At 64.6% G+C, this 56721-nt stretch carries 48 protein-coding genes (1 of these 48 only partly in view); 23 read left to right on the top strand and 25 right to left on the bottom strand.

The features are described from left to right. Window positions 1-480, top strand: partial view of a D-lactate dehydrogenase gene (gene dld, locus JCM7686_RS18390; RefSeq protein WP_020952224.1) — the end only. The gene continues 1242 nt to the left of window position 1, outside the view; 480 of the gene's 1722 nt are visible here — the last part of the coding sequence; the start codon falls outside the window, past its left edge; its stop codon occupies window positions 478-480. Between the two features lie 24 nt (window positions 481-504). On the opposite strand, the gene JCM7686_RS18385 is transcribed toward dld, so the two are convergent. Together JCM7686_RS18385 and kynU are read right to left on the bottom strand one after the other, a co-directional pair. Next, window positions 505-1785, bottom strand: a complete 1281-nt coding sequence (locus JCM7686_RS18385; protein WP_020952223.1) for a hypothetical protein — start codon at window positions 1783-1785, stop codon at window positions 505-507. 108 nt (window positions 1786-1893) lie between these two features. Further along, on the bottom strand, window positions 1894-3141 hold the full coding sequence (gene kynU, locus JCM7686_RS18380; protein WP_020952222.1) for a kynureninase: 1248 nt from the start codon (window positions 3139-3141) through the stop codon (window positions 1894-1896). Window positions 3142-3474: 333 nt separating this feature from the next. Here kynU and JCM7686_RS18375 point away from each other — a divergent pair, with 333 nt between their 5' ends. Then, the gene (locus tag JCM7686_RS18375) at window positions 3475-5040 is read left to right on the top strand and encodes a D-aminopeptidase (protein ID WP_020952221.1); all 1566 of its coding nucleotides are present in this window, start codon (window positions 3475-3477) and stop codon (window positions 5038-5040) included. A gap of 58 nt (window positions 5041-5098) precedes the next feature. Here JCM7686_RS18375 and JCM7686_RS18370 read toward each other — a convergent pair whose 3' ends face one another. From JCM7686_RS18370 to lsrA, 5 genes are all read right to left on the bottom strand, one after another. After that, a complete protein-coding gene (locus JCM7686_RS18370) occupies window positions 5099-6340 on the bottom strand; it encodes a class II aldolase/adducin family protein (RefSeq protein ID WP_020952220.1) in 1242 nt (413 codons plus the stop codon). A gap of 65 nt (window positions 6341-6405) precedes the next feature. Further along, entirely contained in the window at window positions 6406-7419 is a 1014-nt protein-coding gene (lsrB, locus tag JCM7686_RS18365) for an autoinducer 2 ABC transporter substrate-binding protein LsrB (RefSeq protein WP_020952219.1), read from the bottom strand. Window positions 7420-7440: 21 nt separating this feature from the next. Next, window positions 7441-8457, bottom strand: coding sequence for an ABC transporter permease subunit (locus tag JCM7686_RS18360; RefSeq protein WP_020952218.1), 1017 nt, complete (start codon window positions 8455-8457; stop codon window positions 7441-7443). Continuing rightward, the gene (locus JCM7686_RS18355) at window positions 8457-9452 is read right to left on the bottom strand and encodes an ABC transporter permease subunit (protein ID WP_020952217.1); all 996 of its coding nucleotides are present in this window, start codon (window positions 9450-9452) and stop codon (window positions 8457-8459) included. Before JCM7686_RS18355 ends, JCM7686_RS18360 begins: the two co-directional genes overlap by 1 nt. Beyond that, complete coding sequence (gene lsrA / locus JCM7686_RS18350) at window positions 9445-10923, bottom strand: autoinducer 2 ABC transporter ATP-binding protein LsrA (RefSeq protein WP_020952216.1); 1479 nt, start codon at window positions 10921-10923, stop codon at window positions 9445-9447. The genes JCM7686_RS18355 and lsrA overlap by 8 nt, the downstream gene beginning before the upstream one ends. A 177-nt stretch (window positions 10924-11100) precedes the next feature. Here lsrA and JCM7686_RS18345 point away from each other — a divergent pair, with 177 nt between their 5' ends. The 3 genes from JCM7686_RS18345 to JCM7686_RS18335 are packed head-to-tail and all read left to right on the top strand — an operon-like array spanning window position 11101 to window position 13913. Continuing rightward, window positions 11101-12036, top strand: coding sequence for a sugar-binding transcriptional regulator (locus JCM7686_RS18345; RefSeq protein ID WP_020952215.1), 936 nt, complete (start codon window positions 11101-11103; stop codon window positions 12034-12036). Window position 12037: 1 nt separating this feature from the next. Then, window positions 12038-13567, top strand: a complete 1530-nt coding sequence (gene lsrK / locus JCM7686_RS18340; RefSeq protein ID WP_020952214.1) for an autoinducer-2 kinase — start codon at window positions 12038-12040, stop codon at window positions 13565-13567. Between the two features lie 40 nt (window positions 13568-13607). Beyond that, window positions 13608-13913, top strand: a complete 306-nt coding sequence (locus JCM7686_RS18335) for an antibiotic biosynthesis monooxygenase (RefSeq protein ID WP_020952213.1) — start codon at window positions 13608-13610, stop codon at window positions 13911-13913. A 61-nt stretch (window positions 13914-13974) separates the two neighbouring features. Here JCM7686_RS18335 and JCM7686_RS18330 read toward each other — a convergent pair whose 3' ends face one another. From JCM7686_RS18330 to JCM7686_RS18290, 9 genes are all read right to left on the bottom strand, one after another. Next, window positions 13975-14973 (bottom strand): acetamidase/formamidase family protein, encoded by a 999-nt coding sequence (locus tag JCM7686_RS18330; protein WP_020952212.1) that lies wholly within the window; start codon window positions 14971-14973, stop codon window positions 13975-13977. Between the two features lie 28 nt (window positions 14974-15001). Continuing rightward, window positions 15002-15718, bottom strand: a complete 717-nt coding sequence (locus tag JCM7686_RS18325; RefSeq protein WP_020952211.1) for an ABC transporter ATP-binding protein — start codon at window positions 15716-15718, stop codon at window positions 15002-15004. Further along, window positions 15708-16430: an ABC transporter ATP-binding protein gene (locus tag JCM7686_RS18320; RefSeq protein WP_020952210.1), complete on the bottom strand. Its 723-nt coding sequence runs from the start codon at window positions 16428-16430 to the stop codon at window positions 15708-15710. The genes JCM7686_RS18325 and JCM7686_RS18320 overlap by 11 nt, the downstream gene beginning before the upstream one ends. Next, on the bottom strand, window positions 16427-17494 hold the full coding sequence (locus JCM7686_RS18315) for an ABC transporter permease subunit (protein ID WP_020952209.1): 1068 nt from the start codon (window positions 17492-17494) through the stop codon (window positions 16427-16429). The genes JCM7686_RS18320 and JCM7686_RS18315 overlap by 4 nt, the downstream gene beginning before the upstream one ends. After that, window positions 17494-18366 carry an ABC transporter permease subunit gene (locus JCM7686_RS18310; RefSeq protein WP_020952208.1) on the bottom strand — a complete coding sequence of 291 codons (873 nt, stop codon included), beginning with the start codon at window positions 18364-18366 and terminating at the stop codon, window positions 17494-17496. Before JCM7686_RS18310 ends, JCM7686_RS18315 begins: the two co-directional genes overlap by 1 nt. A 101-nt stretch (window positions 18367-18467) precedes the next feature. Next, window positions 18468-19706, bottom strand: a complete 1239-nt coding sequence (locus JCM7686_RS18305) for an urea ABC transporter substrate-binding protein (protein ID WP_020952207.1) — start codon at window positions 19704-19706, stop codon at window positions 18468-18470. A 31-nt stretch (window positions 19707-19737) separates the two neighbouring features. Continuing rightward, window positions 19738-20382, bottom strand: a complete 645-nt coding sequence (locus JCM7686_RS18300; RefSeq protein WP_020952206.1) for an ANTAR domain-containing response regulator — start codon at window positions 20380-20382, stop codon at window positions 19738-19740. Then, the gene (locus JCM7686_RS18295) at window positions 20379-21536 is read right to left on the bottom strand and encodes a transporter substrate-binding domain-containing protein (RefSeq protein WP_020952205.1); all 1158 of its coding nucleotides are present in this window, start codon (window positions 21534-21536) and stop codon (window positions 20379-20381) included. Before JCM7686_RS18295 ends, JCM7686_RS18300 begins: the two co-directional genes overlap by 4 nt. 241 nt (window positions 21537-21777) lie before the next feature. After that, on the bottom strand, window positions 21778-22338 hold the full coding sequence (locus JCM7686_RS18290) for a TetR family transcriptional regulator (protein ID WP_041528132.1): 561 nt from the start codon (window positions 22336-22338) through the stop codon (window positions 21778-21780). Window positions 22339-22513: 175 nt separating this feature from the next. On the opposite strand from JCM7686_RS18290, the gene JCM7686_RS18285 reads away from it, so the two are divergent. The 5 genes from JCM7686_RS18285 (at window position 22514) to JCM7686_RS18265 (ending at window position 31548) form a co-directional block, all read left to right on the top strand. Next, window positions 22514-23737, top strand: a complete 1224-nt coding sequence (locus JCM7686_RS18285; protein ID WP_020952203.1) for an efflux RND transporter periplasmic adaptor subunit — start codon at window positions 22514-22516, stop codon at window positions 23735-23737. 10 nt (window positions 23738-23747) lie between these two features. After that, window positions 23748-26906 carry an efflux RND transporter permease subunit gene (locus JCM7686_RS18280; protein WP_020952202.1) on the top strand — a complete coding sequence of 1053 codons (3159 nt, stop codon included), beginning with the start codon at window positions 23748-23750 and terminating at the stop codon, window positions 26904-26906. Between the two features lie 84 nt (window positions 26907-26990). After that, complete coding sequence (locus JCM7686_RS18275) at window positions 26991-28370, top strand: efflux transporter outer membrane subunit (protein ID WP_020952201.1); 1380 nt, start codon at window positions 26991-26993, stop codon at window positions 28368-28370. 247 nt (window positions 28371-28617) lie between these two features. Next, complete coding sequence (locus JCM7686_RS18270; protein WP_041528131.1) at window positions 28618-30228, top strand: ABC transporter substrate-binding protein; 1611 nt, start codon at window positions 28618-28620, stop codon at window positions 30226-30228. Between the two features lie 57 nt (window positions 30229-30285). Then, window positions 30286-31548 carry a M20 aminoacylase family protein gene (locus JCM7686_RS18265; protein ID WP_020952199.1) on the top strand — a complete coding sequence of 421 codons (1263 nt, stop codon included), beginning with the start codon at window positions 30286-30288 and terminating at the stop codon, window positions 31546-31548. 118 nt (window positions 31549-31666) lie between these two features. Here JCM7686_RS18265 and JCM7686_RS18260 read toward each other — a convergent pair whose 3' ends face one another. After that, entirely contained in the window at window positions 31667-33292 is a 1626-nt protein-coding gene (locus tag JCM7686_RS18260) for an ABC transporter substrate-binding protein (RefSeq protein WP_020952198.1), read from the bottom strand. Window positions 33293-33693: 401 nt separating this feature from the next. Here JCM7686_RS18260 and JCM7686_RS18255 point away from each other — a divergent pair, with 401 nt between their 5' ends. Continuing rightward, window positions 33694-34569, top strand: a complete 876-nt coding sequence (locus JCM7686_RS18255) for an NmrA family NAD(P)-binding protein (RefSeq protein WP_051201696.1) — start codon at window positions 33694-33696, stop codon at window positions 34567-34569. A 54-nt stretch (window positions 34570-34623) separates the two neighbouring features. Here the strand turns inward: JCM7686_RS18255 and JCM7686_RS18250 are convergent, their stop codons facing one another. From JCM7686_RS18250 to JCM7686_RS18240, 3 genes are all read right to left on the bottom strand, one after another. Continuing rightward, window positions 34624-35304, bottom strand: coding sequence for an NAD(P)-dependent oxidoreductase (locus tag JCM7686_RS18250; protein ID WP_020952196.1), 681 nt, complete (start codon window positions 35302-35304; stop codon window positions 34624-34626). Window positions 35305-35372: 68 nt separating this feature from the next. After that, complete coding sequence (locus JCM7686_RS18245; protein ID WP_020952195.1) at window positions 35373-36410, bottom strand: ABC transporter substrate-binding protein; 1038 nt, start codon at window positions 36408-36410, stop codon at window positions 35373-35375. Between the two features lie 22 nt (window positions 36411-36432). Further along, window positions 36433-37629 (bottom strand): acyl-CoA dehydrogenase family protein, encoded by a 1197-nt coding sequence (locus JCM7686_RS18240; protein ID WP_020952194.1) that lies wholly within the window; start codon window positions 37627-37629, stop codon window positions 36433-36435. Window positions 37630-38145: 516 nt separating this feature from the next. Here JCM7686_RS18240 and JCM7686_RS18235 point away from each other — a divergent pair. The 8 genes from JCM7686_RS18235 to JCM7686_RS18200 all read left to right on the top strand — a co-directional run bounded on the left by JCM7686_RS18235 (window position 38146) and on the right by JCM7686_RS18200 (window position 46136). Then, entirely contained in the window at window positions 38146-38901 is a 756-nt protein-coding gene (locus JCM7686_RS18235) for a siderophore-interacting protein (RefSeq protein WP_020952193.1), read from the top strand. A gap of 340 nt (window positions 38902-39241) precedes the next feature. Beyond that, window positions 39242-40735, top strand: coding sequence for an ABC transporter substrate-binding protein (locus tag JCM7686_RS18230; RefSeq protein WP_020952192.1), 1494 nt, complete (start codon window positions 39242-39244; stop codon window positions 40733-40735). Between the two features lie 16 nt (window positions 40736-40751). Beyond that, window positions 40752-41711 (top strand): ABC transporter permease, encoded by a 960-nt coding sequence (locus JCM7686_RS18225; RefSeq protein ID WP_020952191.1) that lies wholly within the window; start codon window positions 40752-40754, stop codon window positions 41709-41711. After that, window positions 41708-42517 carry an ABC transporter permease gene (locus tag JCM7686_RS18220; protein WP_020952190.1) on the top strand — a complete coding sequence of 270 codons (810 nt, stop codon included), beginning with the start codon at window positions 41708-41710 and terminating at the stop codon, window positions 42515-42517. Before JCM7686_RS18225 ends, JCM7686_RS18220 begins: the two co-directional genes overlap by 4 nt. Continuing rightward, window positions 42514-43326: an ATP-binding cassette domain-containing protein gene (locus tag JCM7686_RS18215; protein ID WP_020952189.1), complete on the top strand. Its 813-nt coding sequence runs from the start codon at window positions 42514-42516 to the stop codon at window positions 43324-43326. Before JCM7686_RS18220 ends, JCM7686_RS18215 begins: the two co-directional genes overlap by 4 nt. After that, window positions 43323-44090, top strand: a complete 768-nt coding sequence (locus JCM7686_RS18210) for an ABC transporter ATP-binding protein (RefSeq protein ID WP_020952188.1) — start codon at window positions 43323-43325, stop codon at window positions 44088-44090. The genes JCM7686_RS18215 and JCM7686_RS18210 overlap by 4 nt, the downstream gene beginning before the upstream one ends. Beyond that, window positions 44087-44863, top strand: coding sequence for a DUF1684 domain-containing protein (locus JCM7686_RS18205; RefSeq protein ID WP_020952187.1), 777 nt, complete (start codon window positions 44087-44089; stop codon window positions 44861-44863). Before JCM7686_RS18210 ends, JCM7686_RS18205 begins: the two co-directional genes overlap by 4 nt. Window positions 44864-45020: 157 nt before the next feature. Further along, entirely contained in the window at window positions 45021-46136 is a 1116-nt protein-coding gene (locus JCM7686_RS18200) for a vWA domain-containing protein (RefSeq protein ID WP_020952186.1), read from the top strand. A gap of 39 nt (window positions 46137-46175) precedes the next feature. Here JCM7686_RS18200 and JCM7686_RS18195 read toward each other — a convergent pair whose 3' ends face one another. Further along, entirely contained in the window at window positions 46176-46514 is a 339-nt protein-coding gene (locus tag JCM7686_RS18195) for a carboxymuconolactone decarboxylase family protein (RefSeq protein WP_020952185.1), read from the bottom strand. 187 nt (window positions 46515-46701) lie between these two features. Here JCM7686_RS18195 and JCM7686_RS18190 point away from each other — a divergent pair, with 187 nt between their 5' ends. Next, window positions 46702-47169, top strand: coding sequence for a GNAT family N-acetyltransferase (locus tag JCM7686_RS18190; protein WP_020952184.1), 468 nt, complete (start codon window positions 46702-46704; stop codon window positions 47167-47169). A gap of 54 nt (window positions 47170-47223) precedes the next feature. On the opposite strand, the gene JCM7686_RS18185 is transcribed toward JCM7686_RS18190, so the two are convergent. From JCM7686_RS18185 to JCM7686_RS18170, 4 genes are read right to left on the bottom strand one after another with little or no spacing between them, the layout of a single operon-like run. Next, entirely contained in the window at window positions 47224-48060 is an 837-nt protein-coding gene (locus JCM7686_RS18185) for a ChaN family lipoprotein (protein ID WP_020952183.1), read from the bottom strand. Then, window positions 48057-48761 carry a ChuX/HutX family heme-like substrate-binding protein gene (locus tag JCM7686_RS18180; RefSeq protein WP_020952182.1) on the bottom strand — a complete coding sequence of 235 codons (705 nt, stop codon included), beginning with the start codon at window positions 48759-48761 and terminating at the stop codon, window positions 48057-48059. Before JCM7686_RS18180 ends, JCM7686_RS18185 begins: the two co-directional genes overlap by 4 nt. Beyond that, window positions 48758-50566, bottom strand: a complete 1809-nt coding sequence (locus JCM7686_RS18175; RefSeq protein ID WP_084621243.1) for an ABC transporter ATP-binding protein/permease — start codon at window positions 50564-50566, stop codon at window positions 48758-48760. Before JCM7686_RS18175 ends, JCM7686_RS18180 begins: the two co-directional genes overlap by 4 nt. Window positions 50567-50582: 16 nt before the next feature. Further along, window positions 50583-52874 (bottom strand): TonB-dependent hemoglobin/transferrin/lactoferrin family receptor, encoded by a 2292-nt coding sequence (locus JCM7686_RS18170; protein ID WP_020952180.1) that lies wholly within the window; start codon window positions 52872-52874, stop codon window positions 50583-50585. A gap of 400 nt (window positions 52875-53274) precedes the next feature. Between JCM7686_RS18170 and repA the strand changes: the two genes are divergently transcribed. The 3 genes from repA to repC all read left to right on the top strand — a co-directional run bounded on the left by repA (window position 53275) and on the right by repC (window position 56721). Beyond that, on the top strand, window positions 53275-54462 hold the full coding sequence (repA, locus tag JCM7686_RS18165; RefSeq protein WP_020952179.1) for a plasmid partitioning protein RepA: 1188 nt from the start codon (window positions 53275-53277) through the stop codon (window positions 54460-54462). Further along, a complete protein-coding gene (gene repB, locus JCM7686_RS18160) occupies window positions 54462-55385 on the top strand; it encodes a plasmid partitioning protein RepB (RefSeq protein WP_020952178.1) in 924 nt (307 codons plus the stop codon). The genes repA and repB overlap by 1 nt, the downstream gene beginning before the upstream one ends. 175 nt (window positions 55386-55560) lie before the next feature. Beyond that, window positions 55561-56721: a plasmid replication protein RepC gene (gene repC / locus JCM7686_RS18155; RefSeq protein ID WP_020952177.1), complete on the top strand. Its 1161-nt coding sequence runs from the start codon at window positions 55561-55563 to the stop codon at window positions 56719-56721.

Below are 56721 nucleotides of genomic sequence, written 5' to 3'. Positions count from 1 at the left end.
GGGCTTTTCCCCTCAGCCAGCGGCGATGTCTTTGAATGCAGCGCCGATGAGGGCAAGGCCGCCTTCCTGCATCGGTTCGCGGTGGCGGGCGCGGCGGGGCGATATCGCGCCATCCATAAATCCCGGGTCGAGGATATCGTCGCGCTCGACATCGCGCTGCGCCGCAATGACCGCGATTGGGTCGAGGTCCTGCCCGCCGAGATGGAGGCACGGATCGAGAAAAAGCTCTATTACGGCCATTTCTTCTGCCATGTCTTCCATCAGGATTATGTGGCGAAAAAGGGCACGGATTGTCTGGCGCTGGAACATGAGATGTGGGCGCTCTTGGATCAGCGCGGCGCCGAATATCCCGCCGAGCATAATGTCGGCCACCTCTACAAGGCCAAGCCTGCTTTGGCCGCGTTTTATCGCGACATCGACCCGACCAATAGCCTCAACCCCGGCATCGGCCAGACCTCGAAATGCCAGCATTGGCACTGAGGCCCGGCCTTTGCGCGGGGGCGGTCAGTTGATCATCACCATGGCAAGGAACGGATCGCTGTCCATGAAAAGCTCGGAAAAGCGGCCCATCGCCTCTTGCGAGACCTGCGGCGCCTTGGTGAAATAATCGGCAATCGCCCAGCCCTGCACCACGCCGTCAATCGGCAGGGGCTTCGGATGATCGAGCCATTTGCCAAGATCAAGCCCGATCGGCGCGCGCCAGAAGGGCACGGATTTCTTGCCGTTGAGCAGCGCTTCGCCATCGTCGAGGACGGACAGCCAGGCCGCGCCGGTGCCCTGCGGGAAGACAAAGCCCGTGGCCGAGACCTGCCGGTCGTTCGGGATCCATTCGCCGGCATTGTCGGTCTCGGCATCGACCAGCTTCCAGAACAGCCGGTTCTGCGCGATGGTGTCGAGCCAATGCGCCTTGGCGCGGCGCGTGCGCTCTGGGTCGGGCTGGCGGTGCAGCATGTCGAAGGCGGTGGCCAGAGGCTCGAGCATCGGGTCCAGCATATCGAGGCCGGCGTCCTCACGCGCATCGGGATGCTCTTGGCGCGCCGCGTCGATCTGCTTGCGCGTCTCGAGGATCTTGCTCAGGCTTTCGGTCGGATGGAAGGCCAGAAGCATCTCGCCGCTGCCCGCGATCAGATGGCCATAGGCCGAGAGCCAAGCCGCATCGGCATTGTCAAAGCGGATCACCGGCAGCGCATCCAGCGGCACCAGATTGCCATTCTCGTCCCAATTGTTGTTGGTGAACAAGACGCCGTTCAGGATCGTCCCCGCGTTTTCCCAATCGGCGCGCTTGCCATCGCCGTCAAGATCGAACCAGAGATCGGACAGATCCAGCGTCACCCCGAAATCCGGCCCCTCGGCCACGCCCTTGAGCGCCTCTTGCAGCCGCGCCATCGCCGCAAGCACGACCTCGGTCTGATCGGCCAAGGCGGCGGGCGGGAAGGGCTCGCGAGGCGCGGCCTCATCGGGCAGTTGGCCCTGCATCCCCAAGATCACGCCCCATTCCGTGCCGACCTGATATTTCACCCGCCATTGATAGGTCGACTGAACGGCGGCCAAAAGCTCGAGCCCGGCGGTGGCGAATTTCTCGTCCGGGGTCGGATTGGCCAGCCCATGCAGCCGCGCCAGCACCGGCCCGATGCCCTTCTCGGCAATCTCATGCGAGATCGGAGAAGCCTCGACCGCCGTCACCGGCAGCGAGATCAAGGGCTTGGCCGCCTCTTGCGACAGGGCGGGCAAAGCGGCGAGGCACAGAGCAGAGCTCAGTACAGATGTCAGGACGAGGGAACGCATCATCACTCCGGGACAGCGAAAATCTGGGCGAAAGCCTAAGGCCTCACGCCCGGCAAAGCGAGGGCGAGATGCCGACAAAACGACAAAAAACCCCGCCGATCTTGCCGCTCAGGTCACCGCATGGCGCGCGGCAAAGCGCGGCTCGCGCCAAAGCCCGGTCTCCAGAATGTCACGCAGCGTTTCGACCGCGATCCAGACATCCTCATGGCTGAGATAGAGCGGCGTGAAGCCAAAGCGCAGCACATCGGGGGCGCGGAAATCGCCGATGACCTGACGCTCGATCAGGGCTTGGACGATCTCATAGGCGTGGGGATGGGAAAAGCTGACCTGAGAGCCGCGCACAGCCGGATCGCGCGGGGTTTCAAGCGCAAGCCCATGGTCCGCGCAACGCGTCTCGACCAGCGCGATGAAGAGATCGGTCAATTGCAGGCTTTTCGCGCGCAAAGCATCCAGATCGACGCGGTCCCAGACCTCGAGCGCGCCTTTCAGCGCACGCAGGGACAGGATCGGCTGGGTGCCGCAGAGAAAACGTGCAATCGCAGGCGCGCCCTCGTAATGGGTCTCGAAGGCGAAGGGCCGGGCATGTCCCCACCAGCCCGAAAGCGGCTGGCGCGCCGCCGCCTGATGGCGTTCGGCGACATAGATGAAGGCGGGCGCCCCGGGCCCGCCATTGAGATATTTGTAGCTGCACCCGACCGCGAAATCGACCTCGGCCGCATCAAGCCCGATCGGCAGCGCGCCCGCGCTATGGCACAGATCCCAGATGACGAGCGCGCCCGCTTCGTGAATGGCGCGGGTCACCGCGACCAGATCCGCCAGCCGCCCCGAGCGGTAATTGACGTGATTGAGCAGCACCACCCCGACATCGGGACCGAGCATGTCAAGAATGCTCGCGCCGTCCTGGCCCTCAAGGCGCAGGCGATAGCCGGGCTGGCTCGCGACAAAGCCCTCGGCGATATAGACATCGGTCGGGAAACTGCCCGCCTCGGCCAGCACGGTCTTGCGATCGGGGCGCAGCCCGGCGGCGGCGCTCAAGGCCTTGAAGATATTGATGGATGTGCTGTCGCAAACCGCAACCTGCCCGGGTGCCGCGCCAATCAACCGCCCGACCCGGTCGCCAAGCTCCAGCGGCAGCTGAAACCAGCCCGCCGCATTCCAGCTCCGGATCAGATCCTGCGCCCATTCCGCACTCCCGGCATGCTGAAGCGCGTTCAACGCGGCTTTCGGGGCAGGCCCAAGCGAATTGCCGTCAAGATAGATCACCCCCTCGGGCAGCACGAAATCCGCGCGAAATCCCTTGAGCGGGTCGCCTGCATCCAGCCCGCGGAGATGGTCAAGGGAAAGCGCGTCAGACATTGGGGTCAGATCCTCAGGTTGCGGGCAAAGGCTGGGCCTTGGCCGATTTCAGGCAGGCTAACAAATGCGCCGCAACCGGGCTAGCCCCCGGCGCGCAGGCATGCCCGAAGCCCCCCGCCCGCTTCATGCCCGCCATCACCAGAGCCACCTAAACCGCAGCCAGCCAGCTCGGCGAAACCGCTTTCTTCATCACCCCAATACCCCTCTTGCCGCCGGTGACGCCCCGCCCGTCTCGCGCCCGTCTCGCACCTGCCTCGACCCGGCCTTTCACCCCGCCCCATTCAGCGCTAAAGAGCCGCGACCGGCCCGAAGGGGCGGAAGAAAGGATCACCCATGTCGAATTTCGATCTCGCCGCGCTCCAGCATGCGCTTGACCTCTTGCCCCAGCAGTTTCGCGGCCCCGGCGGCGTCGCGGGCGTGGTCAAGGATGGCGAGATCGTCGCGCGCCGCGCTTGGGGCTATGCCGATCTCAATGCCCGGCGCGAGATGACCGCAGCGACGCGCCTGCCGATCTGCTCGATCTCGAAACAGATGACCTGCGCCTTGCTGCTCGATCTCTTTGGCGCGCCAGAGGCGCTCGAGGCAGACCTTCCCGCGCTTTTGCCCCATCTCAAGGGCCAGATGCCAAGCGTCGCGCAGCTGTGCCACAACCAGTCGGGCCTGCGCGATTACTGGGCGCAGACCGTGCTCGAAGGCGCGCGTCCCGAGGGCGTTTTCACGCGTGAGGACGGGCTGGCGCTTCTCGCCAAGAACCAGAGCACCCATTTCACCCCGGGCCAGCATTACTCCTATTCCAACGGCAATTTCCGCCTGATCGCCGAGCTGATCGCGCGCGCCTCGGGCCGCGACTTTGCCGAGCTGATGGAGGAGCGGATCTTCCACCCGGCAGGCATGATGAGTGCCAAGGTCAATCCCGACACCGCCCAGCCGCTCGATGGCGTCACGGGCTATGAGGGCAATGACGAGCTGGGCTTCCTGCCCGCGCCGCATGGGCTTTACTGGTTCGGCGATGCCGGCAATTGGGCCGCGCTTGACGATATGCTGGCTTGGGAGCGCTGGATCGACGCGACGCGCGAGGATCCCGAAAGCCTCTACAACCGCCTCTCCGCCCCGGTCAGCTTTGCCGATGGCACGCCCGCCGTCTATGGCTACGGGCTGCGCCGCGACCGTTTCAGCGGGCTGGAGGCGACGGGCCACGGCGGCGCCTTGCGCGGCTTTTCCTCGTTCCGGCTGCATATCGCGCGCGAGCGGCTGTCGGTCTATGTCAATTTCAACCATGAATCCGGCGCGAGCCGCGCGGCCTGGCGTTTGGTCGAGGCCGCTTTGGGCTGCAAGATCGACCCCGAGCCGCAGGCGGCCCTGGGCTGGGACGGGCTCTGGATGGATGACGAACAGGGGCTGTTCATCCGCACGACTTCGACCCCTGCGGGCGTGAAGCTCAATTACCAGCACACCGCGCAGATGCTGACCCCGACCAGCGACAGCCGCGCCGAGTTCCACGGCATCACGCTGGAACGCGGCCCGGAAGGGCTCACCATGCGGCGCGAGGATGAGAATCTCTCGGTCACGGGCCGCCCGGTTCCGCGCCTCGATTTCGCCGATGGGACCGAGATCGCCGGGCGCTACCTGGCCTCGGAAAGCGGCGCCACGCTTGAGATCGCGAGCCGCGACGGCGGCACCTATATCGGCTGTTCGGGGATGCTCGGGACCGGCCCGATGGAGCGCGCCTATGCGATTGCGCCCGATCTCTGGTCGATGCCGTCGCGCCGCTCGATGGATGCCTCGCCGCCCGGCGAATGGACGGTTGAAATCACGCGGGACGCGGCGGGCAAGGTCGCGGGTCTGGTGATCAGCAACTGGCTTGCGCGCAAGAATATCTATCACCGCGTCGCGGCTTGATCCAAACGCGTGACGCGAGCGCCCGGCCCCGCACGCTTTGGCGGGGCCGGGCGGGCTCTTATTTCTTTTGCAGCTTGGCCTGTTCGAGCGACCAATATTCCATGTCGAAAAGCTCGCGCTCGGAAATCGGGGCATAGCGGCCCGCGGCCTCGGCGCTGAGGATCACCCGCGCCGATTGCTCCCAAAGATCCCCGGCAATCGCGGCGGCTTTCGCATTCGCGCCCAGACCGAAAAGCCCGAGCCCCGGCACCAGCACCGCGCGCGGCAAGCTGTCGAGCACGGTTTTCGGCTCGCTCGCATGGGGGGCATTGCGCTCGAAATAGGCGCGATAATTCGCGGCAAAGGCATCGAGCGCCGCGCCAATCGCCGCGCGGTCCGCGCCTTTGGCGACGATCAGCGGGAAGGGCTTCAAGCGGATGACGTGATCGGGCGTCGCCGTGCCGCGATGGACGATCTCGGCGAGATCGGGACGGTCCAGCAGCTTGAGGATCGAGGGCGAGGCGCGGAAATTCAGCGCGGGCTGATCGCCCAAGCCCTGACGCGCGGCAAGTTCAGCCACCAGCGCGGCCTCGAAGGCCGGATCACTTTCGCCCGTGTTCGCCTCGGGCCCGCCCGGTAGCGCGCCGCGCGCGGCAAGCTCGGCCTCGGCCATGGTCACAAACTCGATCATGCGGGCATAGCTTTCCTCGGCGGTCGCGCCGAAGGTGAAAAGCCCGTGTTTCGCGAGCCAAAGCCCCTCGACATTGCGGTCGGCGGCAAAGGCCGCGTCGCAGGCATGGCTGAGATCAAAGCCCGGCATGACATAGGGGACATAGCCCACGCGGCCCCCGTAAAGCCGCGCGACGGTTTCTTCCATATCGTCCTGATCGGCGAGCGCGAGGATCGCCGTCGCATGGGTGTGATCGACGAAGGAGAAGGGCAGGAAGGCGTGCAAAAGCGCCTCGACCGAAGGCGTGGGGGCCGCGGGATCGAGCAGGTTTTCGCGCAGGAAGGCCACCATATCGGGGTCCGACATCACCTTGATCTGACGCGCTTTCAGCAAAGGCGCCAGCCACATCGCAGGCAGGCCCGGCGCCTGAATATCGCCCAGATCCCAGCCCGAACCCTTCACATGGATGACCGCGCCCTGATCGGAGTTGATCTTGACCGAAGTATTGCCGCCGCCATGCAAAACCAGATCGGGGTCCTGCCCGATGATGCGCGAGCTATAGACGCGCAGGCCAAGCTCGGCCGGTTGGCCCGCGGCCAAAGCCTCTTCGGAATATCTGCGGGCGTCTTCATCAGACCAGCGCGACTGCATGGCGAATTCCTTTTCGGTGGAATGGGGGGCGGCGCACCGCCCCCGATGGTGGTTTCAGGTTTCGATCAGAAATCGAAATTGTTGATATTGTCTTTGGTAAAGACGGTGCGCTCGGGCAGAAGGATGATGCCGTTGTTCTCGGCCTCATAGCTATAGCCCTGAACCGAGTTCGGCGAGACCTCGACCGTGCCGATGCCCTCGATGTCGAGCTTGTCGCCGACCTTCATCGGGCCGTCTTTGAGGACATGCGCGGCCACCGCGACCGAGATCGCGCCCTGCTGGGTCACGTCCCAGAGGCCAAAGCGCTCGACCGTGCCACGCTCGACGTAAGGACGCATGACATTCGGGGTCGAGAAGCCGACGATCGTGACCTTGCCCGCTTTCTTGAGGTTCTCGGCGGCCTGCGCAGCGGCAGGCAGCGCATTCGCGTCGGGCGCGATGATCGCATCGAGATCGGCATGGGCGTTCAAGAGGCCCTCGGCGGTTTGCAGCGATTTCTGGGCGTCGTTATAGCCGAATTCGGTCGCGACCACTTCCCAGCCCGGATGCTCCTTGGCGATCTTGGCTTTGGCGGCCTCGGCCCAGGCGTTCTGGTCGGTCACGGTCGGCGAGGAATAGAAGAAGGCGACCTTGGCCTTTTCCTTGGCCTTCAGCCCGTCATTGGCCATATCGACCAACAGCCCGCCGAGCTGCTCGGGCGTGCCTTGGTTGATGTAATAGCTGCGGCATTCCGGGTTCACATCGCTGTCCCAGGTCATGACCAGCACACCGCGCGCCGCGGCTTGCTTCAGCGCGGGGCACAGCCCATCCGGCGAGACCGAGGACACGATCAGCGCCTTATAGCCTTGGTTGACGAAGTTGTTGATGAACTGGACCTGCGCGGAAACCGAAGGCTCGGTCGGGCCGTCATAGGTGACATCGACGCCCAGCTTCTTGCCCTCATCGGTGGCGCCTTTGCCGCCCGAGGTGAAGAAGCCCACGCCCACGAGCTTGGGGATAAAGGCGATGCCATCGGCGTAAGCCGTGGTTGCGGCCATCAGGCCAAGGGCGGCGACGCCCGCTTTCAAAAGGGATTTCATTGCAGTCTCCTCCACTGTTGTTCAGTTCTTATGTGCCGGGGCAAGGGCTGCTGGCGCGCGGCCAAACAGACGTTGCCACAGCAATTCGCCGCGCAGCTTTTCGCTCCCGAACCGGGCTGCGACGACGATGACGAGCAGCGCGCCCGAAAGTGCGCTGGAAATCTGGCTGGGCACGCCCGACATTTGCAGCCCCTGCTGAAGATAGCCGATCAGGAAGGTCGCAAGCACGGTGCCAAGAACCGAGCCCTTGCCGCCATAGATCGAGGCCCCGCCCAGCACGGTCGCGGTGATCGCGGGCAAAAGCGTGGTCGTGCCGAGATCGACCCGGGCCGAGCCGAAATAGGCAGAGAGCATCAGCCCGGCCATGGCGGCAAAAAGGCCCAAAAGCACATAGGTCAGCGCCTGCATCCGCCCGACCGGCAGGCCGGAATGGCGCGCGGCGTTTTCGCTCAGACCAATCAGGAAGAGCGCGCGGCCAAAGCGGGTGGCGTGCAGAAGGAAGATCATCACGGCGGCAAGGCCAAGGAAGATCACCAGCGAAAGCGGCAGTCCCAGCACCTGCTGATAACCAAGCGCGGTGAAGCTCGCCGGGAAATTGCCGATCCCTTCGTATCCGCTCGCGCCCGCAAGGCCCGAGAGCACGGTCGCCGCGCCCGAATAGAGGTAAAGCGCGCCAAGCGTGACGACCAAAGGCTGCAGCCGCGTCACCCGGATGATCGTCGCATTGAAAAGTCCGGTGAAGCCGCCGACCGCGAGCGAGGCCAGAACGGCCAGCCCCAGAGGCGCGCCGAAATGCAGCGCAAGGCCAAAGATGATCGCGGTGAGGCCGATGGTCGAGCCGAAGCTCACGTCGATCCCGCCCGCGATGATGACCAGCGTCAAGGGCACCGCGACCATGCCGATCTGGACGAAATCGGCGGTCCCGAACAGAAGGCTCGAAACATTGAGAAAGCGCGGGTTGATGAGGCCGAAAACCGCGATCTCAAGGACCAGAAGCAGGGCCAGAACGATCTCCCAGCGCAGGAAAAGGCGTCTCATCAGGCAGTCCCTTCGGTCTTGGCGCTTTGGGTGTGGCGGTGGCGGGCGGCGCGGTCGCGCCGCTCGATCAAGAGGCGCAAACGACCGTCGATCAGAAGAACGCCAAGCAGCAAGGCGCCGCCGACAAGGTCGTTCCAGAAGGCCGGAATCTTGAGGAAGATCAGCGCGGTATCAATCGAGGTCAGGAACAGGACGCCAATCACCGCGCCCGAGATCCGCCCGACCCCGCCAAGCAGGCTGACGCCGCCGAGAACAAGGGCGGCAATCGCGCGCAGCTCGATGCCATTGCCCGCTTGGTTCGGGATAAAGCCGATCTGGGCGGCAAAGATGATCCCCGCCAGGGCCGAGCAGAAGCCCGCGAAGACGAAACCGCCAAGTTCCAGCCGCTTGACCGGCAGGCCAAGATGGCGCGCGGCCTCGCGGTTGTCGCCGATGGCTTTGAGCCACTGGCCGCGCCGGCTTTGCAGCGCAAACCAGCCGAGCACGATCAGCGCGATTACGGCAAAGCCAAGGGGCGAGAGGCCAAGGGTGCCGCTCGCGGCGAGGGATTTCAGATCCGAGGGCAGATTCTCGATCCATTTGCCGCCGGTGGCGATCAGCATGACGCCCCGGAAAAGGCCAAGCGTGCCAAGCGTCGCGACGATGGCCGGAACGCCAAGCCCGGTGACGAGCAGCCCGTTCAAGAGCCCCGCGCCGATCCCCGACAAAAGCGCCAGCGCAATCGCCAATGGCAGGGCAAATCCAGCTTGAAGCGACAGCCCGATCACCACCGCCGAAAGCCCGAGAACCGAGCCGCCCGAGACGTCGATCTGGCGCATCAACAGCACCGGCAAAAGCCCGATCGCCACGCAAAGCAGCACCATCGCGCTTGACCAGATCGAGCTCGCGGTCTGGACCGAAAGAAACCCGGGCGCGATCGCGCCAATCGTCAGGATGACGGCAAGGGTGACGATCAAGAGCGTCGCCACGCGGTCTTGCAAGATACGGTTAAGCATGGGCGAGCTCCCGGCTTTCAAAGGCAAGCGCGCCGATCTGCTCGGCATCCGCACCCGCGGGCAGCTCTCCGGCGATCTCGCCCGCGGCCATGACAAGAATACGGTGCGAGAGCCGCGTGACCTCGTCGAAGTCCGAGGAAATCATCAAGACGGCGGTGCCCTCGGCGGCGATCTGGCGAATGAGCGTATAGATATCGGCGCGCGCCCCCGCATCGACACCGCGTGTCGGCTCGTCAAGGATCAGGACCGCGGGCCGCGCCGCCAGGCATTTCGCGAGCAGCACCTTCTGTTGATTGCCGCCCGACAGGCGGCGAACCGGCTGCTCGGGGCCTTCGCAGCGGATCGACATCTGCTGGCGATAGGTCTCGAATGCCGCGCGGTCGCGGCCGGGCTTGAGCACAAAGGGCAGTTTGTGGACGAGGAAAGAGAGCATATTCCAATGCAAGGGCGCATCGAGGAACAGCCCGTTCGAGCCGCGATCCTCGGCCAAAAGCACCATGCCGCGATCGACCGCCTGCCGCATCGACCAATGGGCGAAGGGGATGTCCTGCCCGCTCAGCCGCGCCGCGCCGCTATCGGCGGGACGCAGCCCGGCAAGGGTTTCCGCAAGCTCGGTCCGGCCCGCGCCGACGACGCCCGCAAGGCCCAGAATCTCGCCGTCATGGAGATCAAGCGAGATGCCGTGGAAGCCCTCGCCCGACAAAGCCTTGACCGCAAGACGCAGCGGACCGCGGCCCTCGGGCACCTCGGGGCGCTTGTTTTCGGCGCTGAGCCCCGGCGTCATCGCCTGCAAAATCCGCTCGTCGCTGGTCTGCGCCATCTCATCCGAGAGCACGACCTGACCGTCGCGCAAGACCGTGATCCGGTCCGAGATTTCGCGCAATTCATGGAGTTTATGCGAGATGAAGACGAGGCCCACGCCCTGCGCCCGCAAGGCCCGCATCCGCCCGAACAGCGCGGCGACCTCGAAGGGCGTCAGCGCCGAGGTCGGCTCGTCAAGGATCAGCACGCGCGCCTCGCGGATCATGCCGCGCAGGATCTCGACGATCTGGCGGTCGGCGATTTCCAAGGTCGAGGCGCGCTTGTCCAGAGGCAGCGACAGCCCGAGCCCCTTGATCATCGCGGCGACCTTGTCGCGGTAAAATCGCGCGGGCTGCGGCAGGCCCAGACAGATATTGTCGAGCACATTCTGATTGGGGAAAAGCTGCGCCTCTTGCGGCACGAGATAAAGCCCAAGGCGCTGCGCCTCGGCAGGCGAGGCACTGCTCAGCGCCTGCCCGCAGATCGTGACCTCGCCCTCATCGGGCGCCACCAGCCCCGAGAGGATCTTCATCAGCGTGGATTTCCCCGCGCCATTGCCACCTAAAAGCGCATGGACCTCGCCCGGACGCAGATCGAAATCGACGCCCTTGAGGACCGGCGTGCCGCCATATCGTTTGGTGATCCCGCGTGCTGTCACAACCTGCTGCAAGATCCCCTCCCCGAGATCATTTGTTCATCGCCACAACATATGAACAACGGCTTTGACATTCCGTCAATCAGATTCCTGTCACATTTTTCGATTATCCTGAAAAATTGGATCGCGCCTTCACGCTTGACTTGCGCATTTGTTTTCTGGTTGAACATTTGTATGAACTGCGGGGGGCGCATGGAAACGGCGAATACGGAACTCGACGATGCGCTGATCGCCCGCGTGGCCTGGCTCTATTACAACAGCGGCCTGACCCAGAGCGAGATCGGCGAGATGCTTGCGCTCTCGCGCATCAAGGTCTCGCGCATGCTCGAACAGGGCCGCGATTCGGGGCTGATCCAGATCCGGGTGAACTCGCTCCATCACGGCTGTTTCGAGCAGGAAGAGCGGCTGCGCCAGCGCTTCGGCCTCTCGGATTGTCGCGTCATTCCCGAGGGCGCGGGCGCGCCGGTCAATGCGCGGCTGGGTGAGGCTGCGGCGCAATATCTGATGCAAAAGCTCGAACCCGGCAGCCTTTTGGCGGTCGGCTGGGGCGATACCGTCTCGCGCACGATCCGCAAGCTTGGCCATGTCGCGGAAGAGCGCGGCATCGGGCTGGTGACGCTGACCGGGGGGGTGCAGACCTATGTCGACGGGATGCGCACCGCGAATTGGGGCCATAACGTCTTTGTCGTCCCCGCGCCGCTTCTCGTCAGCACGCCGGCGCTCAGCGCATCCCTGGCCGCCGAACGCTCGGTCGCGACGCTTCTGAGCATGGCGCTTGGCGCGGATTACAAGCTCGTCGGCATCGGCGGCATCGCCGATCAATCGACCGTGGTCACGCAGGGCTTCATCTCGCCCGCCGAGGTCGAGCCTTTGCGCCGTTTGGGCGCCGTCGGCGATATTCTGTGCCGCTTTTACGACCGTGACGGCCGCCAGCTGGACCTGCCGATCCATGAGCGCGTGATTGGCGTCGGGCTCGATAAACTCAAAGACAGCGCGCGGGTGATCGGGGTCGCGGGCGGGGCCGAGAAGGTCGAGCCGATCCGCGCCGCGCTGAAGGGCGCGCTCCTCGACATCCTCATCACCGATGAAGCCACCGCCAGCCAATTGCTTATGACGGAGACCGACTGACATGTCCTATTACCTCGCTTTCGACGCAGGCACCGGCTCTGGCCGGGCGGTGATCTTCGACGCGGATGGGCGCGAGATCGCCGCAGTCGGGCAGGAATGGTGGCACGCCAGCGACCCGCGCTATCCCGGCTCGATGGATTTCGACTGCGATGCGAACTGGGGCCATCTTGCCCGCTGCGCGCGGGAGGCGATTGCGAAAGCCGGGATCGACCCCGCTGAGATTGCGGGCGTGTCTGCGACCTCGATGCGCGAGGCCTTTGTTTTGCATGACAAAACTGGCGCCGAGCTTTGGGCCTGCGCCAATGTCGATGCCCGCGCCGATGCCGAGGTCCGCGACCTGCGCGCCGCCGATCCGGCGCTGGAGCACGCGCTTTACACCGCCTCGGGCCAGACCCATGCCTTAGCGGCCCTGCCCCGGCTTTTGTGGCTCAAGCGCCATATGCCCGAGGTGCTCGACCGCGCGGCGCATCTGACGATGCTCTCGGAATGGGTGCTGTGGCGACTCTCGGGGGCTCTGGTCGCCGAGCCCTCGAATATGGGCACGACCGGGCTGATTGCGCTGACCGATCACAAGCCGGTCGCAGCGGCTTTTGCGCAAATCGGCCTGCCCGAAAGCCTGATCCCGCCGATGGTCGCCAGCGGCACCGTGGTCGGCGCGGTCTCTGCCGAGGCCGCCGCCGCGACCGGGCTGCGCCCCGGCACGCCCGTGGTGGCGGGTGGCGGTGATTGCCAGATCGGCACGATCGGCCTTGGCATCGTGGCCGAGGGCGATTGCGCGGTCTTGGGCGGCACCTTCTGGCAGCAGGTGGTCAATGTCCGCGCCGATCTGACCGATCCCGGCATGACGCTGCGCCTCAACCCCCATGTCCTGCCCGGGCTCGCGCAGGCCGAGGCGATTTCCTTCTTCACCGGCGCGGTCATGCGCTGGTTTCGCGACAGTTTCGGTCAGGGCCAAAGCTATACCGCGCTGGAAGAGGCCTCGCGCCATATCCCGCCGGGGGCGCATGGCATCATCCCGATTTTCTCGGATGTTATGCGTTATGGCCGCTGGATCCATGCCGCGCCCTCGCTGCTGAACCTCTCGCTCGACCCCGAAAAATCGGGCCCGGCGGCGATCTTCCGCGCGCTTCAGGAGAATGCGGCGGTGGTTGCGGCGGCCAATCTGCGGCAGGTTTTCGCGCTTTCGGGCCATACGCCCGACCGCATCGTTTTCGCGGGCGGCGCGGCGCGCTCGACCCATTGGACCCAGATCCTCGCCGATGTCACCGGCCTGCCCGTCGTGCGCTCGAAGATCAGCGAGGCGACCGCGCTTGGTGCGGCGGCGGCAGCCGCGACCGGGACCGGGGCCTTCGCGAGCCTCGCCGAAGCCGGTCGCGCCTGGAGCGATCTCGAAGCGCCGCAGGACCCGAACCCCGGCCTGCGCGCGCTTTACGACGAACAAAGCGCGCGCTGGTCGGCGGCCTATGCCGCGCAGATGACGCTGGTCGAGGCAGGCGTCACCGCCTCGATGTGGCGCGCGCCCGGCAGCTGAGAGACGACAGCTGAGAGATTACAGTGAAAAGGAAAACCACATGCTGATTCAACTGGTTCGCATCGAAGTCAAACCCGGCCACCGGGACACGTTCCTCGAGGCCTTCACCATCAATTGCGAGGGCACGCGCAAGGAGCCGGGCAATCTGCGCTTCGATCTTCTGTGCGATCCCGAGGATGAGAACAAATTCTCGGTCTATGAGATCTTTCGCGACGAGGCCGCGCTCGATGAGCATCGCAAGACCCCGCATTATCGCACCTGCGTCGAGATGATCGACCCGATCACCGTCGGCGGGCGGCGCAAGGATTTCTTCCTGCCGGTGCTGGTGGAAACCGCGCGCGACTAAGCCGCCAATCTGCGGCCAAAGCGGGACGCCAGCCAAGCGCGGCGTCCCGGCAAGGCGGGCGTCAAAGATTGGCGCGCGCGATGCTTTTCAAAACCGAAGCGCCGACCGTATATTTCGGGTCGACCATATTGCCCAGCCGCACGCGACCGCATTGGGTCAAGAGCATATAGGCATCGATTTCGTCGAAACCGTAATCGGCGGCCATCCAGCGGATCAGCTCGCGGTAGGCGCCGCGCGCGGCATCCTCCATCGGGCGCGAGGCGCCGATCGCCATGAGCAGCGTCTCGTTTTCCAGCCTCGGGATCGAGATCGCCCAGTTCTTGATCAGATCGACGCGGATCGTGGTCACGGTCGGATGCTCGACCGCGACGCCGCAAAGCTCGCCATCGCCCTGCGCGGCATGGCAATCGCCAAGATAGAGATAGCCGCCCTCGGCCTGGACCGGGAAATAGACGACCGCGCCCGGCGCGACATCGGGCATGTCCATATTGCCGCCATAGTAATCCGGCACGAGCGAGGAAATCGCCTCGGCCGCCGGGGCCACGCCAAGCGTGCCGATGAAGGGCTCATAGGGCAGCGTGATCTTGTCGTTCCATCTCACGCCGGTAGTTTCATCGACATGAAGCTTGCGCACCCGCTCGGGCAGGCCGGGCGAGATCAGCGCAGTGTCCTTGGTCGGCACCAGACCGCCGAATTCGGGCATGATGACGGTGGTGCCGCGCGGCTGATCCCCGCGCGGGACGATGCTTTCGATATAGACCGCGATCACATCGCCCTTCTGCGCGCCATTGACCCAGATCGGGCCGTTTTGCGGGTTGAGATAGGGGAAATTCAGGATCTCCGAGGGCCGGTCGCTTTCGCTTTTGATCTTGCCCTCGAAAGCGTCATGGGTCTCGGCGGTGATGACCGCGCCGGGATCGACGCGCAGGCGCGGCTCGATCTGGGCGGTGTAGATATAGGGGTAATCGCCCTGTTCGGCCTCGCCGAGCCTGTGATGGCTGCGCGCCTCGCCCTTTGCCACGCCGCGCGTCGCCATGATGGATGTGTCAAACCAGCTCATATTCGTCTCCGATGTCAGAATCAGTCGTTCAAACCGCGAGGTGACGGCGCATTTCGGCGCGGTCGCGGATGTCGTCGGGGCCGAGCTCGGCGGTGATGCGGCCCTTGTCCATGACATAGCAGCGCTGCGCCATGGCCCGGATCATGTCGATGTTTTGCTCGACAAAGAGCACGCTCAGCCCCTTTTCAGCGTTGAGCCGCACCATCAGCCGGGCAATATCCTGCACGATATTGGGCTGGATGCCTTCGGAGGGCTCATCGAGAAACACCATGGCAGGCGCGCCCATCAGCACGCGGCCAATCGCCAATTGCTGCTGCTGGCCACCCGAAAGCGTGCCCGCGCGCTGGCGCGCGCGCTCTTGCAGGATCGGGAAATAGCCGTGGATCTCGTCCATCCGACCCGCAGGCGCGCGGCCGCCGCAGATCGAGAGCCCGGTTTCGAGATTCTCGGTCACGCTCATACGGCCAAAGACCTCGCGGCCCTGTGGCACATAGCCAAGGCCCAAACGCGCGCGGGCATGGGGCGGCAGCGGGTTGAGGCTTTGGCCCTTGAAGGCGATTTCGCCGCCGGTGGTCGGCAAAAGCCCCATCAGCGTCTTCATCAGCGTGGTCTTGCCCACGCCATTGCGCCCGATGATGGCGACGATCTCGCCGGGGCGGACGCGGATGTTCAGCCCGGCGAGCACCGGCTTGCCGCCATAGCCGGAGCGGAGATCGCGGATATCCAGCAAAGCATCAGGCGGCATCGGTTTCTCCCAGATAGATCTTGGCGACCTCGTCATTGGCGGTGATCTCGTCGATGCTGCCTTGGGCGAAGATGCGCCCGAAATGCAGCACCGTGACCCGGTCGGCGATCTGGCGCACGAAGGCCATGTCATGCTCGACCGCGAGGATGCTCATGCCCGCACGGTTCAGCTCCAGAAGGATCTCGCCGGTGAACTGGGTCTCGTCCGGGGTCATGCCGGCGGTCGGCTCATCGAGCAGCAAAAGCTTCGGGCGCGGGCCGATCGCCATGGCGATTTCCAGCCATTGCTGCTGGCCGTGGCTGAGACTGCCCGCCCGCATCCGCCTGACCGCGCCGAGGCGCAGGAAGTCGAGCAGATGCTCGATCTCGTGGCGCATCTCGGCCGGCGGATAGAACCGTTGCAGCGCGATGACGAGGTTTTGCTCGACGCTAAGCTCCTTGAAGATGCCCGGCACCTGAAACTTGACGCTGATCCCTTCGCGGATGCGCTGATAGGATCGCATCCGGGTGATGTCCGCGCCTTGGTAAAGGATCGCGCCGCTGTCGGGGGTATATTCTCCCAAAAGCAGGCGGAAGAAGGTGCTTTTGCCCGCGCCATTCGGCCCGATCAGGCAATGGATCTCGCCGGTGCCGAGGGTGAAGTTCACGTCATTGGTGACATGAAGCCCCCCGAAGCGCTTGTTCAGATGGCGGGTTTCGAGGATCGGGCTCATGGCTGCGGCTCCTTTGCCGGGCGGCGCGAGACAAGGCGACCGATCACAGCGGCCAGCCCCGCTACCAGCCCGCGCGGCGCGATCAGCACGGTCGCGACCAGAAGCGCGCCCATGACGATCAGCGCATATTGGCTGGCGTGAACGGTCAGAAGCTGGAAGACGATCAGCGTGAAAAATGTGCCGATCAGCGCCGTGGTCAGATCGGCGCGCCCGCCAACCGCGACCCAGATGATCGGCAAGGCGGCGGCGGTCATGCCCATCGACGAGGGCGTGATATAGGTCCCCCACGACGTGTAAAGCACGCCCGAAAGCCCCGCGAGCGCCGAGCCGATCACGAAGATCGCCAGCTGGTATTTGCGGATGTCATAGCCGCACATCTCGGCGCGCAGCGGGTTCTCGCGCAGGGCCACGACGACATTGCCAAAGCGCGAATTCACCAGCATGCGCAGCGCGAGATAGCAGATCACCAGCAGCGCCAGCGTGACATAGTAAAGCGTGACATCGGGATAAAGCGTGACCGGCCCGCCAAACCACGGCACGGTCAGCGCGGGCATGCCGCCCATGCCGTTGAACCCGTTCAGCCGCGCGGTGCCGACCGTCCATTCCGGCCCCGCAGTCTGGGACATGAAGCGTTCTAGAACCAGCGTCACCGACAGCGTGACAATGCCCAGAAAGACGCCGTTGATCCCGCCGTAAAAGAGGAAATAGCCAAGCGCCGCCGCGGCCAGTGCCGAAATCGCGACCGCCGCGACCAGCGAGAACAGCGTCAGCCCATAGGCGCTGCCGAGGTTGATCGAGAGCACGCCATAAGCATAGGCCGCGATCCCGAAAAAGGCGGTCTGGCCGAAACTCAGCGCGCCGCCATAGCCCCAGATCAGGCAAAGCCCCAGCGCCATGAACAGATAGTTGAAGAAATAGATATTGTTGCCGACATCAAAGCCGTCAGCGAAGAGCGGATAGGCAAGGGCTGCGGCAAGGATCAGGCCAAAGCCCGACCAGAAGCCCCGGCCCCGGCCAAGGGTCTGCGGCCCTTCGAGAAGACGCAGAGTGGATTTCAGCGACATCAGCGTCTCTCCTTCAGGATCCAGCCGCTCAGACCGCGCGGCAGGATGCGAATGACCAAAATGACCGCGACCAGAAGCCCGATCTGCCCGGCAAGCTGGCCCCACCACGAGGTGAGCATGACCTTGATCACCGCGAGGATCGCGGCGGCTGGCGCGGTGCCAAGGAAGATATCGGCGCCGCCGGTGACGACGGTGACGAAGGCCTCGACCATGAACGAGCTGCCCATGGTCGGCACGATGGTCATGGTCGGCGCGTAAAGCCCGCCCGCGAGCCCGGCCAAAGCCGCGCCCGCGCCAAAGGTCAGCGAATAGACGAGCCCGGTATTGATCCCGAGGCTCGCCGCCATCTGCGGCACCTGGATCGTGGCGCGCGCCAGAACGCCCGCGCGGGTCTTGACCAGCACCAGCCACAGCCCGGCCAGCACCGCGAAGGCGCTGAGGATCAGGACGAGGCGATAGACCGAATAGGAGGTCTCGCCGACGGTGAAGCTGCCAAAAGGCGTGCCGGTGCCGGGCAGGGTCGTGCCCAGAAGGACCAGCACGGTTTGCTGGGTCATGATCGAAATGCCCCAGGTCGCGACGATCGTATCGAGCGGGCGGTTGTAGAGCGGGCGGATCACGATGCGCTCAAGCACGATCCCGGCAAGGCCCGCAGCCAAAGCGCCGATGAGGATCGCCAGCGGCAAAGGCAGGCCCATGCGCGCGCAGCTTGACGAGACATAGGCGCCGCACATGATGAACTCACCATGCGCCAGATTGATGACGCCCATCATCCCGAAGATGATCGCCAGCCCGCAGGCCGACAGGACAAGAAAGGCGAAACTGTCACCTGTCTGGAACAGGAAATTGAAGATTGCGGGGAGAAAGTCCATGGCCATGCCTGTGGCTGTGCCGCGCGAAAGCGCCGCAGGGGAAAGGGGCCGAACGGGCTCCGGGCGGCGCACAAAGCGCGCGCCCGGGCCGGGTTTCGGTCTTATTGCGCCTTGGGCGGGTTCGAGGGCGTGTATTGCTCGCTCGGATCATGTTTGGTCAGATCGCAACCCGCCTGCCCCAGCCAATAGGGCTGAACGTCTTTCCAGACTTTCGGGAATTCGACGGTGTGATCGCCCAGCACATGCGCAAGGTAGATCGTATGCGAGCTGTGCTGGCTTTTCGGATCAATGCACATCTTGCCCGAGGGCGCCTCGACGCAGACATCGCCTTCCGCGATGACCTTGCGCAGATCGTCCTTGGCGGTCGAGCCATTCGCGCGCTCGATCATCTGCTTGTAGAGATAGACCGCCGCATAAGAGTTCGAGGCCTCTTGGTTGATATAGGGCTCATCGGGGAAGCGGGCGCGGAATTTCTCGACAAAGGCCTTGCTCTCGGGCGTGTCGATTTCCTCGATATAGTTGACCGTGACATACATGTCCTTGAGGCTCGGCGCCTTGAAGCGCTTGTGCTCATAGCCCTGTCCGACATTGACCGAGGATGCCATCGGCAGGCCAAGATTGGCAGCAGAGGCTTGCTCGTAGTAAGAGGCCTGCGAGGTCCCAACCAGCAGCGTCACCACGAAATCGGGCTTGGCGGTCTGGATGTTCTTGATCGTTTGCGAGAATTGCGAAACGCTCAGAGGAATGAATTCCTCGCCCACCATCTCGCCGCCATTCTCGGCCACGATCTGGCGCACCCATTCGGCGGAGAGCTGGCCGAAGTTGTAGTCGGCCGCGATCGTATAGACGCGCTTGCCATAGGTCTCCATCATGTAAGGAAGAAGCGTCGAGAACTGCTGTTCCGGCACCGCGCCCGTGACGATCATATTCGCGTCACAGACCCCGCCTTCATATTGGTTGTTGTAGAAGGCCAGACCGTCGAACTGGTTGACGATCGGGCGGTAGGCCTCGCGCGCGGCCGAGGAAAAGCCCGCGAAGACCGCATCGACCTTGTCGCGCTGCAAGACGCGGCGCATGAATTCCTGATAGCGCGTGTTGTCGGATTGGGTGTCATAGACCACGAGCTCAAGCGGGCGCCCGGCAATGCCGCCTGCCGCGTTGATCTCTTCGGCGGCCAGCTCGATCGCATGGACCTTGCCGATGGTCGCCACCGCGAAATCGCCCGATTGATCTTCGAGCACGCCCAGCTTGATCGGCCCCTCATTGGCATGAAGGGGCGAGACAGCCGCGATCAGCGCCGCCAGCGCACAGGCTGGGGCGAAACTTTTCTGGATGAACATGGGGTTTCCTGTTGGTTTCCGGGTTTTGGGATCAGCCCCGCGCAGCCTTCAAACCGGGCGCTACGGGGAGGGTCTGGTCGGGTCGGGGTCGGTCAAGAAAGCTTTCGGCATAATCCTCGATGCTCATGCGGTGACGCATGCTGTCGCGGCGCAGTTGCAGGAAGGCCGCGGCCTCGTCGCATTGGCCTTCGGCCATCAGCCGGATGATCGCGGAAATCAGCGCGGGCCGCTTGCGCCGGCGCTCTTCATAGTCGCGCAAGCGCTGGTGCAATCCGGCGCGCAGGTTGAATTCATTCACCGCCAGAAAGAGCGCGCTATAGACGCTGCCGCCATAGACGGGCTTGGTGAGCGAGGCGGTCGCGCCCAGTTCGACCATCAGGCGCAGGCGGCTGGGAACCTCGCTGCCGATCAGCGCAATGGTCGGGCACAGTCCCACCGCCGCGCCGTCCGACTGCGGCGAGGGAAAGGCCAGATCGAGGTCGATGAAGGCGAGATGACCCTCGGGCGTGACCGGAATGCCGATCTCGCCGCCGATCCACTCCTCGATCGCGATATCGACCGCCTCGATGCCAAGCCGCGCCAAGGTCGCGACCAAGGTGTCGCGGCTGCGCGATTGCCCGAGCGCCAGAAGCGCCTGACGGCCGGTGAAGTTCTGAATGACGCGGGTGTTTTTCATCGCACGGGCCCCAATTCAAAGGAGGAGGTCGCCGGAAGCTCGCGGTTTCCGGCGCGGGTCAGGTAAGGATCGGGCGCGACCGGGGTCGGGCTTTCGAAAAGGATCTCGAAACTGGCATCGGCGCGCGAGCGACCGATGCGCGGCGTCAGCCAGGCGTGCTGGGTCAGGGGATCGAGCGCGATGCGGCCCTGCGGCGCGTCGAAACTGACCTCGCCCAGAACCTTGCGGATCGCCGCCGCATCACTCGCCCCCGCCGCCCGCGCCGCCCGCGCGATCAGATGGACCGCGTTATAGGCCCCCTCGGCCTCGACCGAGACGCAAGGCCCGTCGGGATAGGCGGCGCGGTAAGCCTCGACAAAGGCGCGGTTTTTCGCGCCCGGGATCGCGGCGAAATAGACGCTTGCGCTGAGATGGCCATCCGCCGCTTCGGGGCCGATCAGCACCAACTCGGGCTCGGAGAGGTTGCAGGACGCGACCGGCAGCAGGCGCGGCTGGTCGATGCCGCGCGCGACGCAGACCTGCCGCAGCGCGCGGATGAAGGCATAAGAGCTTTCCCCGATCAGCGCGTTGAAGACGAAATCCGGGCGCAGGCGCAGGATCGTCTCGACCGCCTGGGCCACATCGGTCACGCCGACATCGAGATAGGTCTCGCTCAACACCTTGCCCCCGCGCGCGCGGATGCTGTCGCACATGATGCGGTTGCTTTCCCAGCCCCAGACGTAATTCGAGCCGATGCAGCAGACCGAATTGCCGATCTCGGCGGTCAGATAGTCGATGAGCGGCGTCATATGCTGGTTCGGACCAGAGCCCGAATAGATCACATTGGGCGAATTCTCGAAGCCCTCGTAATGGACCGGGAACCACAAAAGCGCATCCTGCCGCTCGACTTCGGGCAGCACTTCCTTGCGGCTCGACGAGGTGTAGCAGCCGCAGATATTGGTGATGCCACGCGCCAGCGCCGCGCGGGCGAGCTCGGGATAGGCCTCGGGACGGCCCGCCGGGTCGAATTCGATGGGTTCGATCCGCAGGCCGAAATCCGCATCCGCATTGATCTCGGCACAGGCCAGACGCGCGCCATTCAGCGACGAGCGGCTGACCGCCTCATAGGGGCCGCTGTGCGAGAAAAGAAGCGCGAGGGGAAGGATCGAGATCATCGGGCCCAAAAATAAAAAAGCCCCAGTGCATGTCGGGACATGCAGGGGCTTCGTTGCGAATATGGTCAGCTTGGTGGTCTGGTCTCAGGGCGCCATTGCCCCGTTCCGACTAAGGTTAGACGAGGATGGCGCGATCTGTAAACGTTTTTGTGACAGGGGCGACATAAGTAGGGGGCGCGGGTCTTGCGCGCGCCCCGGCTCGCAGGTCCCGGCAGTGCGGCTGGCTATCCCATCGGCGGCGCTAAAGCTTCTCGCGGCGCAGCAGCTCGTCGAAAAACGTCGCGCGATCCGCGCCCAGATAGACGGTCGAGCCGGTTTCCTCAAGAAGATCATAGCCTTGCGCGGCGGAAATCAGCCGGATCGCAACCTGCCGAACCTCAAGATCGGGCGGGAAAATCCCGGCCTCGACGCCCTCTTGCAAGGTCGCGATCACGAAATCCGACATGCGGTTGATGCCATGGGCAATCGCGTCGCGCACGGCGCTTTCGTGTCGGATGCCGCGCGCCTCGTGCCACAGCCGCTCGGCGACATCCATGATCGGACCGAGCTCTTTGCCGATCACATTCTCGCAGCCCGAGAGCACGCTCAGCAGCCGTTCACGCGGCTGGCGGCGCATCATCGCTTCGAGCAAAGCCGGTTCCAGCCGCGCCCAGACCTCGCGCACGGCCTCGGCGCGCAGCATCTCGGCAGAGGTGAAATGGTGGTGGATCTGACCCGGAGAACAGCCGAGTTCCTGCGCGATCCGGCGCACCGTCGCGGCGGCAAGCCCTTCGCGCGACACGATGTCGATCACCGTGTTCATAATGGCTTCCCGCCGATCTGCGCGACACAGATATGCCAAATCCGACCCTCCATTCACGTCCGAAATCGGCCGCTTCGGCCCGACATTATCACAGCGCCAGACAAATTCAAACTGGACATTCGTCCAAGTTGGACATAGGACCAGAATTAATTGATTCCCTCTCAACGGATTTCCCATGCCCTTCCCCCTTTCCCGCAGCCTCGCAGGCGGCGTCGCCTTGTTCGTGCTGCTGGCCGTTCAGGCCTCGGGCGCCATGGCTCAGGACATGCCGCCCTCTTCCGTCGGCGTGATCGTGATCCAACCCGAAAACCTTGCCGTCACCGCTGAACTTCCCGGGCGCGTCAGCGCCACCCGCATCGCCGATGTCCGCCCGCGTGTCGGCGGCATTATTGAAAACCGCGTCTTCGAGCAGGGCGGGCTGGTCAAAGAGGGCGATGTGCTCTTTCGCCTTGACCGCGTGACCTATGAGGTCGCGGTCGAATCCGCCAAAGCGGCGGTGGCCCGCGCCAATGCGGGGCTCGTCGAGGCCGAGCAGAACGAGCGGCGCTATGCCTCGCTCAATGAACGCAATATCACCAGCCGCGCGGATTTCGAGACTGCCGTCGCGGGCAAGCTGCAAGCCGAGGCGGCTTTGGCTGAAGCCCGCGCCCAATTGCGCGCAGCCGAGCTGAACCTTGGCTTTACCGATGTGAAGGCGCCGATCTCGGGCCGGATCGGGCGCGCTCAGGTGACCGAGGGCGCGCTGGTTGGCGCGCAGGGCGAGGTTCTGACCACGATCCAGCAGCTCGACCCGGTCTATGCCGATATTCAGCAGCCGGTGTCCGAACTGCTGCGCCTGCGCAATGCGCTGGATACGGGCGAGCTGACGCAGGTCGAGCCGGGCGTCGCGCAGGTCGTGCTTTTGCTCGATGACGGCACCGAATATGACGTGCCGGGCAAGCTGCTGTTTTCCGAGGCGACGGTCGAGCGCTCGAGCGGTCAGGTTACGTTGCGCGCGGAATTCCCCAATCCGTCGGGTAAGTTGCTGCCGGGCATGTATGTGCGTGTCTCGGTCGAGCAGGCCACGGCCTCGGATGCGATCGCCGTGCCCGCACAGGCGGTGCAACGCGATGGGCGCGGCGCCGCGCAGGTCTATGTCGTCGATGCGAAATCGGCGGTCGAGCTGCGTCCGGTGACGCTTGGTCGCGCGCTTGGCAACCGCGTCATCGTGCAAGAGGGGCTGAAGGCGGGCGATATGGTCGTCGTCGACGGGTTCCAGAAAATCGGCCCCGGCGCGCCGGTCTCGCCGGTGTGCTGGAGCGATCCGGTCGAGGGCTCTGAGGGCGAGAAAAACGCCGAGCCGTGCAAGACCAAGCTCGCCGCCGCCCCTGCTGCTGCACCCGCGTCCGCGACGAACTGAGGCAGGGTCCATGGCAAAATTCTTTATCGACAACCCAGTGCTTGCCTGGGTGATCGCGATCTTCATCACTTTGGCCGGGGCGCTGTCGCTGCCCCAGCTTCCCGTCGCGCAATATCCCGATGTCGCGCCGCCGCAGGTCACGATCTCGACCCGCTTTGCCGGGGCCTCGCCGGAAGATCTCTATCGGCAGGTTACCCAGCCGATCGAGGAAGAGCTGAACGGCATTCCGGGCCTGCTCTATTTTGAATCGACCTCCGAGGCGACGGGCGCGGTCACGATCAACGTGACCTTCTCGTCGGGCACCTCGATCTCGCAAGCGGTGGTGGATACGCAAAACCGCCTGCGCCGCGTAGAATCGGCGCTGCCCCAGCAGGTCCAGCAGCAGGGTGTTCTGGTCGAAGAGGCCGGGTCGAACTTCCTGATGCTGGTCGCGCTGACCGCCAAGCCCGAAACCGGGCTCGATGCGGTGGCGCTTGGCGATTACATCACGCGCAACGTCATCAACGAGATCCGCCGCGTGCCAGGTGTTGGCCGCGCCCAGCTTTTCGCGACCCAGCGCGCGTTGCGGGTGTGGATCGACCCGGCCAAGCTCGTCGGTCTGGACATGTCGGTGACCGATGTCACCTCGGCGATTGCCGAGCAGAATGCGCAGGTTGCGGCTGGCTCGGTCGGGGCCGATCCCGCGCCCGATGGGGCGCAGGTCCAAGCCTCGCTGCTGGTCACGGGCCAGCTGACCACGCCCGAGGAATTCGGCAAGATCGTGCTGCGCGCCCGCGATGACGGGGCGCTTGTGCGGCTCTCGGATGTCGCGCGCATCGAGGTCGATGCCGAGCTCTACGCCTTCAAATCCTTCCTCAACGGTCAGGAAACCGCGGCCATCGGCGTCCAGCTGTCGCCCACCGGCAACGCTTTGGACACCGCCGAGGGCGTGCGCGCCGCGATGGATCAGCTCGCGCCGCTTTTCCCGCAGGGCGTCACCTATTCGATCCCCTATGACACGACGCCTTTCGTCTCGGCCTCGATCGAGAAAGTGCTGCATACGCTTGCCGAAGCGGTGGGGCTGGTCTTCGTCGTGATGTTCATCTTCCTGCAAAACTTCCGCTATACGGTCATTCCGACGCTGGTCGTGCCGATTGCTTTGGCGGGGACGCTGGCGGTGATGCTGGCGGCGGGCTTCTCGGTCAACGTGCTGACGATGTTCGCGATGATCCTCGCCATCGGCATCCTTGTCGATGACGCGATCGTCGTCGTCGAAAACGTCGAGCGCATCATGTCCGAGGAGGGCCTTTCGCCCAAGGAAGCCGCCAAGAAGGCGATGGGCCAGATCTCTGGCGCCATCGTCGGGATTACGCTGGCGCTGATGGCGGTCTTCATTCCGCTGGCCTTCTTCCCGGGCTCGGTCGGGATCATCTATCAGCAATTCTCGCTGACGATGGTCGTGTCGATCTTCTTCTCGGCCTTCCTTGCGCTTTCGCTGACGCCTGCGCTCTGCGCGACTTTCCTCAAGCCGATCCCGAAAGGGCATGGCCATGCGAAACGCGGCGTCTTTGGCTGGTTCAACCGCAATTTCGACCGCGCCACCGGCGGCTATACCCGTACCGTCGGCGGGCTGATCCGTCGCGCCGGTCGGATGATGGTGATCTATCTGGCGCTGGTCGTGGGGCTGGGCTGGTTCTATATCCAGATCCCCTCGGCGTTCCTGCCGCAAGAGGATCAGGGCTATCTTCTGGCGAACCTGCAAGGCCCGCCGGGCGGAACCTCTTTCCGTCTGCGCGAGGTCACGAAACAGGCCGAAACGCTGGCGATGTCGATGGACGGCGTGCGTGACATCGTGACGATCCAGGGCTTTTCCTTCTCGGGTCAGGGGCCGAACTCGGGTCTGGCTTTCGTGACACTGAACGACTGGAGCAAGCGCGAGACGCCTGAACTCAGCGCGGGCGCTTTGGCGGGGCAATTGTCGGGTGGGCTCTTCGCCATCCGCGACTCGATTGCCTTCGCGTTGTCGCCGCCGCCGATTCAAGGGCTTGGCAACAGCTCGGGCTTTGCTTTCCGCCTGCAAGACCGCGCCAACAACGGCAGCGCCGCCTTGCAAGAGGCGAGCGACAAGCTCATGGCGGGCGCCGCGGCCAGCCCGGTTCTCGCGAACCTCTATACCGAAGGCTTGCCGCCCGGTCCGCAGCTGCGTCTGAAGATCGACCGCGAAAAGGCCAATGCCTTTGGCGTGACCTTTGGCGAGATCAATCGCACGATCTCGGTCGCGCTTGGTTCGGGCTATGTCAATGACTTCCCCAATGACGGCAAAATGCAGCGCGTCATGGTGCAGGCCGAGGCCGATGCGCGCATGAACATCGAAGATGTCATGAAGCTCAACGTCCGCAACGTGCAGGGTGGCATGGTGCCGCTCTCGTCTTTCGCCAGCGCGGAATGGACGCATGGTCCCTCGCAGATCGTGGGTTACAACGGCTATCCCTCGATGCGGATCAATGGCGAGGCGGCGAAAGGCTATTCCTCGGGCGATGCGATTGCGGAAATGGAGCGTCTCGCAAGCGATCTGCCCCCCGGTTTCGCCTTCCAATGGACCGGCCAATCGTTGCAAGAGATCCAAAGCGGCAACCAGGCGCCGTTCCTGATCGGGCTGTCGATCCTCTTCGTCTTCCTGTGCTTGGCCGGGCTTTATGGCAGCTGGGCGATCCCGCTTTCGGTCATGCTGATCGTGCCGATGGGCGCGATCGGGACGGTGGCGGCGGTGACGGTGACGGGGATGTCGAATGACGTCTTCTTCACCGTCGGTCTCATCACCATCGTCGGTCTGTCGGCCAAGAACGCCATTCTGATCGTCGAGGTCGCCAAGGATCTGATCGCCGAGGGCATGGGGCTGATGGAGGCCACGATCGAGGCCTGCCGTCTGCGCTTCCGCCCGATCCTGATGACCTCGCTGGCCTTCACCATGGGCGTGGTGCCGATGGCGATTGCCACCGGCCCCTCGGCCGCCAGCCAAAACGCCATCGGCATTAACGTCGTCGGCGGCATGATCTCGGCCACCGTGCTGGGCGTGCTCTTCGCACCGGTCTTCTTCGTCTTCGTGATGAAGCTGACCGGCAGCTACAAAAAACTCGGACGCAAGAATTCCGCCACTGGCTCAGCTCCGGAAGTCCAGCCGGCGGAATGACGGGGGGCGGGGACGCGGGCCAGTTCCGCGTCCCCGTTACGCCCTGTCACAACCGACCCCTCCCCCCCAAAAAAAGACGAACCCATGACCTTTTCCCTTCCTTGCGCGTGGCGCGGGCGTCGCGCGCGCCTTTTGACCTCGCTGCCGATGCTTCTTGTGCTCGCGGCCTGTGCGACCACGGAATTCACCCCGCCCAAGGCCGATCTCGCCCCGAAATTCGACGGAGCCGCCCCGGCGCGCAAGGCGACCGGGCCGTGGTGGCAAAGCTTCCGCGACCGCTCGCTTGATGGGCTGATCGCGCAGGGCCTTGCCCGCAACCTCTCGATCGAGGAAGCCGTCGCGGTCATTGACGAGGCGCAGGCGGGCGTCGGACTGGCGCGCGCCGCCGATCTGCCGCAGGTGCAGGCCGGGGCCTCGGCCTCGCGCGGCGATCAGCAGGGCACCGGCATCCGCGAGACCAGCTCGGGCACGCTTTCGACCTCGTGGATGATCGACATTTTCGGCGGCAACCGCGCCAATCGCGCGGCGGCGATTGCCGAGCTTGAGGCGGCGAAGCTCTCGAAAGAGGCCGCCGAACAGGCCGTGACCGCCTCGATTGCCTTGGCCTATATCGACCTGCGCTATTACCAGCAAAGCCTGGCGCTGACCCGCCAAAGCATCACCAGCCGCCGCGAGACCTTGAAGATGACGCGCGCGATGGACGAGCTTGGTCAGGCGACGCGGCTTGACGTTCTGCAAGCCGAGCAGGCGGTGGCGCAGGCCGAAGCCGACCTGCCGCGCCTTGAAATGGGGGCCGATCAGGCGCTGAACAAGCTGGCGACGCTGACCGCCTCGCGCACGGCCGTGCTGCGTCCGGCGCTGCAAAAGTCGACCAATCAGCCCAATGCGCAGTTCAAGCCCTCGGTCGGCCTGCCCGCCGAGGTCATCCGCGCCCGTCCCGATGTCGCGATTGCCGAGCGCCAATATGCCGCCGCCGTCGCGCGGGTTGGCGTGGCCGAGGCGGCGTTCTGGCCCTCGGTCTCGCTTTCAGGTTCGATCACGCCGACGAATATCCGGCGCGGTGGCAGCCTAACCTCTTGGGCTCTGGGGCCGCAGATCAACCTGCCGATCTTTGAGGGCGGCGCGAACAAGGCCCGCCTCAGCGCCGCCGAAAGCCGCGCGGTGCAGGCGCAGACGCGCTGGAAAGCTACGGTTCTCAAGGGGATCGAAGAGGTCGAGAACGGGCTCTCCGCCTATAATCGCGGTTCGAGCAACGTCGCGGCGCAGCGCAAACTGGTCAATACGGCGCAGGAAACCGTCTCGCTCTCGCGCGAGGCTTGGACCGGCGGGCAGTCGGATTTCTTCACCGTGCTGGATGCCGAGCGCAATGTCCTGACCGCCCGCAGCGCGCTTGCCGCCGCGCAGCGCGATCATGCGGCGGGCTATGTCGCGCTCAGCATCGCCGCCGCCGCCCCGATCCGCTGAGCACCGTCACGGGGCGCGCGCCCGCAAAGACAACCGTGCGCGCGCGCGCCCCGTGATTCCCCGCCCCCGCTTGCGCGGGTGGCGTGGAAAGATCTCCTCTCGATCCCGGCAGGCGCGCGGCGGGGCTTTGGCCGATCTAGGTCTTGGCAGCGCGGAATTTGCAAAGATGCGCGGCCGGGCTCAATTATCTTGATAAAGCCCATAGGAATTTACACCATTCTGCCATCCCCCCGAGATGGACGGCAAAATGATTTCTTCCCGCTTTTTCCTGACCCGCCGCAGCCTCCTTGGCAGCGCCGCTGCCTTTGGCCTTGCTGCGGCCCTTCCCCTCCCCGCCTTTGCCGCAGACGAGCCGGTGCGCGGCGGCATCCTGACCGTCTCGCTCGCGACCGAATCCGCCTCGATTGCCGCGACGACGACCACCACGCCTTTCGCCTATTTCATCAGCTCGAAGATCCTCGAGGGGCTGCTGCGCTATGATCTCGACCTGTCGCCGAAGCCGGAACTTGCGACCGAATGGGCGGTGAGCGAGGACGGTCTGCGCTATTGGTTCCGCCTGCGCGAGGGCGTGAGCTGGCATGACGGCGAGCCCTTCGACGCCGAGGATGTGGTCTTTTCGATCAAGCTGCAACGCGATGTCCATCCGCGCGGGCGTCGGGTCTTTCGCAATGTGACGGCGGTCAATGCGCTTGGCCCCCATGAGGTCGAGATCCTGCTCTCCGAGCCCGCGCCCTATCTGCTGGTGGCCTTTGCCGGCTCGGGCGTGCCGATTGCGCCCGCCCATATCTATGACGGCACCGATATCCTGACCAATCCGGCCAATGCCGCGCCGATCGGCACCGGGCCGTTCCGCTTCAAGGAATGGGTGCGCGGCAGCCATATCATCCTGGACCGCAACCCCGATTATTGGGACCAGCCGCGGCCCTATCTCGACGGCATCGTCTTTCGCTTCATCGGCGATCCGCTGACCCAGATCGCGGCGCTTGAAACCGGCGAGGTCCAGCTGACGCCGACCGGCGTGCCGCTGACCGAGCTCGAGCGGCTGCGCTCCAATCCGCAGCTGGGCGTCGAGACCAAGGGCTTTGACTATGGCAATACGGTCATGCGGCTTGAATACAACCTCGACCATCCGCAGCTCTCAAAGCTCAAGGTGCGGCAGGCGATTGCGCATAGCATTGATGTGAATGCGATCGTCAACCTCGCCTATCTTGGCAATGCGGTGCCGATCTATGGCCCGGTGAGCCCCGGCCTTGCGGCCTTTTATACCGAGGATCTGCCGCGCTACGCGTTCGACCCCGCCAAGGCTGAGGTGCTTCTGGACGAGGCAGGCGCCCCGCGCGGGGCGAATGGCGTGCGTTTCGAGGTCTTCCTCGACCCGGTCCAGCCGACCGGCCCGGTGCGCCAGACCGCCGATTATCTCGCGCAGGCGCTGGACCGTGTCGGCATCAAGCTGACCATTCGCGGGCAGGATTTCGCGACCTATGTCCGGCGCATCTATACCGAGCGCGATTTCGACATCGCCTTGGAAACGCTCAGCAATCTCTATGACCCGGTTGCGGGGATCCAAGGGCTCTTCTGGTCGAAAAGCATCGAGCCGGGCGTGCCCTTCGTCAATGCCGCCCATTACCGCAGCGCCGAGGCCGACCGGCTGCTGGAGGCGGCGGCGGTCGAGATTGACCCCGCCAAACGCGTGGCGCTTTACACCGATTTCCAAAAGCAGGTGATCGCCGATCTGCCAGCCTTCTATCTGGTCGCGCCGGTCGCCCATACCGTCTTCAACCGCCGCGTCCATGACCACACGCTGACCGTGGACGGGTTCGGCTCGAATGGCGCCTTCGTCTGGCTCGCGCCCGCCTGAGACGCGGGTACCCGCCCCCGGCACAGGCATTTCCCTTTGATCTGACAGGATATTTCGATGACCGAAGTTCTTTCTCCCAGCAAGCTCTCGCCCCATCAGCCGGTCCCAGATGCGGTCCCGGAGGCGGGCGCGCGTGATCCGGCGATCCACCCCCGGATTGCCGCTTTCGCCGAGGACATCACCGCCTGGCGCCATGATTTCCACCGCCATCCCGAGATCGGTTTCGAGGAACATCGCACCTCGGGCATCGTCGCGCAAAAGCTGGAAAGCTGGGGGATCGAGGTCCATCGCGGCTATGGCGGCACCGGGCTCGTCGGGCGGCTGACCGGGCGGTACACGGATCGCGCCGGGGCAAACCGCGTGATCGGGCTGCGCGCCGATATGGATGCGCTGCCGATGACCGAGGACACCGGCCTGCCCTATGCCTCGGAAATTCCTGGGAAATTCCACGGCTGCGGCCATGATGCCCATACCGCGATCCTCTTGGGCGCCGCGCGCTATCTCGCCGAGACCCGCGATTTCGCGGGCACGGTGCAATTCATCTTCCAGCCCGCCGAAGAGGGTCTGGGCGGGGCCCGCGCCATGATCGCGGATGGGCTTTTCCGCGATTTTCCGGTTGATGAGATCTATGGCCTGCATAATGCGACCGGAGACCGCGTTGCGCCCGGCCATCTGCGCGTCGGGCAAGGCGTCTCGATGGCGGGGGCGGATTTCTTCGACATCAAGCTGATCGGTAAGGGCTCGCATGCGGCCCATCCGCACGGCGCACATGATCCGATCCCGGCGCTTGGCGCGCTCATTCAGGCGCTTCAGACCATCGTCAGCCGCAATCTCAAGGCGACCGAGCCCGCGGTTTTGTCGATCACGCAAGCCCATGCGGGCACGGCTTACAACATCATCCCCGAAACGGCGGTGCTGTCAGGGACGGTGCGCGCCTTTTCCGACGAGCTGCGCGCGCAGGTCCGCGCGCGCATCACCGCGCTTGCCGAACATATCGCCGCCGCCCATGAGCTGCGCGCCGAGGTCGAGATCCGCGATGTCTTTTCGGTACTGACCAACCACCCCGAAGGCGTCGCCCATGTTGTCGAGGTCGGCGAGGACCTTCTTGGGCCTGCGCGGGTCGAGATCTCGCAAGATCTGGTGCTCGGCAGCGAGGATTTCGCCGATATGCTGCAACATGCGCCCGGCGCCTTCTTCGTGCTCGGCCATAGAGGCTCGGTGCCGCTGCACAATCCGCAATATGTGCTCGATGATGCGATCCTGCCGCTTGGCGCGAGCTTCTGGGCGCGGCTGGTCGAGACCCGGCTGAAGGCGGCCTGAGCCGCGCGCGTCTGCCAGCGCCGCGACTGCCGCCTTTGGGAAAGCGCCGCCCGGCCTGGTCTCCGGGCGGCGTTTTCTGTTTCGCAAAACGGAAGGGCGCGCCCTCCCCCAGCAGATCTCAGCTCGCCAGAAAGACATTGGCCCAGTTGTTCGACACCCCGTCCAGCGTCACATCGGTCAGATGCCGCACCGGCTTTTGCCAGAAAACATAGGCATCGGGCGCGACCAGATCGATGGCGGGCAGATCCTCGACGACGATGTTTTGGAAGGCGGTGAACAACTCCTTGCGCTTGGCCGGATCGTTTTCCGAGGCCGCCGCTTCGAGCAGCCGGTCCACCTCGGGATTGGCATAATGCGCGCCATTCGAGAAAGGCACGCCCGGCTTGAAGTTCTTCGACCAGTAAAGCCGCTGCACGCCCACCGTGGGATCGAACAGATTGCTCATCGGCTCGATCGCCAGATCAAAATCACGGTCGGTATAGACCCGTTTGACGAAGCCCGCGAAATCCTGCGTGCGCACGCTCGAACGGATGCCGACCGCATTCAGCGCCTGTGCGAGATAATCGGCGATCTGGCGATGGGGGCCGGTCGCATCCATCGGGTCGATGGTCAGCGTGAAGCGCACCCCATCGGCGCCACGCGGGAAACCGGCCGCGTCGAGCAGCGCCTCGGCCTGCGCCGGATCATAGGCATAGCGTTTCAGATCAGGGGTATAGAAGGCGGTGACGCCCGGGCTGATCGGCCCGTCAAGCCGCTTGGCATGGCCAAGATAGACCGTATCGACGATGAAATCCTTGTCGAAGGCATGGGCAATCGCATGGCGCACGCGCACATCCTTCAGCTCGGGCCGGTCGAGGTTGAAGAGCGCGCGCAGGATCGAATTGTTATAGCGCGTCGCGCGGCTGTCAAAGCCAAGCGCGGGATTGGTTTGCAGCCGGTCGATATCGCGCACCGAGATCGCCGCCATCGAGACCTGCACCTCGCCGGTCTCCAAGGCCGCCGCCGCCGCGCCTTGATCGGTGATGAAGCGCAGCACGATCTGGTCGAGATAGGGCTTGCCCGCCTCCCAGTAATCGGGGTTCCGCGTCAAGAGAACATGGCTGCCGCGCACCCATTCCTTGAAGCGGAAGGGCCCGGTTCCGATTGGCGCGGACAGCGCGGGATTGCTCGCCAGCTTCTCGCCCCCGAAGATATGTTTGGGCAGGATCGGCGCCTCCATCGCCGCCAGCGCCTTCAGCAGATAGGGCGCGGGATGGGACAGGCGGATGCGGATCTGATGGGGGTCGAGGATCTCGACCTCGGTGATGTTGGCGAAGGTGCCGCGCGCGCGCGGATGCTCTTCCTTCAGCGCGAGGATCGAGAAGGCGACATCCTCGGCGGTGAAGGGTTTGCCGTCATGCCAGCTCACCCCCTCGCGCAGCTTGAACGTATAGGTCAGCCCGTCGGGACTGACCTCCCAATCGGTGGCAAGCTGCGGCTGGGGGTTGAAATCGGTGTCATAGCTCAGCAGCCCCTCGACCACTTTGGCGGTGATATGCATGGCCGCTCCGGTATTCGTCGCCGAGATCAGCGTCGGCGGTTCCGAGCCCACATTGAAGGTCACCGTCCCGCCCGAAACCGGCGCGGGATCGGCGGTCTCGGCCAGCGCCGCGCCGCCAAAGCCGCGGGTCAGAACCGCAGCCGCGGCAGAACCCAGCAAGAGCCGGCGCGACAGGGTGAAAGGAGCAGGCGAGCGTCTCGTCATGGCAGTGTCCTTGAGCATATCTGTGCGCCGTGGCCCGGACTCGGGTGCGCCGCCCCGGCCAAAAGCATCGGGGCATTGGGTTCGTGTTCTATAATGTCTATGGATATTATCGGTTATGATCCCGCCGGGCGAGAACCAATGTCCTGCCCGCGCGAATTCAGCACAAAGACCACGCGCCGCGTAGGGCTTGCGCAAGATTGCTGTCGTCGGGCGGGGCTGCGGAAAAATCCCGTTCTCTGGCAGGGCGACCTCCGCGCGGCCGCAAGAGAATATGCCGCTGTTTTCAGGGGCCGGGGCGAAAGATCGGGCCTCTCCGCTGCCCGACTATAGGATGGACCGAAGCCCCGCTTTGGCTCAGATTCGTCATGGAAAACCGCCCCTCCAACGACCGGAAAAGACCCATGAGCCATTCAGATCACGCCGCAGCCACGGGCCCCATTCTGGTGACGGGGGCGACGGGCAAGCTCGGCCGGATCGTCACGCGCGAGCTGATTGCGCGCGGGATCCGGCCTCGGGTGCTGAGCCGTAACCCCGACAGCGCCCGCCGCATTTTTGGAGCGAGCGTTGACATCGTCGCGGGTGATTTTCGCGACCTAGACAGCCTTGCGCGCGCGGTTTCGGGGATCGCGCGGCTGTTCCTGCTCTCGCCGATCAGCGAAACGCTGGCCGAGGATCAGATCGCGGTGATCGAGGCCGCGCGCGCGGCGGGGGTCACGCGGATCGTCAAGATCTCGGGCTCGGATTGGACGGTCGGCACCTCGTTTTCGGGCGATGCCCATCAGGCGATCGAGACCCATCTGGCAAGCGCGGTGCCGCAATCGGTCGCGATCCGGCCCAATGCCTGGGCGCAGGTCTCGCTGGCCGGGACCATCCGCCAGATCCGCGCGGGCGGGCCGATCCATGCCCGCCACGGCGCGGCCGAGGTCGCCTATATCGACATTCGCGACATTGCCGATGTCGCTGTCTCGCAGCTTCTGGCCGAGGCCCCCGCGCCCGGCCCGCTGGTCATCACTGGCGGCGAGGCTTTGTCCACCGACGAGCTCGCGCGGATCGCGAGCGGCCTTGCCGGGCGTGAAATCACGGTGTCGGCAGAGGCGCCGGCGGTTGATCCCGGCGCGCCGAGCCTGCCCGCCTTCGAGCAAGGGGTGATCGCGCAATTCATCAAGGTCATTAGCGCGGGGGGCGCGGCGGGCGTCACGCAAACCGTGTCAGAGATCCTTGGCCGCGCGCCGCGCCGCGTCGAGGATTATCTGAGCGAGGCGCTGGTCGAGGCGTAACGCAAAGGGCGCGGGGTTCGCCCCCGCGCCGCTTTTATCGCTTGGTTGAGGGGCTCAATAAGCCACCGTGAACCGCTCGCGGATATGGCTGCCCTTTTCGAAAACATCGAGAATGGCGGCGGCGAAATCGGCGCGCGAGATCCGGCTATCGCCCGCCGCATCGCGCAAGAGCACATCCTGCCCGAGCCGGTAGCGGCCAAGCTTCGGCCCCTCGAAAATATCGAGCGGCGGCGAGACATAGCTCCAATCGAGCCCGGAACCTGTCGCGGGTGCCGCACCCTGCGCGCCGCGAAGTCCGCGCAGGATCTCGCGGTTTTGCAGCGTATGGGCCTTGTGATCGGCGGGATAGAAAGCGGCATCGACGACATCGCCGTCGCGATCCGCCTCGGCGCGCAGGCTGCCGACGCCGCCGACGATTATCGCCCGCGCCACCCCCGCCGCGTTGAGCGCGGTGAAGAGGCTCTCATGCGCGGCCTTGATCAGCTGCGCGGCCTCTTCGGCGCTGAAACGGCTGAGGCCCGGGCTATAGGCGCTGAGAACCGCATCGGCGCCGCGAAAGATCTCGGTCACGGCGGCGGTCTCGGCAAGATCGGCCTGCACCGAGGTCAGGCGCTCGGCTGCGGGCAGGTTCTGGCTGCGGGTCAGCGCGGTGACATGATGGCCGCGCGCCAGAGCCTCGGTGCGCAGATGGCTGCCGATGCCGCCAGAGGCGCCGATGAGGACGATTTTTGCCACGGGTTTGGCCTTTCGCGAAAAGGGGGAGAGCGGCCCGCGCTATGGTGGGGCGGGCCGGGGTGAGGCGCTTAGGCAGGCACGGCCAGTTTCGCGCGCGCCGCCGCCAGCGGGGCCGGATCGACCCAATCGCGCACGTCGAATTCAGCCGGGATAAAGTCCCATTCGCGCAGGAAACCGACGAAATGCTGAAGCGCGTCGATCTGGTCTTCCTCGATTGTCAGCTCGAGATGGCGATGAACTTCGGGCCCGTTCGCGGCCCAGATCGCATCCTCGCCCACCCCGATTTCGCGCGCGATCAGGCGGACCGCATCTTCGGGGTGCTCTTTGGCCCAGACGGGCACGCGCAGGACCGAGGCGACGAGCGCTTCGGCGAGATCGGGGCGTCGCGCGATGGTCGCGGCGTCGATCGTCAGGGGACGGGGCGTGCCGTTGTTGATGCGGATGCGGGCATCGGGATGGAAGCCGAAATCGGCGACCAGCACGGCGCGGAACTGCGCGGCGAGCAAAAGCCCCTCGGCGCCCTTGACGAAAAACGCGTCGATCTCGCCCCGCGCGAGCGCGAGGAATTCGGCGCCATAGGGATAGCTGCGGCGCAGCCCGCCATAGCCGCCCTGCCCGATATCGCCGCCAAAGGCCTCATCTTGCAGCCAGACGAGCTCGACATCCGCCGCCGTCAGCCCGGCCAAGGTCAGCGCCGAGACCACGCCTTTGAGCGCCGTGGCGCGCTGGAAATCAATCAGCGCACGGTCATTTCGGGGAATGCCGATGCGCCGCCCCTTGAGATCCGAGGCATCCGTAATCCCGCGTCCGGGCAGCGTGATGACGGCCTGAAACTCATCGGTGGTGGTGATGCCAAGCACGCGGGTCTCGCGCCCATTGGCCCGCGTCCAGAGCGGAGGAATATTGCCGCCCTGCCGGAAGGACCAGTCGAGGCTATGGGTGAAATGGCTGGCGCGGACCTCTGGATCGGGGGATTGGCGGATGGATTTCACCGCCAGATCATGGGCGGCGAAGCTTTCGGCCAGCCAGCCCTTCTGGGCCGCGAGCGACAGCGGCGTCGGTGCGGGGCATTGCGTATACCACAGGAATTCGGGCTTGATCGTCATGGGGTGGCTCCTTTGTGGCGGCTTACTGCGCGGCGATGGCGGCCTCGCGGCCCGCCTCTTCGGCCTGGGCGGCGGCGTAGCGGTCAAAGGCCGCCTTGCCCAAACCGGCGCGGATGATGTTGTTTTGCGGCGCATGGGCCTTGGCGCCCAGCACATTGCGGTGATGGCGCTCCAGCGGATTGTCGCGGCTGATCCCGGGATTGCCGCCGAGATCGAGCGCGATGATCGAGGCTTGCGTCGCATTCTCGATCACCGCATGTTTGACCAGACCGGCGTCAGTGCCAAAGGGGCGGCCAAGGTCGTAATCCTCGGCAATGCCCTGCAAAAGCCTACGGTTGATGCCCAAAAGCACCTCGATCTGGCCGACGCCGTCCTGAATGCGCGGCACGGTGGACAAAGGCGCGCCAAGGCTGCCCGGCACGCGATTGGTGGCAAAATCGACCAGCCAATCACGCGCGGATTCCGCCGCCGCGCTATAGATCGCGGGCACCAGCGTGAAATACCACGCGCCCTCGCGCGGATCGCGGCGCAGGCCCTGCGCGGCCGGGCCAAGGTCGATCGTATCCTCGTAAGGGATCACGACATCGTCGAGCAGGATGTCATCGCTGCGCGTCGCGCGCATTCCGGTCGCATTCCAGGTCCGCTCGATGCGCAGACCCGGCGCGTCGGTCGGCACGAGGAAAAGCCCCAGACGCGGCTCGGCCTCATCGGTGACGGCAAGTACGGTCGACCATTTCAGGAGCGGGATCCCCGTGGCATAGGTCTTGTGCCCCGAGATCCGCCACTGCGCGCCATCGCGCCGCGCGATCGTCTGGGGCAAAGTGCCATGCGAGGGCGAGCCGACCACCGGCTCGACCTGCGCGGAATTGAGAAGCGCCACGCCCTCGCGATTGGCGCGCGAGACCCTTTCGACCAGATGGGCGGGCCATTTGCCCGAGGTGCGGATGCCGTGGTGGATGCCCAGATGCATCGCATAGACGAGCGCGGTCGAGGGATCGCCCTTGGCCACCGCCGATACCGCCGCCAGCGCCGCTTGCAGCCCGCCGCCCAGCCCGCCGTGTTCGGGGGCCATGGTCAGGCGCAAAAGCCCGGCCTCATGCAAAGCGGTGAAATTGGCGAAAGGAAACTCTCCGCTCGCATCGTGATCAGCCGAGGTTTCGGCAAAGTGCCGGCCAAGCTCTTCGGCGCGGGCCAGCGTCTGGGAAAGTTCGGTGGTCATGGGGTCCTCGGGCGGAAAATAGGTCTCGAAAAGGGAAAGTCGGGCTTGGTGGCTTTGGGGCAGAGCGGGTTGCGGTGAGATTTGCGGCGCAGGGAATCGGAGCGCGCCTTGTGTGTTCGGCGGGAGCGCGCGGGCAGAGAGGGAATTGATCTCTTTGCGCCCGGATCCGCGGTAAGGCTATGCGCTCTTCCTATGATGTGGGAAAATATTCCTTCTGGCTGCGTAATCTGGCTCAATTTCAGGCGAATGTTCTTCTTAAACATCCACTAAACCGATGTATGAAGTCAAGCGCAGCGGGCAATGCAACGGGCCCTGCGCGGCCCTGCCTTTGGCACAAGCCGTCGAGATCTCGGCAGTCGTGGGGCAGTCGTGGGGCAGTCGCGCGGGCGTGATCAGAAATCCCAAGTTTTTTTGTCAGGAGCACATGCCAAGCGCGGCGGAACCTGTTAACCACGCGCTGACATGCCAGCCCCGGTTCCGGGCAAGCCGTTGCAGATCAAGACCTCAGGAGGCTTCATGGAGCAAATCATTACCCGTCACCGCCACGAGACCCGGCGGCGCAGCCTGACCATTACCGAGATCTTCCGCCTGACCCCGAATATGATCCGGGTCGAGCTTGCGGGCGAGGATCTCGCCGATTTCATCAGCCTTGGCGCCGATGACCATATCAAGATCTTTCCCGAAGGCGCGGGCGACGGCGCCGAGATGCGCGATTACACCCCGCGCCGCTACGACAATGCCGCGCAAAGCCTGACCGTCGATTTCGCGGTCCATGGCGAGGGCAGCCCCGATCAGGGTCCGGCGACGCGCTGGGTGATGACGGCGGCGCCGGGCGACCGGCTGGAAATCGGCGGGCCGCGCGGCTCTGCCGTGGTCGCGCCGGTTTTCGACTGGTATCTGCTGATCGGCGACGAAACCGCCCTGCCCGCGATCGGGCGGCGCGCCGAAGAGCTTGAGGCGGGCGTGCGCGTCCTCACGCTGGCCGCGGTGGATTCCGCAGCTGACGAGCAGGTCTTCGAGACCCGCGCCAGCCATGAGCCCCATTGGGTCCATCGCCCTCTGGATCAGGCCCATGAGCCCGGCCCGCTTCTCGATGCGCTCGCGGGGCTCGCGCTGCCCGAGGGCCGCGGCTTCGTCTGGATCGCCGCCGAGGCCAGCGTCACCCGCGCCCTGCGCGCGCAGATCTTCGAGCGCGGCCATCCCAAGGAATGGGTCAAGGCGGCGGGCTATTGGGTCCGGGGCGCGGCGGATACGACCGAGAAATTCGACTGAGATATTTTCTTGGTGTGAGGGGGCGTTCCGCCCCCTCTTGCCCGTGCCGGGCAATTCACCCCCGAGGGTATTTGCGGTGATGAAGAAAACGCGCGCCGGTTTTTGGGAGGCGATTTTCGGGCGGGCTTTGACACTGAAGAGAGATTCGTTTGGGCGGGGTTTCGCCTTTCGCGCGAGGTCGCGGATTTTTCTGCTGGGAAGGAACTTCCGACTTTCGTCGCGGGCCGGGAATAACATGCCAGCGCGGATGTCGGTTTCGCGACGCCGTCCCGGCAAGATCGCTCGCAGCGGCTTCGGCTTTGCGCTATGTTGGCGATAACGAACCTGAATTTGGTGTGCCATGGCTTCTTCATCAACATTTTCGCGCGCTCTTGGCGTGGCCTTTGCCGCGCTGATCGCGGGCGCGGCTCCGGTGCTCGCGGCCGATGATCCGGCGGCGATCATCCGCATCGGCTCGCTTTACGAGCCCCAGAACCTCGACAATACCGCCGGTGCCGGTCAGGGCATCAACGAGGCCTTTAACGACAACGTCTATGAGGCGCTTTACCGGCTGAATGATGATGGCTCGGTCGCGCCCGCTTTGGCCGCCGAGCACAGCGTGTCCGCGGACGGGCTCACCCATACGTTCAAGCTGCAGCCCAATGTGAAGTTTCACTCGGGCGCGGCGCTGACCTCGGCGGATGTGAAATATTCGATCGAGCGCGTGGTGGCGGAGGCGTCGAAATCCTCGCGCAAGAAGAGCCTTGCCGGGATCGAGGCGATCGAGACGCCTGATGATCTGACCGTGGTCATCAAGCTGAAGGCGAAGTCGATCTCGCTGCCCTATAACCTGAGCTACGTCTGGATCGTCAGCGACAAGGCGGGCGACATCACCGGCAAGGAAGATGGCACCGGGCCTTATAAGCTCGCTGATTGGAAGCGCGGCTCGGCTTTGTCGCTCGAGGCGTTTGACGCTTACTGGGGCGCGAAACCGGCGAATGGTGGGGCGACGTTCAGCTATTTCACCGATGCCTCGGCGCTCAACAATGCGCTGTTGACCAATGCGGTCGATGTCATCACCTCGGTCCAGAGCCCCGATGCTTTGGCTTTGTTCGAAGATCCCACGGCCTTCACCATCGCCGAGGGGAAATCGACCACCAAGGAGATCATGGCCTATAACGACCGCGTCGCGCCCTTCAATGATGTGAAGGTGCGCAAGGCCCTGGCCCGCGCCGTCGACAAGAAGAAGCTGCTCGAGGCGATCTGGGGCGACCGGGGCACGGTGCTCGGTTCCTTCGTGCCGCCGACCGATCCCTGGTATGAGGACCTGACCTCGGTCGATGCCTATGATCCGGCAAGCGCCAAGGAGCTTTTGAAAGAGGCGGGCTTCGAGAAAGGCTTTGCCTTCACGCTTGAGACCCCGAATTACGATCCCCATCCGATCGTGGCCGAGTTCCTGAAAGCCGAGCTCGCCAAGGTGGGCGTCACGGTGAATATCCACGTCATCACCGCGAACGAATGGTACACCAAGGTCTATCAGGCCAAGGATTTCCAGGCGACGTTGCAAGAGCATGTCAATCACCGCGACATCGTCTTCTACGGCAACCCCGATTTCTACTGGGGCTATGACAATCCGAAAGTGACCGAGCTGATCAATGCGGCCGAGACCTCGGATACCGACGAGGAACAGGCGGCAAAGCTGCGCGAGGCCAACAAGCTGATCGCCGAGGATGCTGCGTCGAATTGGCTTTATCTTTATCCGCAGCTGGTGGTCTCTTCGACCAAGGTGGCGCATTATCCGGTCAATGGTTTGAATGCGCAGTTCTTCCTGCGCGGCATTACCAAGTCGGAATAATCATCTGAGAGGGTGAATGGGTCGCTATCTTCTGCGCCGGACCTTCGTGCTGGCCCTGTCGCTTGTCGCGGCAGGGCTGGTTCTCTTTGTGCTCTTGCGGCTCTTGCCGGGGGATCCAGCGGCGGCCCTGCTGTCGGTCGGGGCCGATGATGCCCAGATCGCGGCGGCGCGTGCCGAGGTCGGCAGCGACCAGCCATTGCTGATCCAACTGGGCATCTTCCTGTCCGATCTCGCCCGCTTCAATCTGGGCACGTCTTTCGTCTCGAACGCCCCGGTCCTGCCCGAGATTGGCGCGCGGCTGACGGTCACGCTGCCCTTGACCTTCGCGGCCTTCCTGCTCGCGATCCTGATTGCCGTGCCTTTGGGCATCATTGCGGCGGTCAAATCGCATCGCTGGTATGGCGCGCTGATCTCGGCGGTGTCGCAATTCGGGATTGCCGTGCCGGTCTTCTGGATCGGGATCATGCTCGTGTGGATCGTCGCGGTGAAATGGCGCTTGCTGCCGGCCTCGGGCTTTCCGATCAAGGGCTGGGCGACCTTTGGCGAGGCGTTTCGCGCGCTGATCCTGCCGGTCGTCACCGTGGCTTTGGTCATGTCGGCCTCGCTTTTGCGCTATGTCCGCGCGGCGGTGCTGGATGTCTTGGGCGCGGATTATCTGCGCAATGCCCGCGCCTTGGGGGCGAGCTATCCGCAGGCGCTCATCCGCCACGGCATCCGCAACGCAAGCGTGCCGGTGATCTCGATCCTTGGGATCGAGCTTGCCTCGACGCTTTTGGGCGCGGTGGTGGTCGAGCGGGTCTTTGCGCTGCCGGGTCTGGGCTCGATGCTGCTTTTGGGCATCCAGCAGCGCGATTATCCGAGCGTGCAGGGCGTGCTTTTGATCTCGACCCTGCTGGTTCTGCTGATCGGTTTTGCCGCCGATGTGGTCCAGCGCCTGATCGACCCGCGCCTGCGCGACAAGGGGGGCGAGGCATGAAGCGGCTGACCCTCTGGATCGGGATTTTGCTCGTCGGGATCAATGTCGCCGTCGCGCTTCTGACGCTGGTCTGGCTGCCTTACGACCCGACCGCGATGGCGGGCGGACGGCTGAAGCCGCCGTCATGGGAGCATTGGGCCGGGACCGACCGGCTCGGCCGCGACTATTTCACCCAAGTGATGATCGGGGCGCGGATCGCGCTGACCGTCGGCGTGGGTGCGGTGGCTTTGGGCGGCGTGATCGGCACGACGCTTGGCGTGCTCGCGGCCTTTGCCCGGCGCGGCGCCGATGATGCTTTGGCCGCGACGCTCGATATTCTCATCGCTTTCCCGACGCTGCTTCTTGCCATGCTGGTCGTGGCCGCGAGCGATGGCGCGAGCCTTGGCACCGCGATCCTGGCGATTGGCCTTGCCATGTCGGCGATCATTGCGCGGCTGGTGCGTATCCTGACCAAGCGCGTGCTGGCGCAGGATTTCATCACCGCCGCGCGCTGTTCGGGCGTCGGCTGGGGGCGGATCGTGCTGAGCCATATTCTCCCGAATATCGCGCCGACCGTGCTGGTCGCGATTGCGCTGCAATTCGGCCTTGCGGTGATTGCCGAGGCGTCGCTCTCCTATCTCGGCCTTGGCGCGCCGCCGCCCAATGCCTCTTGGGGCCAGCTTCTGCAACAGGCGCAATCGACGGTCTTTGCCGCGCCGATCGGGGTGATTGCGCCCGGCATTGCACTGGTGCTGCTGGTCCTTGGCATCAACTTTCTCGCCGATGGGCTGCGCGATCTGCTTGACCCGGAAAGGAGCGCGGCATGAGCCTTTTGACCCTGCGCGATTTGCGGGTTGCGAGCGCCGCAAAAGAGCTGGTCCATGGCGTCAGCTTCACCCTTGAACCCGGTGAGCAGCTGGGGCTGGTTGGCGAAAGCGGCTCTGGCAAATCGCTGACGGCGATGTCGGTTGTCGGGCTTTTGGCGACGGGGCTGCGCGCCTCGGGCTCGGTGCTGCTTGGCGGGCAAGAGGTCGTGGGCCAGCCCGACCGCCGCCTTGTGCCGCTCCGTGGCGCGGTGGCTTCGGTCGTGTTCCAAGACCCGCGCTCGGCGCTGGATCCCCTGATGCGGCTGGGGCGGCAGCTGGCCGAACCGATCCGCCGCCGCGCGGCGCGCGAGGGCCGCGCCCTGACCGCGAGCGCGCTGAAAGCCGAGCAGTTGCAATGGCTTGACCGCGTGGCGATTGCCGAGCCTGAGCGTATCCTTGCCGCCTTCCCGCACGAGGTCTCGGGCGGGCAGCGTCAGCGCATTGCGATTGCCATGGCGCTCGCCTGCGGGCCGCGCCTCTTGATCGCCGATGAGCCGACGACCGCGCTTGACGTCACGACGCAAGCCGAGGTGCTCGACCTCCTTGACGGGCTCGTGAAGGCCGAGGGTCTGGCGCTTCTCTTCATCAGTCACGATCTTCCGGTGGTGGCGCGGATCACCGACCGGGTGATCGTGATGCGGCAGGGCGATGTGGTCGAGGAAGGCCCGGCGCGCCGCGTCTTCACCCGGCCCGCGCATGAATATACCAAGGCGCTGGTCGGTGCGGCGCGACGGTTGGAGGCCGCTTTGGCGGGAGATGAACTGCCATGAGCCTGTTTGCGCTGGAGAATGTCTCTTACGGCTATGACCGCCGCTCGACCGTGTTGCATGACGTTTCGCTGCGGCTGGAAGAGGGCCAAAGCCTCGGGATTCTGGGCGAAAGCGGCTCGGGCAAATCGACGCTGCTGCGCCTGCTTCTCGGGCTCGCCGCGCCGACATCGGGCAGGCTTCTGGCCGATGGCAGCCCGCTTGATCTGGGCTCGCGCGCCCGGATGGCCGCGCATCGCCGCTTCGTGCAGCCGGTGTTCCAGGACCCCTATACCTCGCTTGATCCGCGCATGAAGGTCGGGCGCATCATCGCAGAGCCGCATGGCGCGCTGAACCTGCCCGGTGACAGCGCCGCCGAAGTCGCCCGCGTGCTCGCCGCCGTTGGCCTGCCCGCGGATAGCTTGGACCGCTACCCCCGCGCCTTTTCCGGCGGCCAGCGCCAGCGCATCGCCATTGCCCGCGCCTTGATCGCCCAGCCGCGCGTCTTGATTGCCGACGAGCCGGTCTCGGCGCTCGATCTCTCGACCCGGGTGCGGGTGATTGACCTTCTGGCAGAGCACGCGCGTCAGCTGACGCTGGTGCTCGTCTCGCATGACATCGCGATTGTCGCCGCACTGTGCCCGCAGATGGTCGTCTTGCAAAAGGGCCGCATCGTCGAGGCGGGCGCGACGCGCGAGATCCTGCGCGCGCCCCAGCATCCCTATACCCAAAGGCTTCTGGCCAGCCTGTTGAAACTGCCGGAACCGCATGAAGGACAAACCGCATGAGCTATGAACGTGACATCACCGATTGGCGCGCCGAGCGTCTTGCCGCGCTGACCGCCGAGGATGGCTGGCTCGATCTGACCGACCGCGTCGAAATCTCGCCCGGTCGGCTGACGGTCGGCACAAGCGCCGAGAACGATGTGGTCATCTCGGCCGGGCCTGCGCATCTCGGCGTGCTGGATCTTGCCGCGGATGGCAAGGCAAGCTTTGATGACGGGACCGGCCCGCGCGATTTTGCGCCCTATCCCGACAATCCGCCGCGGCTGAAGGTCGCGGATCTGTTGCTTGAGGCGACCTCGATCGAGGGGCAGTATGCCTTGCGCGTCAGGGACACGCTTGCCCCCGCCCGCACCGAATTTCCCGGCATCGACAGCTATGCCATCGACCCCGCCTGGCGGATCGAGGCCGAGTGGTCCAAGCTCGACGCGCCAAAATCGCTTGGCATTGACACGGTCGCGGGGATCGCGACTTCGGTCGAGCTGACCCATCAGGCGCGCTTTAGCCATGACGGGCATGAGGTCACCTTGCTGCCGACCCATTGGAAACTCGGCAAGCCGATGTTTGTCATCCGCGACAAGACCTCGGGGCCGGAGACCTATGGCGCGGCGCGCTTTCTGATCGGTGAGGTTCAAGGCGACAAGGTGGTCTTGGACTTCAACAAGGCCTTCAGCCCGCCCTGCGCCTTCACCGATTTCGCGGTCTGCCCGCTGCCGCCGCGCGAAAACATCCTGCCTTTCGCGGTCCGTGCCGGCGAGAAGAAACCCGCGGGCCATTGAGGCGCGATCCCTTGGGCTGAAGCTCAACCCAAGGGAGAACAAGTGACCCGAATTTCTCCTGTCAAGACAAGGGCTTGCGGTCACAGATTTGTCAGGAACGCCCCCCTATTCAGAGGGCGGGCTTCCTGACATTCTGCCTCTGTCTTCGGAGGTTTTCATGTCCCGTCATCTGATCCGCACCGCCCTTGGCCTTGGCCTTTTCCTGACGCCGCTTGCGGCTTTTGCCGAGGGCCAGCAAACCCAGAAGGGCGAGCGGATCGAGGTGGCTTTCGTGCTCGATACCACCGGCTCGATGGTCGATCTGATCGAGGGCGCCAAGCAGAAGATCTGGTCGATCACCAATACGATGCTGGATGTGAACCCGGATGCCGATATCCGGCTGGCGCTGGTCGCCTATCGCGATCGCGGTGACGATTACGTCCTGCGCACCCATGACATGAGCGGCGATGTGCAGGACATCTACGCCAAGCTGCGCCGGTTCAGCGCCGATGGTGGCGGCGATACGCCGGAATCGGTGAATGAGGCTTTGGACGAGGCGGTGCGCAATCTCGACTGGACCAAGGGCGAGAAGGTCCGCCGCATCATCTTCCTCGTGGGCGACGCCCCGCCGCATATGGATTACGACAATGCGCCCCGCTATGCCGAGGTCATCGCGCAGGCCCGCAAGAAGGGCATCACGCTGAACACGGTTCAGGCCGGGGACGATGGCGAGACCCGGCAATATTGGCAGGAAATGGCGCGGCTCGGCGGCGGGCGTTACATTGCGATCCCGCAGGACGGCGGCCAGATCCGCCAGATCCCGACGCCCTTCGATGCCGAGATTCTCAAGGTGCAGGACAAGATCGACCAGACGATCCTGCCCTATGGCTCGCAGGTGGAGCAGGCCGAGGTTCGCGCCAAGGTCGCCGACCGCAAAACCGCCTCGGCTGAGGTTCAGGCCGACAATTCAAGCTTTTATTCCAAGAAATCGGTGAAGAAAGAGGCGGTGACCGGCGGCAATGACATGGTCTCGGCGGTGGTCAACGGCGATGTCGCGCTCGACAAGATCCCCGAGGCCGATCTCGCGCCCGAGCTGCAAAAGATCCCCGCGCCCGAACGCAAGGCCTATCTCGACGGCGTCATTGCCGAGCGCGCCAAGCTTGAGGCCGAGATGGACGGGCTGGTCCAAAAGCGCGATGCCTTCATCGCCTCGGAAAGCAGCAAAACGGCGGCAAGCGACAGTTTCGACAGCTCGGTCAAGGAGCTCTTGAAAGAGCAGATCGCGACGGAGTAAGGCGCCCGCGCGGGGCGCCTTGTCCGGGTTGGGCCCCGCTTACGCCTTGTCGGCGGTGTCGAAAGCTTCCAGCGCGCGGGTCGAATAGACCAAAGCCGCGCCCGCATTCATCGCCACGGCGACGCCAAGCGCCTCGGCCAGCTCTTCGCGGGTCGCCCCGGCCTTGGCCGCCTCATTGGCGTGATCCGAGATACAGCCATCGCAGCGCGTCGTCACGGCGACGGCAAGCGAGATCAGCTGACGGGTCTTTTCGTCGAGATGGTTGGTCTTCTTGCCGGCGGCGCTGGCGGTGCCATAGCCTTTCAGCGTATCGGGCGAAAGCTGCGCGAGCTTGCGCACGCCTTCCATCAGGTGACGCCGGTTTTCGTTCCAATCCATGGCTTTTCCTCCATTGGTGAAGCTGCCCGAAGGCTAGGTCCGGGGGGAAAGCGGCGGCAATCGGCGGAAAGTCGTAAGCCTGCGCGAGGCTGTGGCGAGGGCGCACGGGCCCAGAGCGCGCCCTGATCATTGCGCGGCGCGCAGGCTGGGTCTATCGCTAGGGCCCTTGCCTTTCGGACCAAAGCCCATGCCCGATCCATTTCTCATCACCCCTGCCCGGCCAGAGGATGCGGATGCGCTTGCCCGGATTTATCTGGAGGCGCGGCGCGAGATCATGCCCAAGGCCGCGCCCGACAGCTTCACGCTGGAGGATTTTGCGCAAGACAGCGCCGGTGAGGTGGTCCTTGTGGCGCGCGGTGCGGGCGGGCCAGAAAACGGGGCGAAAAACCGCGGGGTGCTGGGCTTTCTCTCGCTTTGGGCGGCGGATCACTTCATCCATATGCTTTATCTCGACAAAGCGGCGCGCGGGCGCGGCATTGGCGCGGCGCTGCTGCAGGCGCTGCCCGATTGGCCGAACCAGCCCTATCGGTTGAAATGTCTGGTCGAGAACCAGCGCGCGCGGCATTTTTATGTGGCGAAGGGGTTCGCGGTGCTGCGCGAGGCGACCTCGTCCGAGGGCGATTATGTCGAGATGGAGCTGCGCCCCGCCCGGTGACGGGCGCAGGCTTAGCCCTCGCGCGCAGGACAACGCCCGCGCGCGAGGCAGGCGTCAGGCGTCGGAGAGTTCGGCCTCGGTTTCGGTCTCAGTTTCGGGCAGACGGAAAACCGCATCGGCGGCACCTGCGGCCAGCATCGGTTGGCTTTCGCCCTGCGGGATCAACACGCGCACGTCATGGATGCCGAAATCCTCAAGCTGCCACGGCACGCCGCCGCCCCATTGCAGATGGCCCATGCCGATGATGCCGACGACCAGAGGCTTACCCGGACGGCACACCGCATTGCGGATGCGGGTGGCGAAGGCGCGATCCCAGACCTCTTGCGCGCGCACGAAACGGTCAAAGCCCGGATCCTCGGCCGAAGTCACCTTGCGGCCGGGCGCGCCGCCGCCGGTCAGCTCGAAGATGAAGCGGCGATAGGCCTCGGAGGAGGGCCGCGCGGGGGTCAGCCCTTCGCGGTTTTCCTCGGGCACGCTTTGCCAGCCGCCCGCGCCGACCTCGCGCACGAGCTCGCGGCGGCAGTTCAGCCCGACCATCGGGATCTTCATCTCGCGGCAAAAGCGGAAGATCGGCATGTAAAGCTCGGCCGGGAAGCCCCAGACATTGGCCCATTCGCAGCGCTCAAGGAAAATATCCTCGTCAAGCTTGCCGAAAACCCAGGAGTGCAGCACCTGATCGAGCCGGGCCGGGAACATCTCGAAGCCCATGACGATCGGGCGATGGGCGGCGAGCCCCGCCGCGACGTGAAGCTGCCAGCGGTGATGGGCGGCCTGATCGTGACGCTCGCCCAAAAGCACGACCTCGGCGCCGGCAAGGCGACCCATGAGCTGGGGATGGGTCGCGGGCTGCTGCTCGGCGGGCAGGAACCAGGGGGTATAAGGCTCGCTCATGCGAAAGCGTCCGAGATGAGGGTGAGGCCGGTCGGCTGGCCGCTTTGGCCAATCGCGATGCGCGCGCGCGGTGCCTCTTGCCAGCTGGCGACCGAGCCGCCTTCAAGGTGGAGGTGGAAGTCCTTGGTCATCACATTGACAAAGCCCATGACCGGCTTGATCTCGGCGACAACGCCCTTCCATTCCTGGCCTACGCCCGCGCGGTCATTGCGGATCGCGACTTCCGCGCCGCTGTCGCGCAAAGCCTCGAAAGGCGCGAGCGCGGGATCGGCGGGGTCAAGCTCGGGGCGGGGGTCGCTGCTTGCCGCTTCTTTCGGCTCGGGTGCTTCGGCGACCACGGCGAAATCGGCAAGCGCCGCGTCAAAGGGCTCGACCCCTTCCATGCCGACGACCGAAACGACGAGCTCGCCCGCAGCGTCGCGGAATTCGAGGCGCGGATAGACCTTGTCGCGCATGACGGAAGTGCGGTCGATCAGCACCGAGGCGAGCGCGCCGGTGTCGATGCGGGAATCGTGGCAGTCGCCCGAGATGATGACGGCATCACCATCGCGGGTCACGGCCTCGACCGCGCCGATGCGCTCATGCGTGGTGCCTTCGGTGCGCACGATGACCATCAGGCGGCCAATCGCGGGCAGGCGGGCGAGCACCTCGGCCGGGGTTGCGCCGGAAATCTTTGCGCGCTCAAGGGTTTGCGTGGTCATGCGGTTTTCCTTTCAGGATCGGTCTGTCCGATATGAAGCGTGTCATCCAGCCGCAGCCCGGTCGGGCGGCGATGGGCGACCATGATGATGGTGGTGTCGGGCAGCTCGGCGGCGAGCCAGCCCAGAAGGTCGGCCTCGGTCATTGGATCGAGCGCGGCGGTCGCCTCGTCGAGCACCAGCCAATCGGGGCGCAGCATCACCGCGCGGGCAAGGCCAAGCCGCTGACGCTCGCCCATCGAGAGCCCGCTGAGCGAGGTTTCAAGCAGGCACGGGTCCAGCCGATGCCCAAGCCCGAGCCGCGAGAGCACGCGGTGCAGGCGCTTGGGGTCATGCGTGGCGGGGTCCTCGGGATGGCAGGCGGCGGCGCGGATGGTTTCGGCCAGCACCGGCGCGCCTGCGGGCAGGAAGGCGAATTTTCCCGCGGGCGCCTCGATCCGGCCCTCGCCCCAGATCCAGAGACCCGAAACCGCCGACAGAAGCGTCGTCTTGCCCTGGCCCGAGCCGCCCGCGATCCACAGCCGCGCGCCGGGGCGCAAGGCATAATCCGGCGTCGGATCAAGCCAGCGGCCATCGGGGGTCGAAAGCCGCAGCCCCTCGAGCCGCAGCCAACCATCCGCCGAAGCCACGCGGTCGATCTTTTGCGCGGCGCCGGGCAGAGGCTCGGGCGCGCGGGCGTTTTGCATGAGCCCGTCCAGACGCTCGCAAACCGCGACGAATTCCGCGAGCGCGCGGTAGCGGAAGATGAACCAGCTTAGCGTCTGGGTGACGCTGCCAAAGGCATTGGCGAGCTGCATCATGCCGCCAAGCGTCACCGCTCCGGCGAGATAAGCGGGCAGCGCGAAGAAGGTCGGCACGCGCAGGATCGTGGTCTGATAGGGGCGGTGGAAGAGGTAGAACAGGAATTCGCGCCGCATCAGCCTGCGCCAGTTCAGCTCGATCTGGCCAAAACGCTGATCAAGGCGGCGCTTCTCGGCGGCCTCGCCTTGGGTCTGGGCGACGAGATCGGCGCTGGCGCGGATCTGGATCAGCGCATGGCGGAAATCGGCCTCGGCGCGCTCTCGGGTGAAATAGACCCGCTTGAGCGCGCGCCCGCCAAGATGGATGACCAGCGAGGCCAGCCCGACATAGATTGGCGCGAGCCAGACCATATAGCGCGGAATCTCGATGCCGAAGCCAAAGACCGTGATCGCCAGAACAAAGCTCGACAGCGACCACAGAAGCGCCACATAAGAGACCAGCGCCACGACTTTCGAAATCAGTTCAAGCGAATATTCCAGAATTTTTTCAACGAATTGGCGGCAATCTTCGGCGACGCGCTGGTCGGGGTTCTCGACCGGGGTCGCGCCAAAGCCCGGACGCAGCAGCCAATAGGCGCGGTTGCCGAGCCAATGGTCGATCGCCTGCACGGTCAGCCGCGTGCGCAGCCGCAATTGCAACGCCTTTTGCAGATAATCGCCAATCAGGAAGGTCACGACCCCCGAGGCGGTCAGGATGCAGAAAATGCCGATCTGATGGACTGCCGCCGCCGCATCGACCTTTTCCAGCGCATTGTAGAAATCGCGATACCAGTCGATCTGGCGCAGCGAGATCCAGATCTCGACGAAGCTTAAAGACAGGATCGTGGCAAACAAGAGCCCGGCCTTCCACGCCCCCGGACCAAGGCAGGCCGCCCGGGTCAGCCGGGCGGCGCGTCTCAGCGTCAGGCGCAAAGTGGGGCGCTGGCTCGAAGGTCGGCTCGGGCGGTCAGGGGCGCGCTCTGGCACGCGCCCCCCCTCTCCTGCCCCGCCGGTGGTGGCGTCAGCCATGCGGGTGCTCATCGGCTTAGAACTTCATCTCGAGCGAGGCCGTGAAGAAGCGGCCCGGCGCGGTCTGAAGCTCGAGCGGGTTTTGCGCGCCGACAGACCGCGACGGCGTCACCGAGTAACCCGAGGCGCTGTCGTAGAAATAGCGCTTGTCGAAGAGGTTCTTCACGCCAAGGTTCAGCACGGCGGTGTCGGTGACTTTCCAGCTGGCATAGGCATCGACCACGCCATAACCCGGCGCCTTGAAGTTGTTCTTCGTCGCGGTTTCGCGGATGCGGCTGGCGACCGTGCCCATCAGGTCGAGCGTCAGATCGGGGCGCGCTTCCCAGCTCAGGCCCAAGGTCGCGGTCAGCGGCGGCAGATCCTGCGGGGTTTCCTCGGATTTCTCATCGACCTTCTGGCGCCCCTTCATCCAGGCGGCCGAGCCGGTCAGGCTGAGGTTGTCGGCGAGATCATAGCGCCCTTCGAGCTCGAGCCCCCAGGTCTTGACCTTGCCGATGTTGCGGTAGGTGTAGACATTGGTTCCCGGCGGGTTCCAGAAGCTCTGGATGAAGTCGGTGTAATCGGCGCGGAAGGCGGTCACGCCGAAATAGCTTTGCGCGGTTTCGCGGCGCAGACCCAGCTCGAAGCTTTTGACCTCTTCCGGGCGCAGATCGGGCGCGGGGATCATGTCAAAGCTCGCGCCCGGCACCGAGGTGTAAAGCTGCTGCGCGGTCGGCATCTTGAAGCCCTGACCGTAATTCGCCCAGACCTTATAGGTGTCGTTGATGCGGTAAAGCGCGCCGAAATTGCCCAGAACCTTGCTGTCCGAACGGGTTTTGGGCTCTTTGCCGATGACGGGGATGTAATCCTTGTCCGGGTTCGGCTCGATGCGGTAGCTCGCGAAACGCAGGCCCGGGGTCAGTTCAAGCTGGCCGTTGAGGAGCGAAATCTTGTCCTGCACATAAAGATCGGCGCGACGGGTCTTCGAATTGGCGAAGTTGAAGCCGCCCGCGCGTTTGATCTCATCGGTGCCGGTGGTGAGGTTCTGGACGCGGTCGACGCGCGCATAATCGGTATGGGTCAGGTCGCCGTCAAAGCCCCAAGTCAGCTCGTGCTCGGCGCTGCCGGTCGAGAAACGCGAGGTCGCCTGAACGTCGAGCTCGAAGAAATCCTCCGAGTAATCCAGTCGGTCGCGGGTGATGACGTTCTGGCCCGCGGCATTGCGCGACCATTTGGTGCCGGTCCGCTTATAGCTATAGGGCGTATAGGCGAAGGTGGTGCGGACCTCATCGACAAAGCCCGAGCCCGGCGTCCAGGTATGGGTCAGCGAGAAATGCTGACGGCGAACCTCGAGGTTGCGGTCGTGGTTGAAGTTCACTTCGCCCGTCGGCAGGCCGGTCATCGAGGAATAAACCGGGCCCTTGAGCACGTTATATTGCACATCGGTGTCGCGCTGCAGGAAGTCCGCGGTGAAGGCCAGACGATGCTCGCTCGACGGCGTCCAGACCAGTTTCGCCAGCAGACGGTTCGCGGCAATATCGGCGGGGTTGAGCTCGTTACAGCCCGGCGCGCCATAGTCGATATTGCGCTCGCAGCCCGCGACGCCGCCATCGGCGCGCGCCTTGCGGAACTTGGCCTCATGCGCATCGGTGCGCGCGATCCCCAAAAGCGCGGTCAGATCCGGGCTGAAGCGCTGCGCAAAGGCCGCCGAGACCCCGCTTTCGCCGTTGAGGGAATCGTAGGACAGCCGCCCGGTCCCGGCGCGGTCCTGCCCTTGCAGCACATCCTCGGGGTCGATCGTGGTGAAGGCGACCACGCCGCCAAGCGCATCCGAGCCCCAAAGCACCGAGGACGGGCCTTTGACGACATCGACCTGTTTGATGAAATTGAAATCGAAATAGTCGCGCGTGCCATCGGTGATGCGCTCGGCCACGCGCGAGCCGTCGATCAGCATCTGCACCCGGTTGCCGCCGACGCCGCGGATATTGACGCCGCCAAAGGTCGCGAAAGGATCGGTCGCCGAGGTCTGACGGCTGACGGTGACGCCCGGAATATAGCGGGTCATCTGTTGCAGGTTGTCCTGCCCGCGCGCCTCAAGCGCCGCACCTTCGACAACTGTGATCGAGGCCGGCGCGTCGCTGACATTGGTGCTTTGGCGGGTGGCGTAGATCGTGACCTTGTCGAGCGTCACGACACCGTCTTCGGAATTCTTGATCGCACTTTCTTGCGGAGCGGCCGGCGCGCTGGCCTCTTGGGCCAGAGCCATGCCGCTCATCGGCAAAGCCAGAATCGTCGTCGCCCAAAGGGCGGCGCGGGGGGGGAGTCTCATATCTGTCCTCATCGCACAGGTTTGCGGAACTTGCTGGCGAAGAGGCTAGCTCCCGGATGTTTCCCGGAATTTCAGCCCGTTAAGATTTGTTTAGTATTTTTGTCAACAAGTCGGGCGCCGGATTTGGCCGCCGATCAGGCGAGCTGTGGCAAGAAAGTCGCGTTATGCGTAATTTATTTGTGACTTGAAGATCAATCTGCCGTCAAAGCTGTGCCGTGCCCCTGCCTTTGGAATCTGTCGCCGGGGTTTTCGCGCGCAGATGCAGGTGCCGTTTCCTGAAGGATTCCCCGTAAGTGGAAATAATGCTTGTGGGAATCGGAATTCTCGCGCATTTAATTACGGAACAAACAGAATAAGACGGTCAAAAGCGTAACAACTGACCGCGTCACATGAGGGCATGATGCAGGCAAAAACGCGCATCGACAAGCTCGTCGGCGAGCACGCCCGGGCTTTGTCCGGTCGGCTGCAGGCGCATCGCGCGCAGCTTTTCCCGCCGGATGCCCGGCGGCAGCTGCGCAAATTCACCAGTGGCGAGGTCGCGGATCTTCTGGGCGTCAAGGATGCCTATCTGCGCAAGCTTGACCTCGAAGGCAAGGGGCCGAGCCCGGAAACCCGGGCGGGCGGGCGGCGCTATTACAGCCCCGACGACATTCAGGCTTTGCGCGTCATGCTGGAAAAAGGCGCAAAGACTCCAGGCACTTACCTGCCGGGACGGCGCGAGGGCGATCATCTTCAGGTCATCACCGTCATCAACTTCAAGGGCGGTTCGGGCAAGACCACGACGGCGGCGCATCTGGCGCAAAAGCTCGCGCTTGACGGCTACCGTGTGCTCGCGATCGACCTCGACCCGCAGGCGAGCCTCTCGGCGCTGCACGGTGTTCAGCCCGAGTTCGACCTCGAAGACGGCGGCACGCTTTACGACGCGATCCGCTATGAAGAGCCGGTGCCGATCCGCGAGGTCATTCAGAAGACCTATTTCACCAATCTCGATCTGATTCCCGGCAACCTTGAGCTGATGGAATTCGAGCATGATACGCCGCGCGCGATCATCGAACGCTCGGGTAAGTTTTTCTTTACCCGGATTGGCGACGCTCTCGCCGAGGTTGAAGCAGATTACGACGTCGTGGTGATCGACTGCCCGCCGCAGCTTGGTTTCCTGACCATGTCGGCGCTGTCGGCGGCCACGTCGATCCTGGTCACGGTCCATCCGCAGATGCTGGATGTGATGTCGATGTGCCAGTTCCTGCTGATGACCTCGGATCTTCTGGGCGTGGTCGCGGATGCGGGAGCGGATATGAATTACGACTGGATGCGCTATGTCGTCACCCGCTATGAGCCGGGAGACGGACCGCAAAATCAAATGGTTAGCTTTATGCGCTCGCTCTTCGGCGATCATGTGCTGAACCATCCCGTACTGAAATCCACCGCGATTTCGGATGCGGGCATCACCAAACAGACGCTTTACGAGGTCGAAAAAGCCTCGTTCAACCGCACGACTTACGAGCGCGCGATGGAAAGCCTCAACGCCGTCAATGGCGAGATCGAGGCGCTGATCCAGTCCTCCTGGGGGCGGAAAGGGGCTGAGTGATGGCACGCAAGGATCTTCTCAAAGGGCTGATGCAGGCCGCGGTCGAGCCCGCGCCCGACGATCCGGCACCGCCGCGCTATGGCCGTGGCGCGGTCGGAGCGGTCTCTCGCGGGATTGACGACCTCAAGCGGCGGGCGATTCTCGATGTGCCGCCCGATCTGATCGACAATGCGGGCCTGCGCGACCGGCTGGATGAAGATCCGGCGGGCAGTTTGGCGTTGCAGGCCTCGATCAGCGAATACGGCCAGCAGGTGCCGGTGCTTTTGCGCCATCATCCGAATATCGAGGGCCGCTATGAGGTCGTCTATGGCCGCCGCCGGGTCGCCGCGCTCAAGGCGCTGAAGCTGCCCGTCAAGGCCATGGTGCGCCAGCTTGATGACCGTGAACTGGTGATTGCGCAGGGTCAGGAAAACTCGGCGCGCAAGGACCTGTCTTTTATCGAAAAGGCGCTGTTTGCCCAGCAAATGGCGAAATCCGGCTATGAGCGCAAGGTGATTTGCGACGCTTTGGCGATCGACAAAACCGTGCTGTCGCGGATGTTGACCGTGGTCGAAACCCTGCCCGCCGAGCTCGTCTATGCAATCGGCTCGGCGCCCTCGGTGGGCCGCGATCGCTGGCTTGCGCTGGCGCGGCGGCTCGAGGGCGCGGATCTTGCGGCGGCGATTGAAGCGGCGGTCGCAGGCGGCTCGGATGAGCGTTTCGAGCAGGCTTTTGCGGCCTTGGCGCCCCCGCGCGCGGCGAGCACCGGGGCGCGCGCCTTGCGTGACAGCCGTGGCCGGGCCTTCGGTGCTGCGCGGGCGAGCAAGCGCAGAATGGTTATCGAGCTGAGCGGAGAGGGCCGCGCCTTTGGCGATTGGCTGGCCGATCAGCTTCCCGAGATTCATCGTAACTGGCTGGAAAACAAGGCTAAGTCCGATGGGTGAGACGCAGGTTTATCAAGCAGGAGGCACGACCCGGCACAAATAAAGAAGCCCTCCAGGACATGACATCCCGAAGGGCCGGTCTTTCGATCTAGCACTCGCAAGATACCGGCTTTCGTTGACAGCTGTCAACAGCGTCTGTTCAGGCGGGCGGATAGTTTTTGCCCCGTGACATCAGATGAGACATATTTCCATGACGCCTTTCGGGCGGCAGCCGGTGACGGCTGGCCTGTTGGCAACCCATGCCCTGGCCGAGGCGGAAGCGCCTTCGACCAGCCCGGACAAATGGGCGCTTCTGCGCGAGCTGACGGCCGCGCGGTTGCAGTTCGCTGTGAGCGACCGCGATCTCGCGGTGCTTTCGGCGCTGTTGAGCTTTCATCCGGGCAAGATTCTCGCCGATGACGACAAGCTCATTGTTTTTCCGTCAAATGCGGCGCTTTCGGATCGCGCCCATGGCATGGCGGAAAGCACTCTGCGCCGCCATCTGGCCGCTCTGGTGCGCGCAGGCCTGATCCTGCGCCGGGATAGCCCGAACGGCAAGCGCTATGCCACGCGCCGCACGGGCGGGGCCTTCGATCTGGTCTTTGGCTTCGACCTGCGCCCGCTGCTGGTGCGCAGCCCCGAAATCGCAGCAGCAGCGGCCGAGGCCCGCGCGCTTGCGCAAACGCTGCGCCGTCTGCGCGAGGCGGTGGTGCTGCGTCTGCGCGATGGGGCGAAGCTTCTGGGCTGGCTGGCCGAGCATCAACCCTTGGCGGTCGAGAGCTACCATCTGCGGCTCGCAGCTTTGCAACGGCAGTTGCGGCGCAAGCTGGATGCGGACATGATCGAAGGGATGGCCGTGGAAGCTGATAGCCTGTTCGACGACATTCGCAGCCAAATTCCGGTATTTGCAGAAGAATTGCACGCCAATGACAGCGAATATGAGCGGCACAAACAGAATTCAAACTCCCTAATCTTAGAATCTGAACCTTGCCAAGAAAGGCAAGAGCGCGGCGGCGAGGTTTCGACCTCCTTGCCTCTGGGGATTGTGCTTAAGGCGGCGCCTGACATTCGAGACTATGCCCCGGATGGTATCCGATCCTGGCGAGATCTTGTGGCCGTGGCCGATGTAGTGCGACCGATGCTGGGGGTCAGTCCCGATGCCTGGGCGCGCGCCTGTCAGATCATGGGGGCGGAAACTGCGGCGATTGTGCTGTGCTGCATTCTTCAGCGTGTCACCGAGATTTCGCGACCCGGGGGCTATTTGCGCGCTTTGACCGATAAGGCGGAGGCCGGAGGGTTCTCTCCGGGGCCGATGGTGATGGCTTTGATCCGGGCCGAGAATGCGCAGGTGAGTTAG

Source organism: Paracoccus aminophilus JCM 7686 (assembly GCF_000444995.1).
GTDB lineage: Bacteria > Pseudomonadota > Alphaproteobacteria > Rhodobacterales > Rhodobacteraceae > Paracoccus > Paracoccus aminophilus.
This window is presented reverse-complemented; position numbering and strand designations above follow the sequence as displayed.

What these genes read in the sequence shown, in the direction of transcription:
- JCM7686_RS18305 (WP_020952207.1), bottom strand. Translation starts at nt 19,706, where the DNA reads ATGTTCATCCAGAAAAGTTTCGCCCCAGCCTGTGCGCTGGCGGCGCTG.
- JCM7686_RS18200 (WP_020952186.1), top strand. Translation starts at nt 45,021, where the DNA reads ATGTCCCGTCATCTGATCCGCACCGCCCTTGGCCTTGGCCTTTTCCTG.
- JCM7686_RS18315 (WP_020952209.1), bottom strand. Translation starts at nt 17,494, where the DNA reads ATGTCGCTGAAATCCACTCTGCGTCTTCTCGAAGGGCCGCAGACCCTT.
- JCM7686_RS18225 (WP_020952191.1), top strand. Translation starts at nt 40,752, where the DNA reads ATGGGTCGCTATCTTCTGCGCCGGACCTTCGTGCTGGCCCTGTCGCTT.
- JCM7686_RS18335 (WP_020952213.1), top strand. Translation starts at nt 13,608, where the DNA reads ATGCTGATTCAACTGGTTCGCATCGAAGTCAAACCCGGCCACCGGGAC.
- JCM7686_RS18175 (WP_084621243.1), bottom strand. Translation starts at nt 50,566, where the DNA reads ATGGCTGACGCCACCACCGGCGGGGCAGGAGAGGGGGGGCGCGTGCCA.
- JCM7686_RS18215 (WP_020952189.1), top strand. Translation starts at nt 42,514, where the DNA reads ATGAGCCTTTTGACCCTGCGCGATTTGCGGGTTGCGAGCGCCGCAAAA.
- JCM7686_RS18185 (WP_020952183.1), bottom strand. Translation starts at nt 48,060, where the DNA reads ATGAGCGAGCCTTATACCCCCTGGTTCCTGCCCGCCGAGCAGCAGCCC.
- JCM7686_RS18270 (WP_041528131.1), top strand. Translation starts at nt 28,618, where the DNA reads ATGATTTCTTCCCGCTTTTTCCTGACCCGCCGCAGCCTCCTTGGCAGC.
- JCM7686_RS18265 (WP_020952199.1), top strand. Translation starts at nt 30,286, where the DNA reads ATGACCGAAGTTCTTTCTCCCAGCAAGCTCTCGCCCCATCAGCCGGTC.
- JCM7686_RS18170 (WP_020952180.1), bottom strand. Translation starts at nt 52,874, where the DNA reads ATGAGACTCCCCCCCCGCGCCGCCCTTTGGGCGACGACGATTCTGGCT.
- kynU (WP_020952222.1), bottom strand. Translation starts at nt 3,141, where the DNA reads ATGTCTGACGCGCTTTCCCTTGACCATCTCCGCGGGCTGGATGCAGGC.
- JCM7686_RS18320 (WP_020952210.1), bottom strand. Translation starts at nt 16,430, where the DNA reads ATGAGCCCGATCCTCGAAACCCGCCATCTGAACAAGCGCTTCGGGGGG.
- JCM7686_RS18230 (WP_020952192.1), top strand. Translation starts at nt 39,242, where the DNA reads ATGGCTTCTTCATCAACATTTTCGCGCGCTCTTGGCGTGGCCTTTGCC.
- JCM7686_RS18330 (WP_020952212.1), bottom strand. Translation starts at nt 14,973, where the DNA reads ATGAGCTGGTTTGACACATCCATCATGGCGACGCGCGGCGTGGCAAAG.
- JCM7686_RS18325 (WP_020952211.1), bottom strand. Translation starts at nt 15,718, where the DNA reads ATGCCGCCTGATGCTTTGCTGGATATCCGCGATCTCCGCTCCGGCTAT.
- JCM7686_RS18205 (WP_020952187.1), top strand. Translation starts at nt 44,087, where the DNA reads ATGAGCTATGAACGTGACATCACCGATTGGCGCGCCGAGCGTCTTGCC.
- repA (WP_020952179.1), top strand. Translation starts at nt 53,275, where the DNA reads ATGCAGGCAAAAACGCGCATCGACAAGCTCGTCGGCGAGCACGCCCGG.
- JCM7686_RS18360 (WP_020952218.1), bottom strand. Translation starts at nt 8,457, where the DNA reads ATGAGACGCCTTTTCCTGCGCTGGGAGATCGTTCTGGCCCTGCTTCTG.
- JCM7686_RS18370 (WP_020952220.1), bottom strand. Translation starts at nt 6,340, where the DNA reads ATGCAGTCGCGCTGGTCTGATGAAGACGCCCGCAGATATTCCGAAGAG.
- lsrK (WP_020952214.1), top strand. Translation starts at nt 12,038, where the DNA reads ATGTCCTATTACCTCGCTTTCGACGCAGGCACCGGCTCTGGCCGGGCG.
- JCM7686_RS18385 (WP_020952223.1), bottom strand. Translation starts at nt 1,785, where the DNA reads ATGCGTTCCCTCGTCCTGACATCTGTACTGAGCTCTGCTCTGTGCCTC.
- lsrB (WP_020952219.1), bottom strand. Translation starts at nt 7,419, where the DNA reads ATGAAATCCCTTTTGAAAGCGGGCGTCGCCGCCCTTGGCCTGATGGCC.
- JCM7686_RS18255 (WP_051201696.1), top strand. Translation starts at nt 33,694, where the DNA reads ATGAGCCATTCAGATCACGCCGCAGCCACGGGCCCCATTCTGGTGACG.
- JCM7686_RS18310 (WP_020952208.1), bottom strand. Translation starts at nt 18,366, where the DNA reads ATGGACTTTCTCCCCGCAATCTTCAATTTCCTGTTCCAGACAGGTGAC.
- JCM7686_RS18345 (WP_020952215.1), top strand. Translation starts at nt 11,101, where the DNA reads ATGGAAACGGCGAATACGGAACTCGACGATGCGCTGATCGCCCGCGTG.
- JCM7686_RS18290 (WP_041528132.1), bottom strand. Translation starts at nt 22,338, where the DNA reads ATGAACACGGTGATCGACATCGTGTCGCGCGAAGGGCTTGCCGCCGCG.
- repC (WP_020952177.1), top strand. Translation starts at nt 55,561, where the DNA reads ATGAGACATATTTCCATGACGCCTTTCGGGCGGCAGCCGGTGACGGCT.
- JCM7686_RS18285 (WP_020952203.1), top strand. Translation starts at nt 22,514, where the DNA reads ATGCCCTTCCCCCTTTCCCGCAGCCTCGCAGGCGGCGTCGCCTTGTTC.
- JCM7686_RS18245 (WP_020952195.1), bottom strand. Translation starts at nt 36,410, where the DNA reads ATGACGATCAAGCCCGAATTCCTGTGGTATACGCAATGCCCCGCACCG.
- JCM7686_RS18240 (WP_020952194.1), bottom strand. Translation starts at nt 37,629, where the DNA reads ATGACCACCGAACTTTCCCAGACGCTGGCCCGCGCCGAAGAGCTTGGC.
- JCM7686_RS18275 (WP_020952201.1), top strand. Translation starts at nt 26,991, where the DNA reads ATGACCTTTTCCCTTCCTTGCGCGTGGCGCGGGCGTCGCGCGCGCCTT.
- JCM7686_RS18210 (WP_020952188.1), top strand. Translation starts at nt 43,323, where the DNA reads ATGAGCCTGTTTGCGCTGGAGAATGTCTCTTACGGCTATGACCGCCGC.
- JCM7686_RS18260 (WP_020952198.1), bottom strand. Translation starts at nt 33,292, where the DNA reads ATGACGAGACGCTCGCCTGCTCCTTTCACCCTGTCGCGCCGGCTCTTG.
- JCM7686_RS18180 (WP_020952182.1), bottom strand. Translation starts at nt 48,761, where the DNA reads ATGACCACGCAAACCCTTGAGCGCGCAAAGATTTCCGGCGCAACCCCG.
- JCM7686_RS18190 (WP_020952184.1), top strand. Translation starts at nt 46,702, where the DNA reads ATGCCCGATCCATTTCTCATCACCCCTGCCCGGCCAGAGGATGCGGAT.
- JCM7686_RS18295 (WP_020952205.1), bottom strand. Translation starts at nt 21,536, where the DNA reads ATGATCTCGATCCTTCCCCTCGCGCTTCTTTTCTCGCACAGCGGCCCC.
- JCM7686_RS18235 (WP_020952193.1), top strand. Translation starts at nt 38,146, where the DNA reads ATGGAGCAAATCATTACCCGTCACCGCCACGAGACCCGGCGGCGCAGC.
- JCM7686_RS18375 (WP_020952221.1), top strand. Translation starts at nt 3,475, where the DNA reads ATGTCGAATTTCGATCTCGCCGCGCTCCAGCATGCGCTTGACCTCTTG.
- JCM7686_RS18355 (WP_020952217.1), bottom strand. Translation starts at nt 9,452, where the DNA reads ATGCTTAACCGTATCTTGCAAGACCGCGTGGCGACGCTCTTGATCGTC.
- JCM7686_RS18280 (WP_020952202.1), top strand. Translation starts at nt 23,748, where the DNA reads ATGGCAAAATTCTTTATCGACAACCCAGTGCTTGCCTGGGTGATCGCG.
- JCM7686_RS18300 (WP_020952206.1), bottom strand. Translation starts at nt 20,382, where the DNA reads ATGAAAAACACCCGCGTCATTCAGAACTTCACCGGCCGTCAGGCGCTT.
- JCM7686_RS18195 (WP_020952185.1), bottom strand. Translation starts at nt 46,514, where the DNA reads ATGGATTGGAACGAAAACCGGCGTCACCTGATGGAAGGCGTGCGCAAG.
- JCM7686_RS18220 (WP_020952190.1), top strand. Translation starts at nt 41,708, where the DNA reads ATGAAGCGGCTGACCCTCTGGATCGGGATTTTGCTCGTCGGGATCAAT.
- repB (WP_020952178.1), top strand. Translation starts at nt 54,462, where the DNA reads ATGGCACGCAAGGATCTTCTCAAAGGGCTGATGCAGGCCGCGGTCGAG.